General features: G+C 63.5%; 44 protein-coding genes, 1 other RNA gene and 2 pseudogenes. 24 read left to right on the top strand and 23 right to left on the bottom strand.

Annotated elements, in window-relative coordinates; all coding sequences use genetic code 11:
• Positions 1 to 114 precede the first annotated feature (114 nt).
• Positions 115 to 588: a hypothetical protein gene (locus GGR61_RS20240; protein ID WP_184623665.1), complete on the top strand. Its 474-nt coding sequence runs from the start codon at positions 115 to 117 to the stop codon at positions 586 to 588.
• 422 nt (positions 589 to 1,010) lie between these two features.
• On the opposite strand, the gene GGR61_RS20235 is transcribed toward GGR61_RS20240, so the two are convergent.
• The 4 genes from GGR61_RS20235 to GGR61_RS20220 form a co-directional block, all read right to left on the bottom strand.
• Positions 1,011 to 3,017, bottom strand: a complete 2,007-nt coding sequence (locus tag GGR61_RS20235) for a DUF262 domain-containing protein (protein WP_184623663.1) — start codon at positions 3,015 to 3,017, stop codon at positions 1,011 to 1,013.
• 101 nt (positions 3,018 to 3,118) lie between these two features.
• On the bottom strand, positions 3,119 to 4,162 hold the full coding sequence (locus GGR61_RS20230; protein ID WP_184623661.1) for a hypothetical protein: 1,044 nt from the start codon (positions 4,160 to 4,162) through the stop codon (positions 3,119 to 3,121).
• Positions 4,159 to 5,826, bottom strand: coding sequence for a hypothetical protein (locus GGR61_RS20225; protein ID WP_184623659.1), 1,668 nt, complete (start codon positions 5,824 to 5,826; stop codon positions 4,159 to 4,161). Before GGR61_RS20225 ends, GGR61_RS20230 begins: the two co-directional genes overlap by 4 nt.
• A 23-nt stretch (positions 5,827 to 5,849) precedes the next feature.
• Entirely contained in the window at positions 5,850 to 6,359 is a 510-nt protein-coding gene (locus GGR61_RS20220; protein WP_184623657.1) for an SMI1/KNR4 family protein, read from the bottom strand.
• A gap of 1,023 nt (positions 6,360 to 7,382) precedes the next feature.
• On the opposite strand from GGR61_RS20220, the gene GGR61_RS20215 reads away from it, so the two are divergent.
• Positions 7,383 to 8,066, top strand: coding sequence for a hypothetical protein (locus tag GGR61_RS20215; protein WP_184623655.1), 684 nt, complete (start codon positions 7,383 to 7,385; stop codon positions 8,064 to 8,066).
• A gap of 555 nt (positions 8,067 to 8,621) precedes the next feature.
• Positions 8,622 to 10,421, top strand: coding sequence for a chloride channel protein (locus GGR61_RS20210; protein ID WP_184407970.1), 1,800 nt, complete (start codon positions 8,622 to 8,624; stop codon positions 10,419 to 10,421).
• A 98-nt stretch (positions 10,422 to 10,519) separates the two neighbouring features.
• On the opposite strand, the gene GGR61_RS20205 is transcribed toward GGR61_RS20210, so the two are convergent.
• Positions 10,520 to 10,777: a hypothetical protein gene (locus tag GGR61_RS20205; RefSeq protein ID WP_184623667.1), complete on the bottom strand. Its 258-nt coding sequence runs from the start codon at positions 10,775 to 10,777 to the stop codon at positions 10,520 to 10,522.
• Between the two features lie 189 nt (positions 10,778 to 10,966).
• Between GGR61_RS20205 and GGR61_RS20200 the strand changes: the two genes are divergently transcribed.
• The 3 genes and pseudogenes from GGR61_RS20200 (at position 10,967) to GGR61_RS20190 (ending at position 12,003) form a co-directional block, all read left to right on the top strand.
• Positions 10,967 to 11,149 (top strand): hypothetical protein, encoded by a 183-nt coding sequence (locus tag GGR61_RS20200; RefSeq protein WP_184623653.1) that lies wholly within the window; start codon positions 10,967 to 10,969, stop codon positions 11,147 to 11,149.
• A gap of 242 nt (positions 11,150 to 11,391) precedes the next feature.
• Positions 11,392 to 11,622 carry a DUF1653 domain-containing protein gene (locus GGR61_RS20195; RefSeq protein WP_184623651.1) on the top strand — a complete coding sequence of 77 codons (231 nt, stop codon included), beginning with the start codon at positions 11,392 to 11,394 and terminating at the stop codon, positions 11,620 to 11,622.
• A gap of 51 nt (positions 11,623 to 11,673) precedes the next feature.
• A pseudogene (locus GGR61_RS20190) lies at positions 11,674 to 12,003 on the top strand (hypothetical protein).
• Positions 12,004 to 12,103: 100 nt separating this feature from the next.
• On the opposite strand, the gene GGR61_RS20185 reads toward GGR61_RS20190, so the two are convergent.
• Both GGR61_RS20185 and GGR61_RS20180 read right to left on the bottom strand, forming a co-directional pair.
• Positions 12,104 to 12,841 (bottom strand): DNA/RNA non-specific endonuclease, encoded by a 738-nt coding sequence (locus GGR61_RS20185; protein ID WP_184407967.1) that lies wholly within the window; start codon positions 12,839 to 12,841, stop codon positions 12,104 to 12,106.
• Between the two features lie 710 nt (positions 12,842 to 13,551).
• Positions 13,552 to 13,956 carry a Rid family hydrolase gene (locus tag GGR61_RS20180; RefSeq protein WP_184407966.1) on the bottom strand — a complete coding sequence of 135 codons (405 nt, stop codon included), beginning with the start codon at positions 13,954 to 13,956 and terminating at the stop codon, positions 13,552 to 13,554.
• Between the two features lie 125 nt (positions 13,957 to 14,081).
• On the opposite strand from GGR61_RS20180, the gene GGR61_RS20175 reads away from it, so the two are divergent.
• The gene (locus tag GGR61_RS20175; protein ID WP_184407965.1) at positions 14,082 to 15,008 is read left to right on the top strand and encodes a LysR family transcriptional regulator; all 927 of its coding nucleotides are present in this window, start codon (positions 14,082 to 14,084) and stop codon (positions 15,006 to 15,008) included.
• 38 nt (positions 15,009 to 15,046) lie between these two features.
• Here GGR61_RS20175 and GGR61_RS20170 read toward each other — a convergent pair whose 3' ends face one another.
• Positions 15,047 to 16,783, bottom strand: coding sequence for a M14 family metallopeptidase (locus tag GGR61_RS20170; RefSeq protein WP_260289059.1), 1,737 nt, complete (start codon positions 16,781 to 16,783; stop codon positions 15,047 to 15,049).
• Positions 16,784 to 17,464: 681 nt separating this feature from the next.
• Between GGR61_RS20170 and GGR61_RS20165 the strand changes: the two genes are divergently transcribed.
• From GGR61_RS20165 to GGR61_RS20150, 4 genes are all read left to right on the top strand, one after another.
• Complete coding sequence (locus tag GGR61_RS20165) at positions 17,465 to 18,202, top strand: ATP-binding cassette domain-containing protein (protein ID WP_184623647.1); 738 nt, start codon at positions 17,465 to 17,467, stop codon at positions 18,200 to 18,202.
• A 10-nt stretch (positions 18,203 to 18,212) separates the two neighbouring features.
• A complete protein-coding gene (locus tag GGR61_RS20160; RefSeq protein WP_184623645.1) occupies positions 18,213 to 19,649 on the top strand; it encodes a DUF3526 domain-containing protein in 1,437 nt (478 codons plus the stop codon).
• Positions 19,649 to 20,917, top strand: a complete 1,269-nt coding sequence (locus tag GGR61_RS20155) for a DUF3526 domain-containing protein (protein WP_184623643.1) — start codon at positions 19,649 to 19,651, stop codon at positions 20,915 to 20,917. Before GGR61_RS20160 ends, GGR61_RS20155 begins: the two co-directional genes overlap by 1 nt.
• 81 nt (positions 20,918 to 20,998) lie before the next feature.
• Entirely contained in the window at positions 20,999 to 23,146 is a 2,148-nt protein-coding gene (locus GGR61_RS20150; RefSeq protein WP_184407960.1) for a TonB-dependent siderophore receptor, read from the top strand.
• A gap of 26 nt (positions 23,147 to 23,172) precedes the next feature.
• On the opposite strand, the gene GGR61_RS20145 is transcribed toward GGR61_RS20150, so the two are convergent.
• The 4 genes from GGR61_RS20145 to GGR61_RS20130 are packed head-to-tail and all read right to left on the bottom strand — an operon-like array spanning position 23,173 to position 27,914.
• Positions 23,173 to 23,826, bottom strand: coding sequence for a DUF2894 domain-containing protein (locus GGR61_RS20145; protein WP_184623641.1), 654 nt, complete (start codon positions 23,824 to 23,826; stop codon positions 23,173 to 23,175).
• Positions 23,823 to 24,497: an OmpA family protein gene (locus GGR61_RS20140; RefSeq protein WP_184623640.1), complete on the bottom strand. Its 675-nt coding sequence runs from the start codon at positions 24,495 to 24,497 to the stop codon at positions 23,823 to 23,825. The genes GGR61_RS20145 and GGR61_RS20140 overlap by 4 nt, the downstream gene beginning before the upstream one ends.
• Positions 24,494 to 27,166, bottom strand: a complete 2,673-nt coding sequence (locus GGR61_RS20135; protein WP_184623638.1) for a DUF802 domain-containing protein — start codon at positions 27,164 to 27,166, stop codon at positions 24,494 to 24,496. Before GGR61_RS20135 ends, GGR61_RS20140 begins: the two co-directional genes overlap by 4 nt.
• A 10-nt stretch (positions 27,167 to 27,176) precedes the next feature.
• Positions 27,177 to 27,914, bottom strand: a complete 738-nt coding sequence (locus GGR61_RS20130) for a DUF3348 domain-containing protein (RefSeq protein WP_184623635.1) — start codon at positions 27,912 to 27,914, stop codon at positions 27,177 to 27,179.
• A gap of 349 nt (positions 27,915 to 28,263) precedes the next feature.
• On the opposite strand from GGR61_RS20130, the gene GGR61_RS20125 reads away from it, so the two are divergent.
• Entirely contained in the window at positions 28,264 to 28,476 is a 213-nt protein-coding gene (locus tag GGR61_RS20125; RefSeq protein ID WP_184407955.1) for a hypothetical protein, read from the top strand.
• 283 nt (positions 28,477 to 28,759) lie between these two features.
• Here GGR61_RS20125 and GGR61_RS20120 read toward each other — a convergent pair whose 3' ends face one another.
• Together GGR61_RS20120 and GGR61_RS20115 are read right to left on the bottom strand one after the other, a co-directional pair.
• A complete protein-coding gene (locus GGR61_RS20120; protein WP_184407954.1) occupies positions 28,760 to 28,975 on the bottom strand; it encodes a hypothetical protein in 216 nt (71 codons plus the stop codon).
• A gap of 10 nt (positions 28,976 to 28,985) precedes the next feature.
• Positions 28,986 to 29,426 carry a YkgJ family cysteine cluster protein gene (locus tag GGR61_RS20115; RefSeq protein ID WP_184408057.1) on the bottom strand — a complete coding sequence of 147 codons (441 nt, stop codon included), beginning with the start codon at positions 29,424 to 29,426 and terminating at the stop codon, positions 28,986 to 28,988.
• Between the two features lie 381 nt (positions 29,427 to 29,807).
• On the opposite strand from GGR61_RS20115, the gene GGR61_RS20110 reads away from it, so the two are divergent.
• A complete protein-coding gene (locus tag GGR61_RS20110; protein WP_184407953.1) occupies positions 29,808 to 29,975 on the top strand; it encodes a hypothetical protein in 168 nt (55 codons plus the stop codon).
• A gap of 42 nt (positions 29,976 to 30,017) precedes the next feature.
• Here GGR61_RS20110 and GGR61_RS20105 read toward each other — a convergent pair whose 3' ends face one another.
• Positions 30,018 to 31,181, bottom strand: a complete 1,164-nt coding sequence (locus GGR61_RS20105; RefSeq protein ID WP_184407952.1) for a zinc-dependent alcohol dehydrogenase — start codon at positions 31,179 to 31,181, stop codon at positions 30,018 to 30,020.
• 259 nt (positions 31,182 to 31,440) lie between these two features.
• On the opposite strand from GGR61_RS20105, the gene GGR61_RS20100 reads away from it, so the two are divergent.
• Positions 31,441 to 32,085, top strand: coding sequence for a DUF4142 domain-containing protein (locus GGR61_RS20100; protein ID WP_184623633.1), 645 nt, complete (start codon positions 31,441 to 31,443; stop codon positions 32,083 to 32,085).
• Positions 32,086 to 32,542: 457 nt separating this feature from the next.
• Here GGR61_RS20100 and GGR61_RS20095 read toward each other — a convergent pair whose 3' ends face one another.
• Positions 32,543 to 33,409 (bottom strand): glucose 1-dehydrogenase, encoded by an 867-nt coding sequence (locus GGR61_RS20095; protein WP_184623631.1) that lies wholly within the window; start codon positions 33,407 to 33,409, stop codon positions 32,543 to 32,545.
• Positions 33,410 to 34,416: 1,007 nt separating this feature from the next.
• Here GGR61_RS20095 and GGR61_RS20090 point away from each other — a divergent pair.
• The 3 genes from GGR61_RS20090 to GGR61_RS20080 all read left to right on the top strand — a co-directional run bounded on the left by GGR61_RS20090 (position 34,417) and on the right by GGR61_RS20080 (position 36,684).
• Positions 34,417 to 34,602, top strand: coding sequence for a hypothetical protein (locus GGR61_RS20090; protein WP_184623629.1), 186 nt, complete (start codon positions 34,417 to 34,419; stop codon positions 34,600 to 34,602).
• Between the two features lie 553 nt (positions 34,603 to 35,155).
• The gene (locus GGR61_RS20085; RefSeq protein ID WP_184623627.1) at positions 35,156 to 36,439 is read left to right on the top strand and encodes a sigma-54 dependent transcriptional regulator; all 1,284 of its coding nucleotides are present in this window, start codon (positions 35,156 to 35,158) and stop codon (positions 36,437 to 36,439) included.
• A complete protein-coding gene (locus GGR61_RS20080; RefSeq protein ID WP_184623625.1) occupies positions 36,436 to 36,684 on the top strand; it encodes a hypothetical protein in 249 nt (82 codons plus the stop codon). Before GGR61_RS20085 ends, GGR61_RS20080 begins: the two co-directional genes overlap by 4 nt.
• On the opposite strand, the gene GGR61_RS20075 is transcribed toward GGR61_RS20080, so the two are convergent.
• The 3 genes and pseudogenes from GGR61_RS20075 to GGR61_RS20065 form a co-directional block, all read right to left on the bottom strand.
• A complete protein-coding gene (locus tag GGR61_RS20075; RefSeq protein ID WP_184623623.1) occupies positions 36,681 to 37,055 on the bottom strand; it encodes a response regulator in 375 nt (124 codons plus the stop codon). The genes GGR61_RS20080 and GGR61_RS20075 overlap by 4 nt on opposite strands.
• Before the next feature lie 389 nt (positions 37,056 to 37,444).
• A pseudogene (locus GGR61_RS20070) lies at positions 37,445 to 37,834 on the bottom strand (manganese catalase family protein); the annotation flags it as partial.
• Positions 37,835 to 37,993: 159 nt separating this feature from the next.
• Positions 37,994 to 38,500, bottom strand: coding sequence for a ferritin-like domain-containing protein (locus tag GGR61_RS20065; protein WP_184407944.1), 507 nt, complete (start codon positions 38,498 to 38,500; stop codon positions 37,994 to 37,996).
• 499 nt (positions 38,501 to 38,999) lie between these two features.
• Here GGR61_RS20065 and GGR61_RS20060 point away from each other — a divergent pair, with 499 nt between their 5' ends.
• Complete coding sequence (locus GGR61_RS20060; protein WP_184407943.1) at positions 39,000 to 39,194, top strand: hypothetical protein; 195 nt, start codon at positions 39,000 to 39,002, stop codon at positions 39,192 to 39,194.
• Positions 39,195 to 39,218: 24 nt separating this feature from the next.
• On the opposite strand, the gene GGR61_RS20055 is transcribed toward GGR61_RS20060, so the two are convergent.
• The gene (locus tag GGR61_RS20055) at positions 39,219 to 40,433 is read right to left on the bottom strand and encodes an FAD-dependent oxidoreductase (RefSeq protein ID WP_184623621.1); all 1,215 of its coding nucleotides are present in this window, start codon (positions 40,431 to 40,433) and stop codon (positions 39,219 to 39,221) included.
• Between the two features lie 302 nt (positions 40,434 to 40,735).
• Here GGR61_RS20055 and GGR61_RS20050 point away from each other — a divergent pair, with 302 nt between their 5' ends.
• Positions 40,736 to 42,031: a histidine kinase gene (locus GGR61_RS20050; RefSeq protein WP_184407941.1), complete on the top strand. Its 1,296-nt coding sequence runs from the start codon at positions 40,736 to 40,738 to the stop codon at positions 42,029 to 42,031.
• Complete coding sequence (locus GGR61_RS20045; RefSeq protein WP_184623619.1) at positions 42,028 to 42,804, top strand: LytTR family DNA-binding domain-containing protein; 777 nt, start codon at positions 42,028 to 42,030, stop codon at positions 42,802 to 42,804. The genes GGR61_RS20050 and GGR61_RS20045 overlap by 4 nt, the downstream gene beginning before the upstream one ends.
• Positions 42,805 to 42,808: 4 nt before the next feature.
• On the opposite strand, the gene GGR61_RS20040 is transcribed toward GGR61_RS20045, so the two are convergent.
• Positions 42,809 to 42,884: non-coding RNA, sX9 sRNA (locus GGR61_RS20040), on the bottom strand.
• Between the two features lie 99 nt (positions 42,885 to 42,983).
• Between GGR61_RS20040 and GGR61_RS20035 the strand changes: the two genes are divergently transcribed.
• The 3 genes from GGR61_RS20035 (at position 42,984) to GGR61_RS20025 (ending at position 45,747) form a co-directional block, all read left to right on the top strand.
• Entirely contained in the window at positions 42,984 to 43,355 is a 372-nt protein-coding gene (locus tag GGR61_RS20035; protein ID WP_184623617.1) for a hypothetical protein, read from the top strand.
• A 479-nt stretch (positions 43,356 to 43,834) separates the two neighbouring features.
• A complete protein-coding gene (locus GGR61_RS20030) occupies positions 43,835 to 45,430 on the top strand; it encodes an APC family permease (RefSeq protein WP_184407938.1) in 1,596 nt (531 codons plus the stop codon).
• 29 nt (positions 45,431 to 45,459) lie between these two features.
• On the top strand, positions 45,460 to 45,747 hold the full coding sequence (locus GGR61_RS20025) for a hypothetical protein (protein ID WP_184623615.1): 288 nt from the start codon (positions 45,460 to 45,462) through the stop codon (positions 45,745 to 45,747).
• Between the two features lie 197 nt (positions 45,748 to 45,944).
• Here GGR61_RS20025 and GGR61_RS20020 read toward each other — a convergent pair whose 3' ends face one another.
• Positions 45,945 to 46,655 carry a hypothetical protein gene (locus GGR61_RS20020; protein WP_184408056.1) on the bottom strand — a complete coding sequence of 237 codons (711 nt, stop codon included), beginning with the start codon at positions 46,653 to 46,655 and terminating at the stop codon, positions 45,945 to 45,947.
• A gap of 279 nt (positions 46,656 to 46,934) precedes the next feature.
• Here GGR61_RS20020 and GGR61_RS20015 point away from each other — a divergent pair, with 279 nt between their 5' ends.
• Positions 46,935 to 47,888 carry an oxygenase MpaB family protein gene (locus GGR61_RS20015; RefSeq protein WP_184623613.1) on the top strand — a complete coding sequence of 318 codons (954 nt, stop codon included), beginning with the start codon at positions 46,935 to 46,937 and terminating at the stop codon, positions 47,886 to 47,888.
• A gap of 27 nt (positions 47,889 to 47,915) precedes the next feature.
• Here the strand turns inward: GGR61_RS20015 and GGR61_RS21295 are convergent, their stop codons facing one another.
• A complete protein-coding gene (locus tag GGR61_RS21295; protein ID WP_260289056.1) occupies positions 47,916 to 48,056 on the bottom strand; it encodes a hypothetical protein in 141 nt (46 codons plus the stop codon).
• Positions 48,057 to 48,446 lie beyond the last annotated feature (390 nt).

Here is a 48,446-nt window from a genome sequence, read left to right as displayed (position 1 = left end):
AGGCCCTCAGCGTCACCGAACGTCAGTTGCATGGATCACTCCTCAACATGAGGCGGGTAGTGTCGCGTATCTGTGGTGCGTTGTTCAGAGGTTCCTTAGGCCGCAGGAGCAGAGATGGCAGAAAACTTGAATGAATTTTTCAGTGCAAGCCTCGCGGCAGGTGCAATACTGACTGGCTTCTGTGGGACATTTCTATCTTTTCGAATTCAGCGCGAGGCGAGTTACTACAGACAACCTGCTGTTGATTTTCAAACCGGCGAAGGTCGGGATGTATTTATCGGCCTGTCGCATTTCACGAGTTCCTTTCTCCTCTTGGCTGTTGCCACGCTCTTGGCTATCGTTTTCGGATTCGCACTGCCTCTGCTCGCTCTGTATGGCCTAAATGTGTCCCGGCAGGCAGTGGTAATCGGTATTCTCAACTCAATTTTGTTCGTGTGTGCTTACTTCGCGTGCGAAATGGTTCACTATGGCATCCTCAACCGACGACTCCTGTATGATCGTGCGGAGTGGGGTCGAAGCACGGGGCTGGTCGCAGCAACTTGTCTCATCTCCGGGGTGCTCTCGTTCTGTGCTGTCCGGTATCTGTAACCTGCGGCCTAACAACTCACCCAGGCCGAACCCGCTGCGCGGGTCGGTTTAATTCCGGTGGTGCGAACGTCTGCTCTTGGCCGAAAGCGGGCACCCCGTTGTGGCGGAGGTCAAAATTGTTCGTTCGGGCGGGATGGACGGATTCGAGACGGATCAGAATTGCAGAAATTCCTACGCATCACCTGCGGGCTCAACATGAAAGATTAACTCGGATGTGTGCCGGTCCATTGATCGGAACCGGTGAATAACTCGATACACGTTCACGTTTAGAAGGAGCCTGTGCGTAGAAGCGCATGTGGGCAAGTGTGTCTGCCCACATGGCTACAGCGTGATGCAGTTTCCTAAACGTCCGGTATGTTGAGCTGGAATTGTAGAGCGCTTGCGTAGACCCGACGACAGTCGCCGGGGAGATCATAGCGGGATCACTTGTACGTGTTGAAGCGTTCCACAAGAGATCTCAGGTTTCGCCCATCGACGGCCTTTTTGTTTTTCGTGAAATGACCTGAACTCACGCGCTCGGCGAAGGGGCCAAACAGGTAGGGGAGCCAGTCCACTTCCTTGGCATCTGGGGGAAGGAGTTCGAAGCCCCAGCGACGTTGGGCGTTCTGCAGCATGGCGATGCCACGTGCGGCGATTTCCACCACCGTCCAACGCTCACACAGCTCGCTGATCTGGATCTCCGAGTAGCTGCCCGAAGCGTAACGGCTCCGCTTTCCTTGGGTGTCTCCTACCGTCTGGTAAGCATGGTTCGAGTTGACGGAATTCAACGGGCCTGAAAGCAACAGCAGGTTGCCCAATGATCCCGCGATCGCCGCAGCTGATTTGTCACCATTGCGTCCTTTAGTGATGATGGACTGCTCCCAGTATTCATTACTTGTCTGTGGGTAGATGTGCTCAACCGAATCGGTCCAGTGGAATCGCTCCCAGGGCTTTTTGTCCTGCTTGCCGCGATATCCGCGCAGGCGTTCTTCCCACGCCATCACCACCAGCTTGCCGAACGACCAACCGTAGAATCCGGTGCCGCCCTTCTTGGCGAAGCGGTCGTTCACCGACGCAAGTACGCCCTCGGCACTAAAGTAGCCCTGCCAGTCGAATTGTGGGTGGGTGAGGATCTCCTCGCCCTCCTCATCCTCCCCGCGGACATTGCTAATCAACGAATGCAGGTGCTGGGTGGCGATCTCCAAGGCTCCCACCGCGTTAGATGCGGGCACCAGCAAAGCGTTGCGGGTTAGGACGCTCGGATCGTCGTTGGCCATGGCATAGGCCGACCGGTTGAGGTCGCTCTTGCCGGTATGGGCGGGCCTGTCGGCCGCCTGCAGAACCAGCGCGCCGAAGCGTTCTGCCTCGGAGACAAGTGCCGCGAAGGCTGCAGCCCAGCCAGTGTCTTTACCAGGATCCAGCAGGAAGGCCGGGTACTCCCGGGCAATCCGAACCAGGGCCCAAAGCAGCAACGGTGGGGTAGCGCCTTCTGCGGTTTGGTTCAGGCGATGGATGTGGGCTGCGACGGTCGCAGGCAGTCTCTCCGGTGCGTGAAGCAGGTGCCAGCAGGCCGCCGCCTGATCCAGACTTTGGACGTACGCCACGATGCCGGCGCTATCGACAGCTTGGCGGGTGGAGAACTCTTTGTCGAAGAGCTGGACGTTCAGCCAGTCGTAGACTCGCTCCACGCGGAACCAACCGGTGGAGTGGGCGGAAAGGAACGCGTCATCCTGGAGTAGCTGCTTGCCGGCTCCAAGGCTTTGATAAATTCCTTTCCAGCAGCGATGTACTTCGGAAGCGGCCTGCTTCCCACGCGCGACATCTTGGTCCAGCGAAGCCAGGTAGATCAGTCGATTCTTGAGCTTCTCAAGCGTGCTCAGTGGGCGACCCCGGTTATTGATGGTCTCGAAGGCGACATGGACATCGAACTGTGCACTGATTGTCAGGACGAAGATCCTCAGGCGGTTCAGTAGTACGTCAAGATACGGCTGTGCGGCATCAGCCTGGCGGATCCCGGAGGCGCGATCCGCGAAGAAGTTCCAGGCCAACCCGATGTTGCGTGCGTAATAGGACAAATGGTGGGAAACCGTAGCTTCCAGCTGGCGTTGCCCCAAGGCGTGGAAATCGAAACAATCCTGCAGGACGGTGTTGTTCCTGAACTTGATGGGGTAGGCGGCTCCGCCGAGAGCGGAGATCATCAGTGCGATGGTCACCATGCGCTGCTGTCCGTCAATCAGCTCACTGACGCCGTTGGCGTCACTCGTGCCGAGCATGAGGGTACCGGTGTAGTGCTCGGTGGTGCCGCGCGTGACGACGCTTTCGACATCGCCCCATAAGGCCTCCCATTGTTCCTTTTGCCAGGAGTAACCACGTTGGAACTCGGGTATCTCCAGGGTGCAACGGGTGGTGATTTCGCTTATCGAGAGAAGATCTGCGTTGCTGAAGCTCATGGTGTTTTCGTACGCATTGGGCAGGGTGATGGTGTGTCGAGCAGGTCGTCTCGTGGCGCGTAGCCGAAAAGCACCCGCCGATGGGTCGTTCTACAAAGGAATCAAGTCAGCAGTTGCCAAGCCAGCATCATCACAAAGGCTGCAGCAGTGACGCCTTGGAACAGACGCAGCTTGCTGAGTGTCGCTTGGGCGTCTGCCTGCTGCCGCGCCAGCGTTGCTTCCCAGCGGCGGTCAATCTTGGCCATGGCCACCGCCAGCGCATGACCCTGCCGTTCGGACTGTTCGACCAGTGCCTCGGCGTGCTGCTGCGTGAGATGCTGGCGTGCATCGGCCTCTACCGCCAGAGCTGCTGCTAAGGCATGGCCTTGCTGGTGTAGCTGCGCGCTCACGTCGTCCCGCAATGCCGATTGGTCGGCCTGTAGCGGCAGGATCACCGTTTCATGCAGCGTGGCAAGGCTTGCCAGCAGCCCATCATGGGCAAGGGTCAGGCTTTCCTGTAGCGCACTCATCTGTGCGGCCGTGTGGGCAAAGCTGGCGGCCAGGCGTTCCTCCACGTCCATTTCCAGGCGCTGCACCTCCAATTTCAACACCTGCTCGGCCTCGGTGACGCGCTCCACGCAGCCGACCAGTTTCAAGGCTTGTTCTTGAGTGAGACCCTTGGCTTCCAGTATGCCCTCGTTGACGAGGATGATCTGCTCCTGCTGGCGTGTCTGTTCTTCCTGCTGCTGCAGGATCTGCACGTTCTGCTCTCGGATATTGGTGGCCTGGCTTTCCAATTCGATCTGCTGATCGTGCAAGTCTTCCTGTTGAATGTGCAGCACCTTGGAAAGTGCCGTATTTATTACCAGCAGTTCCGAGGTGGAGGCGGTAAGGTTCGCTATGGCCTTGTTGAGATCCATCTGTGCATCGTCCATGGCCTCCTGACGGCCCTTGACCAGATTGCCGATGAAGTTGCCATCGCGCTTGGCCTGACGCGCCAGCTCCAGCGCATCGGCCTTGTAGCGCAGGGCCTTGCCCTCTTCGCCCATGCGCCGCACCAAGGTGCCCAAATGGCCCGTGCTGCCTAATTCGTGGGGCAAATCCAGGCTGGCCACAGCGCGTACGATGATCAGCTCTTGGCTGGCTTGTTGGGTCACGGTGTTCATCCTTGAAGCTGCTCGCGGTTGAGGAAATCTTCCAGCAGGTCGTGTCCTTCCTGCAGGCGTTGCACGCTTAGGTTGCTCTGCACCACATGGTCGCGCGTGCGGGTATTGCCCTGTGTCAGGCTGACCAGGGTGGCGGCACCATCGGCGACGGCGGCGATGTAGTGCTCGCCCACGGCTTGGTACAGTTGCAGCGATTGCAGATTCAATTCGTAGCTGCTCAGGGCCAAGCTGGTCTGGTCGGCGAGCTCTTCGGACAGCTGCTTGCGGTACTTGGCGTCAGCCAGCATCGCCTCGATGCTCAGGCCCTGTGCATCAAGGCGCCGGCGCTCGAATACCGCATCGATCTGGTATGCCATCAGCGCGGAGAGCAGGCCCGTGAGGATGCCGACTAGCACCGGGGCAATCACGTTGGCTACCGGTAGGAGTACCGGGATGCTCAGCAGGAAGTTGGCCACACTTTCGCCGAGCAGAATGCCTATCGTGGTCATCAACACGGTGGAGAGCATCTTCAGGCCTGCCTGAAACGCGGCCTTTTCGCTCAGGTGCTCGGGCGGGAAGGCGATCATGCGGAAGGCATGGAACAGTCCCAGCAGGCCCTCGCGGATAGCGGTGACGTAGCGCTTGGCTGTGGACAACACGTTGTTGAGCAGGAAAGTGAGCAGGTTGCTCGCGAAGCCGCTGATGCCTCCCTCGAACAATGCGCTGAAGGCTTCCGGCACTTTTTTGGCTACGTTGATGGCCACTGTGCTCAGGCGCTGGCGAAGGTCATCCAGCAGCGCCTTGCCCAGTTTGACGCCCTTGCGGATGAGTTCCTTGAATTCGACGAACAGGCTGTTCACCAGTTCGGTCAGCAGCACGCCCATGGCTTGGCGTACACCCATCTGCTTGGCCTGGTCTAGGCTAGTGTTGGCCAGTTCGGCCGCCTGCTTCTTGAGCAGGGCGGTGTCTACCTTGGCGTTGATGGCATCCCGAGCGCGATCGTACGATGACTGCACCGCCTGGGGGTCAAAATCCAGCGATTTACCGGCTTTCTCTGCCTTTGCGAGCTTGTCGTCCACCCACTCGTCCACGCGGTGGCCACCCTTGGAGGCGTTGAGCGATTTGTTGGTGAGCGAGAGGTTAGCCTCATCGTTCACCACGCCGGCCATGGTCGAAGTAACCACCACGTCCTGTCCATTCACTATGGTTACCTTACCTAGCGCCAAGTGGTTTTTGGGGGCCTCGTGGAACTCCTTCAGCGAGATGGCGTGGTCCAGTTCCATCGAGACTGGCGTGCCGTCCTGCGTGGTGCTGCCGTCGGCGGCAGTTTCGAAGGCTTTGCCGGTGTACTCGTCCATGCCGCGATGCAGGTGGGCATCGCGCTTGCTGTTCCAGTCGCTGTCGCCGTGACCGGCGGCGTGGGCCTTGGCCTTGGTGTCGAGCACGTACTGGCTTCGGTCGTACTCATCCTTGGAGTGCTTGTGCATTGCCTTGTCCTCGCGCGTGGCGACGTAGCTGTCGTCGTCACGTTCGAAGTTGTGCAGCGTGGTGACGTTGCCGCCGTTGCGATCCTCGAACATCATCGGGTTCAGGCCGAAGGGCCCGATCAGCTGGGAAACCACTTGCTTGCGGCATTCCTGATAAAGCCGTTCCAGGCGTTGCTGGCGCAGTTCCGTGGCTGTCATCGAAGGTCCTGAAGGCGGAAGGATCATTGGGAGGCCTGCTGCACAGCCGTCTCTAGCCATGCGCCAAGTGAGGGTGAAACCAAGCGGCGGTGAGGATGATCGTGCTGGAAAGCGATGATTTGCCCTGCCTGGCCGCCGCGGGCCGGTGCGGTATCGAGGCACAGGTGGTCGCCCGCGCCATTGGCCGCAAAGGGGATCCAAGCAGGATGCCACCATACCGGTGCAATACCCTTCTCCGTAGTTACGGATAGGTCGTCGAAATCGTCCTCGTTAGCCAGCCGGGTCAGGGCGGTCCAATCGGTGGCGATAGTCAGGCAACTGGAATACGCCATCTCGCCAAACAGGCCCGGGCCCTTACGCGACTGGCCGTCATGACGACGCAAGCTTTCGGCTAGTTCGTCGGGCAGGGCAAGGTTGAGGGTGGCTGCCAAGTCGGCAAGCTGTCCGGCTTGGGCAGGGGCGCGCAGGTCGGCCAAACGCGCCGTGTCATGCACGCGCAGCCACTTCTCGAGACGGTTCCATGTCTTCTGCATCCGTGGGTTCCGTGGTGGTAACACCCTGACATCGGCCAGGGCAAGGTGGCGCCATCATATCCATGCACCGTCGCGATGGAAGAGACGCGAGGTACAAGGTGAGCGACGCTTGCGTGCTGCTTTTGCCACACATTCTATCGGCTACCTGGCGCGCATCTTTAGCCGTACAGGACGTGTCCTGGTTTAGAGTGCTTTAAAGACGCCAATGTAAGGGCAGCAAGATAAAGCCGTGTAATTAGATAGTTCTGTGACCACATCCACGTTGGCCCTAAAGGGTAGCCCTAGAACCACAATTGATCTTGCTTGGCGATCAACCCTGAGGCAGCCTAATGTCTGCCTAGAAGTGGGTCACATCGGACCTGGCTGCATGCGGGAAACTCGGTAGTGGGCAAGTCGGGAGCTGGAGTCGCGCTGGCGAGCCGGACGCGGTGCCGTGGCGTTCGGCTGCACGCGCTGCAGTGCTCGAAGCGCGCTGTTCAGCGGCATTGGAGCCCTGCAACAAGCAGCTAGTCCCCCGGGACCCAGAAGCTGGCCCCCGCGGGACACGGGCTGCGGCGTGGTCTTCGACTGACTGAATAACTTGATTGGGCAACGCGCCGGCTCTTGGCCGAAAGCCGACATTCGTTAGGCTGTTGTCCAGTGTGGGTCTGTTGTCCCGACAGGTCGCCTTGCTGATCAACCCGCCAAGAGCCGGGAGGCTTGGGTTTGGGAAGCGGATATTTTTTCCGTTGAGACTGCAGAGCAAGCAGGAGTGGTGTTGGTGTGTCTGAGACCGTCCAATAGCGTCCGATCAACGTCAACTTAAAAGCGAGTCAAAAAGTGAGTCAGGTTCCTGCACATTTTGATTTTTCCCATTTGTAAACAAGTAGATATGCTGTCTATTTGTGTGCTGGTGGGCACCATCGACAGCGACGCTGGTTGGCGACGGCTTTCTTCGTTATGGTCACAGTGCAAGCTGTGACCACAGGAACCCGATCCGGCTTTCAACTTCAAAGTGACGCTTTCTGGCATTCAAGAAGGCCGTTGGAAACAGGCTCGATCATTGAGCGTCTAGCCAGAACAGAAGATGACGAAAACCTGGTTCAGATGAGCCCTAAGGATGGACAAATGTTCAGGAGGTTCTGTCTAGCCGCGCTTGCCTGTCTCGCTGCAATCGATGTGGTTGCGGCTGCGCCGTCGTCGGATTTTTGTGCAGCCATCAAGGCGCTTCCTCTGCAGGACTATCGCAAGACCGCTGCGCTTCTCCATAACGTCGAGACGGTTCGGACTTCGGAAAAGAGTGCTGGGGACGGTCGGTCGGTCGAAGATATCCAGGCGGCTATCGCCCCTTACGCGCTTTCGCCTGAATTGAAGCAGGTTTTCATCGATCAATCCGACAGTGTCGAAGACGACTATTCTGTTTATAGGAGTATGGGTGATGCGCTGTTTCAGTTTACCGGTGTCCAGGGCTCGATGAAGTGCGCAAACGATGTGTGGGCTGTCAGAAAAGGGACGCGGCTTGAATTGCTGAGCGATGGCCCCGACCTGGGCGAAGGTTGCGATGTCGTCCGCTTATACGGCACCTTCGGTAAGGTGCCTGTGCTGGTTCAATATCTGTATCAATCCGCCGGATCGGATCCTGGTGCCGCACACGTCGAGAAAGTGGAAGAGATTCGGGTTGTCGCGCTTGAGCCAGATCAGTTGCACAACGTCTGTGTCATAAGGTGAGAAGGCCCCTTGCGCAGTTGAGGCCTTCGTGAGCAACCGCGCTGACTTGTTCTGGAAGCCAGGTGCGATAAGCGCAATAATTGAGAAGGGTCTATTGCTGAAATTGAGAAGGGTCTTTTTCTGACGAGGACAGTAAGATTGTTGCCGCTGACCGCATCGGCCTTATCGATCCACGCCTTACAAGATCGGAAAGCCTTTTCGTTGGCGTTGAAATGCTGCGCAGAGATATCAAGAACACTCTGGGACTGACTCTGGCGAATGAAGCGATTTCCAGAGTAGAAGCGATCGTCAACGAACCGCCGCGTGCGGTGAACCGGTCTGCTCCGGAACTATCTTTCCAAAGGCTGCTGCATGAAACCCCAGTTTGATTCAGGTCAGTGCGTCTGGTTTCAACGTCCTTAGGAGACAGGTCATGCCAATCGCCGCCGCAGGCGGCAATCGGCAATGGCACGGCTGCTGTCAGACGGCGCAAGGTCAGCAACGTTCTTGCACACTACATATCGCCGCTGACTCTTCCATTTGCCGATACCCGATCCTGCGGATCATTGGTCTCCCATGCAGCCACGACTTGCCACCACCGCGTGTGCGCCGTCTCCAGCCCTTGCGCAGCTGCGCCGTCCGTTGGACTGGTTGCGCAGACAATTGCGTGCGAACGATCTGTGGTTCATCGCGCTGGCGGCGGTGGTGGGCCTGATTGCCGCAGCACTGATGGTGGTGCAGGCAGGCATTGCCCACGGGTTGCAGGCGTGGCTGTACGGGCTTGCGCCGGAAGCGCGACTCAGCACCTCCGACGCGATCACCGCAACCCAGCTATTGGTCTTGCCCTTGGGTGGGTTGTTGGTAGGTCTGGTGGCGTTGATGGCGCGTCGACGCAAACGGCCGCTGGTGGATGCGGTGGAGGCCAATGCCCTGCATGGCGGGCGCATGTCGATGCGCGACAACCTGATCGTGGCGGTGCAGACGTTGTTGTCCAATGGTGTTGGTGCGTCGGTTGGGCTGGAGGCGACCTACACCCAGATGGGATCGGGCGCCGGCTCGCAGTTTGGTCGCGTGTTGCGGGTGCGCCGGTCTGACATGCGCACACTGGTAGGTGCGGGCGCGGCAGGTGCGATTGCCGCTGCGTTCGGCGCACCGCTTGCCGGTGCCTTCTATGCGTTTGAAATCGTCATCGGTGCGTATACGCCATCGGCACTGGCACCGGTGGCTGCTGCTGCATTGGCCGGTGCGTTCATGGCCAACGCGCTCGGTGCTGCGCCATATTCGCTGCCGGCGGCGGTGGCCTATCAGTTGCAGCCGCGCGACTATGCGATCTATATCGTGCTGGGTCTGATCTGCGCCTTGATCGGCATCGCGGTGATGCGCCTGGTGGCCAGCATCGAGCGTGGCGCGGGGCGCATCAATCTGCCGATCTGGGGTCGTCCGGTGGTGGGTGGGTTGCTGCTGATTCCGCTGGCGCTGTATTCGCCGCAGGTGCTGTCATCCGGGCATGGCGCGTTGCATCTGGATATGACCAGCAGCAGCACGTTGCAGATGTTGGCGACCCTGCTGGTGCTCAAATGCATTGCATCGGGCATTTCGCTTGGTTTCGGTTTTCGCGGCGGTCTGTTCTTCGCCTCGTTATTCATGGGCTCGTTGGTCGGCAGCCTGTTTGCGGTGTTTCTGAACCTGCTGGTGGGTGCGGCAGTCGTGGACACGACAAGCGCCTCGCTGGTGGGCATGGCGGCGCTGGCGGCGGCCATCGTCGGTGCACCGATGACCATGGCGATGCTGATCCTGGAGGGTACGCATGATTTTGTGCTGGCAAGCGCAGTGATGGTGGCGGTGTTGGTGGCCAATACCGTGGTGCGGCAGGTATTCGGGTATTCCTTTTCCACCTGGCGTCTGCATCTGCGTGGCGAAAATATCCGCAGTGCCCGTGATGTGGGTTGGGTCCGTACGTTGTCGGCCGGCAAGATGATGCGCAAGGATGCCAACCACACCGCGCACGACATCAGCGTCAGTGAGTTTCGCCGGCGGTTTCCATTGGGGTCGACGCAGCGTGTCGTGCTTGAAGACGCCGCGGGGCATTACGCGGGCGTGGTGCCGTTGGCGGTACTGTATGCCGACAACGTGCAGTTGGACGCACCAGTGAGCGATTACGCCAAGCACCGTGATGCGGCGCTGCTGGCAGAGACCGATATCGTCTCCATCATGAAAGTGTTCGATACGACACAGGCCGATGAGTTGGCGGTGATCGACACCGAACGCAAGGTGTTGGGTGTGCTGTCCGAAGGATTCGTGCGCAAGCGCTACGCCGAGGAGTTGGAGCGGCGCGAGCGCGAGTTGATGGGCGAGCGCGCTGCGGGCGATGAGTGAGGGGGGTGGTGCGAAGGGGCAATGCCGTGCATGCGCGACGGCCGCTGTCGTGCACCATGACCATGGCGCACAGGTGCATGCGTGGAGAGTGAAGCGGCTTAGAGGGTGGTCTCCACCCGCAGATGCGATGCAGTGACCGCCGGGGCAGTGACCGCCGGGGAGGATGACGGGCCGACGTCGCGTTCGGGCGTGGGTGGAGCTGCGTGCAGCGCACGTCGGTGGAGCAGCGCGGTCAGGCGGCGGTGGCAGTCGCGGAAGGCGAGCGCCGAGGCCGGCATGTCGCAGGCATCGAACGTCTCTGCCTCGGTCTTCCAGGAGGCGAGCAGGTCTTCCAGGTCGCAGATCAGGCTCGGCATGGTGTTTGCTCCTTTGGTGTGTGGATACCTACGCAGGAATGCCGCGCTCGGATGCAGCCAGGTGCGAGCCGATCATGCGGACTCATGCGCAGTATGTTAATCGGTCAGCCTCACGCCTGCAGAACACACGTGTGCATCACATGGCCGGTAGGACGGTGACGATGCGCACTTCTGCCGCTGGAGCGAAGCATGAGCAACAACGAGAATGGCAATCGCGGCATCGACGATCCAACGCCACCGAACGACGTCAAGGCGCCTGGCAAGCACGAGGATCTGCTACAGGATAGGCCTGTGCAGGACACCGAGATCGATGACAACGATGGCATCGAAGACCAGATCGGTGAACAGGACGACGCTCAGGCATGGTCCTGAGCGCCGCCCCGCCCGGGGCATGCCGTGCACGTTGCGGCATTCCGGGACAGGGCTGCCAAGCACTTGAAGCGCGGCGGCAGCGAGCTGACCAGCTGTGGTGGGCAGAGTGGCCAATGCAGCAGCCTTGAAAACCGATCCGCATGGCGCCCGTGGCGGTGATCTGCCGACTGCATCGTCGACGATCGCTCGCTACCCAATCAGCGTCGCTCTAAACTCCAATGCCCTTGAACGTGTCGAGTGCCATGGACTCTCTGCCTCCGCTGCCCGCCATCGCGTTGGGTCACTACCGTCACTTCAAGGGTGGACGTTACGAGGTGCTGGGAGTGGTGCGTTGTAGCGAGACGCTCGCGCCGCTGGTGCTCTATCGGCCGTTGGATAGCGACATCGGCATGTGGGTGCGGCCGTATGCGATGTTCATGGAGCAGGTGGAGGTGGATGGTCGCGTCCGTCCCCGATTCGCGCATGTGGAGTAACGATGTGTCGCCTTGATGCAAGGCCATACGCCGGTATGGTGTGAGGCGGCGGTGACTGCTGCGGCCACTGTCATCACCACGCCGGATGGCCGCTATCTGATCGTGCGCGGCCGGCTGTGGCGGGCCGCCAATCCGCATCTGAGCGAGCGGGCGCGTGCCGCGTTGGTAGGTGATCTGATGGATGCGTGCCGCGAGGTCAAGGCCGCCAGAGGCAACGACGATGCGCAACGGCTGGCCAGCGCACGCCATGCGGTGCAGATGGCCAAGGTTGCATTGGGTGAGCGCGGACCAGTGTGGTGAACCGATGGCAGCCAGGACGTCAACCGGCATCTGGTCAGGAACACGCCGTATGCGGATTGGTTTGCTGCGATCGGCTCCTAGCGCGTGGGAGCCGTCGTGCAACGCTGTCTTGTTGGTTGAAAAATGGCAAAGCCCGCAGCATCCGGGCTTTGCCTGTCGTCTGCACGCTTGGTGCGACCGATCAACTCAGGTCGCAATTGCTCGGCTGCGGCCAGGTGGTGGCGGGCAGCATGGCCTTGACCGCCGCCGGTGCGGTGATGCCGATTTCGCTGGCACCGTAGAGGTCTTCCAGCTCGTCGATGCTGACGATGTAGCTGTCGAGCGAGCCAAGCGTGGCGCTGTTGGGAATCAGCCAGCTGATCGCGCGGGTGCCGCCGCCCGGGTTGGCGGTGATGATCGTCTTCCAGAAGAAGTCCGGGGTGCGGATGCCGTGGCTTGCAAGAAAGTAATCGTTGCTGGTATCGCTGTAGATCACGCCGCCGTAGACCTGCACGCTGGCGATGTCGCGGTAGCACTCGGCGACGTTTTCAGCCTTCACCCAGATGCCTTGATTGAAGCTGGCCACCTGCGGAACGATGTTGGACATCAGATTGGCGCGACGAATGTAGGTGGCGTTGTAGTCCATGTGATTGGAGGTCACCAGATGCCCGCGATCGTAGCCTGAGCGCACGCTGGCATAGGACGCAGTGGACGTCTGGCCGGCGCAGCCACTGGGCAGTTCGGTGTCGAGGTTGAAGCTGGACGGACGCGCGGCCGATCCGGTGTCGGCTTGCAGCACGTATTCGTAACGGAGTGCGGTGTGATTGGTGCAGTCGTAGCGCAGCGTGTAGCCGCCCTTGTTGAGGGTGACGACCTGCGCCTGGGCAGCGGCACTGAACGCGGTGAGAAGCGCAACGGCGAAGAAGATCCTGAAACGCATGACGATGAAGCTCCTTGAGATTTCTCGCACGTACGCCATCGCCGATTGCACATGCAGGGATCGGCGTTGCGGCGAGTACGCGCTGTCGGGGGAATGGCCGGCACGCTCAGTGACCAGCGCGCCAGCTATCGCATGCGAATGTGTCTTCCTCGTGACGTGCCACGCAGAAGTGTGCGGACGCACCGCGATGAGGTGCGAAGCTGTGATGCGGTCTTCAGGTCTGCACGTGAGAAACCGATGCGACGCGAGGTGCGCGTTGTTTGCGCATCGAAGGCACCGTGCGCTATGCGCGCGTCTGAAGTGTGCATGCGTGACAGGTGACAACGCACCTCACGCGTCGCCAGGATGCGTATTCGCGGTGTTGCGCCGTGTACTTTCAGCCCGAGCGCGGCTGCCAGAGAGCCGACGATGCGTAAGCGCAGGTGATGGGCAGCTAGGCCGTAGTGATGGCCCGCATGCCGCCGCGAAGCGATGGAGAAAACACGTGTGACCGCTCCTGCGACGATGCAGCACTGGGTCGATGGGGGTGCAGGATCACCACGATCACGTGGAAAGCTAGACGGCAAACGACGCATCGTGGTGCGCCGCATGAGAGGCGCCGCCTGCCGTCTGCCTGCGAACGAAACACCTCGGACGCATTGGTACCGCATCCACCTCGGCATCAATGCGGCGCATTCGGAAAGGGATGTTGCAAGCCCACCCCCGCGCACTTACGGCCGACTGCGATCGGGCAACTTGACGACCACCTTGATCTCGAACCGAAAGCCGGCCAACCAGGTCGCGCCTACCGCAGTGACGGTAGGAAACGGTGCCGGACCCCAGTAGCTGACCCATTTCTCCCACGCGGCCTCGAATACGTCGTCTGGGTTGACCATGAACAGGGTGACGTCGACGACGTCCTGCGAGGTGCAGCCGGCTGCGGCAAGGATGGCATCGAGATTGTCGAAGGCGCGCGCGATCTCCGCATCCAGCTCCGGCTCGGGCGAGCCGTCTTCGCGGCTGCCGACCTGGCCGGAAACGAACATCAAGCCATCGGCGCGTACCGCGGGCGAGTAACGGTGGCGCTCGTACAGGGCATGGCGTCCCTGCGGAAAAACGACGTCACGTGTTGCCATGACACTCTCCTTTGAATGGGCTCGGAACAGGCAGCCACATTAGATGCCTGTCCGCGCCGGATAAATCGACAACGCCGACCAGCACTATTTGTAGAATCCAAACAATCTTTGGTTCGGGAGCGGCAATGGATCGGTTCGATGCGATGCAGGCATTCGCGCGCGTGGTTGAGGCCGGTAGCTTCACCAAGGCGGCCGAAACCTTGCACATGAGCCGCGCCAGCGTGACCCAGCTGGTGCAGCAACTGGAAGCGCGGTTGCGCGTCACGCTGCTCAACCGCACCACGCGACGGGTGCATGTCACTGCCGATGGCGCGGCCTACTACGAGCGCGTGGTGCGGTTGTTGGCGGACATGGACGACGCCGAGACCAGCCTGTCCGGCGCATCGGCGCTGCCGCGCGGACGTCTGCGTGTGGATGTGCCCAGCCCGTTGGCGCGTTTGATCCTGATGCCGGCGGTGCCGGCATTCCATGCGCGCTATCCGGATATCCAGCTGGACATGGGCGTCAGCGATCGTCGTGTGGACCTGATCGGCGAGAATGTGGATTGCGTGGTGCGCGGTGGCACCATCACCGACCTGTCGCTGATTGCCCGGCATATCGGCGATCTGCAGACGGGTATGTATGCGTCACCTGCGTATCTGCAGCGGTTGGGAACGCCGGTGCATCCGCACGAGTTGGAAAACACCCAGCACCGCTGCGTGGGATTCATGCGCTGGGGCAGCAGCAAGACGTTGCCCTATGTGATGCAGCGTGGCGACGAGGCTGTCAGCGTGCAGGGGCGGCATGTCGTGGCGGTCGATGATGGCAATGCGTATCTGGCCGCAGGATTGGTCGGCATGGGGGTGATTGGCTTGCCGGTGTACATTGCCAATGCGCATGTTGCCAGCGGCGAACTGATACCGATCTTCGACGACTGGCAGACGGCGCCGATCCCGCTGTCGATCGTGTTCCCGCCCAACCGGCATGTCAGCGCCAAGCTGCGTGTCTTCATCGACTGGATGATTGCCTTGATGGCCGAGCATGCGCCGGCTCGGGCGCATGCGTTGGGTTGATGGCGGCGCAGTCCGCGCAGTGGTGCTGGCGATGAAATTTACCGTTCCAACTCACGTCGCACCGGATAGCGCCAGCCATCGATCGCCGCGTAGGGCGAACGCGCGTAGATCCAGTGCAGGCGGGCGTCGCCGTCGGCCCGGAAGGCGGCATCGCTGGCGAGCTTGCGCTCGAACTCGGCGCGCAGGGCGGCGTCGCTGCGCAGCACGCGCTCGGTGAAGTCGACCAGCTCGGGGCCATACAAGCCGCTGTCGGGGCTGCCGGCGTTGCGGAAACGTCCACTGGCCAGCAGCGAGTCGCTGCTTTGCGGTTCGAGCAGCGCGGCGGCCAACATGCGCATCGGTTGGTCGGCGGGCACGCGGATGCTGCCGACGGCGAAGGTTTCATCCACGCCGTCGGAATGCGGTGTCTGGGTGCCGCCCTCTGTCGCGATGCGGATCTGTCGGACCTGCACCTGGCGCGGCTGCTGCAGGCGTTCGTAGCGGATGCCGTGCGCCTTGAGCAGGTCGACCACATCGTCGTTGCCCGGCGGAATCCACCACGCGATCGGATACTGCACTGCTTGCGTCTGCCGGTAGCCGATCACCGGCATCGTCCAGGTTTCGTCGCGACCCTCCCAGCGCAGTTCCTGCCTGCCGGATACCGGCGACAACGCACGGGTGTAGGTGACGCCCTTGAACGGGACATGGGCGATCGGCTGCGGCAGGCGCTCCCAGGCCACCATCAATGCCTGCGGCCGTGCGGCGCGATCTGCGCGCTTGGCAGTATCGATGCGTGCAGCATCGCGGGCGACCACACGCAGGGCGTTTTCCAGCAGCACGTAGTCGCCGAGCACGCGCTGCCGGTACGACTTCAGCCGATGGTTTTCCACCAGCACGGTGGGAATGCCGGCGAAGTCGCCGTAGCCGGTGGAATAACGTGGCCCCTCCGGCCCATACCGCAGGCCCGAGCGCGGCTCGTCTTCGTCGATCAGGCTGGGGTAGATCGCCGGTGTGTGGCCCTGCTTGCGCAGTGCGGCATTCATCGCTGGCGTGAAGCGCTGTTGCAGCCAATCGGCGGTGGCGCGCGAGCGCGCATAGGTGCCCCAGCCGGCGAAGGTAAAGGTGATGTCGTATTGATGATCCAGTCCGCCACTGACATGCAGGTCGATGTACAGCGCCGGATCCAGCGTATGCAGCAATGCGACCACTGCGCGGGTTTCCGGCGCTTCCAGGTTGAGGTAATCGCGGTTGAGGTTGATGCCGCGCGTGGTGGTGTTCCAGCCGGCATTTTGCGGCCCACGCAGCGCGGCGCCGACCAGCGGCCCGCGTTGCTCGTGACCATCGCTGTTGAGGATCGGCACGAACACGAAATCCACCTCGTCGAGCAAACTGTGCTTGCCGCGTTGTGCGATGTCGCGCAGCAGCATCAGGCCGGCGTCCTTGCCGTCGATCTCGCCGGCATGGATGCCGGCCTGCGCCAGCACCACCGGCTTGCCGGGCTTGCCTTTATGCGCGCGCACCAGCAGCAGATCGCGCGCCTCGCTGGTCTTGCCGAACACCTCCAGCGACAACAACGGCGAGGCCGCGACCAGGCGTTCCAACCATGCGCGCGTTTCCTCGTAACTGGGCGTGCTGGCGAAGTCGCTGCGCTCCGCTGGCGTGCTCCACGCATCGCCTGCGTTGGCAATCAATGCCTCGCTTGCGCCATGCCATGCACGTACTGGCGGCAACGGCGCGCTGGTGTCGATGGACTGCGCGTTGAGCTGTGTAGCGGTGAACAATGTCGTTGCAAGCAGGGCCCTGACGGCGTACAGGGTACGGCGCGTTGCAGGCTTGCCGGCGGCGCTGTCAGGGGTGTGCAGACCGAGCGTCTGGGAAAGCGAGCGGCGTGGTGGGAGATGGCGGAGATCGAAAGGCATATGTGACGTCAGGGGTCTCGATTGGAAGAGCGGGGGCGACAACGCGCAATGCGTCTGGATGACAGCGCCGGCAACGGCTGGCGGAGTCCAGCGCAGCGCACCGGCACCGATCGGTTGCAGCCGACCGGCAAAGCCGCCGATGTCGCAATGCAGTGCGGGATAGCGGCGTGCGCGCTGAAGCAGTGTCTAGCAGTGAAGAAGGTGCGTAATTAGAGTAACAGTCGAGCCGTTCGGTGCTGGCGTCGATCACTCAACGGGGCGCGGCGCGCCAGCGCGTCATCGGGCACCGATGCGCTGCGCCGGCTGCCGATGCAGAGCTGTGCCGGATCGCTGCCATCGCGTTGCACCGGTACCCGGCACGTGTCCGCGCAGGTGCGATGCTGCGATAAAAAACGGTGGCAAGAAGCCGCATTTTTCTCGGCTGCGTCCACGCGACATGGGCGTTCGTCGTGGTGGGCACGGCAGGTGACGCCGATCAGCATGCACCGCCAATGCCACGCCAATTCAAGCTGCGCAAGAAATGTGATAACGTATCATTTCGTCAAAATCTCGCCAGTCATGCCGTCCACGCATTCCTCTCCCGCAATCTCGATCAACGACCTGCACGTGGCCTATCGCGGACGCGCCGTGCTGCAAGGGCTGAATCTGCAGGTCGCGCAAGGCACCGTTTACGCCTTGCTGGGTGGCAACGGTGCCGGCAAATCCTCCACGCTCTCCACACTGCTCGGCTTCGTCAAACCCACCTCCGGCAGCCTGCGCGTGGACGGCATCGATCCGGTTGCCGATCCCGGCGCTGCGCGCGCGCGCCTTGCCTACCTGCCGGAAAACGTGGCGCTTTACGAGCATCTGAGCGCACTGGAAAACGCAGATTACCTGCTGGCGCTCGCTGGTCAGCGCCGTGGCCAGGCAGAGATCGGTCAGGCATTGGCCGCTACCGGCCTGCAACGTGAGGCATGGAGCCAGCGGCTGGGCGGATTTTCCAAAGGCATGCGGCAAAAGGTCGCCATTGCCGTGGCCACCTTGCGTCAGGTGCCGGTGCTGCTGCTGGACGAGCCCACCTCCGGCCTGGACCCGCGTGCCATTACCGACTTCAATCGGTTGCTGAGCAGCGTGCGTGCGCGTGGCGGTGCGGTGCTGATGGTCACTCACGATCTGCTTGGCGCGGTGGATGTTGCAGACCGCATCGGCTTTCTGGAAAACGGCCGTATTGCCGATGAAATCGGCGTCGGCGACAGTGGTTTCGACGTCAGCACGCTGCATGCGCGCTTTGCGCGTCCGCACGATCAGGCCGCATGAGCGTTGCCCGATGAGTCCTGTGCTGCTTGTCGCGCGCGAAGAACTGCGGTTCATGGCGCGCAATCGTTCCGCGGCCATCGGTGTGGTGTTGCTGATGCTGCTCACGCTGGTGGCCGCGCTGACCGCTGCGCATCATCAGCGCGAGGTGGCCGAGTTCCGCGCACGTCAGCAGCAGGCTGCGCAGCAGGCGTTCGAGGCCCAGCCGGACCGTCACCCGCACCGGATGGTGCATTACGGACAGTTCATCTATCGTCCGCTGCCGGCGCTGGCCGCATTCGATGCGGGCGTGGACGCGTTCACCGGCAACAGCATGTTCCTGGAAGGTCATCGCCAGAACACCGCCAACTTCGGCGATGTGCGTCAAAGCTCGTTGCTGGTGCGCTTCGGGCAACTGACACCTGCGTTCGTGTTGCAGATCCTGGCCCCGCTGATGCTGGTATTTCTGGGGTATGGCGGGGTGGCGCGCGAGCAGGAGACCGGCACCCTGCGTGCTTTGTTGCTGCAGGGCGCCACGCGTCGGCAATTGTTCGGCGGCAAGTATCTCGCGCTTTCAGTGGTAGCCGGCGCATGCCTGCTGCCGGCACTGGTCGGCCTGGTGCCCGTCGCCTTGCTGCCGGGCCAGGCGCTGCGGGTCGTCTTGCTGGTGCTGGCGTACGCGATCTATCTGCTGGTGTGGTGCGCGCTGGTGCTGGCGGTGTCGATGCAGTGCCGGCGCGGCCGCGATGCGTTGCTGGTGTCGCTGGCGCTGTGGGTGTGGCTGGCGTTGCTGGTGCCGCGCGTGGCGCCGGATGTTGCAAGTGCCGCCTATCGCCTGCCGACGCGGATGGAAACCGATGTGGCGATCCAGCGCGATCTGCGCGTGCTCGGCGACAGCCACAACCCGGACGACCCGCACTTCGCGCAGTTCAAGCGGCAGACCTTGCAGCGCTATGGCGTGCAGCGCGTGGAAGATTTGCCGGTGAACTACAAGGGCCTGCTCGCGCTAGAAGGCGAGCGGCTCACCTCGAGCTTGTTCGAGCGCTACGCCGCGCGCGATTCGGCCATCCAGCAGCAACAGAACCTGCTGGTGCGCACCTTCGCCTTGCTGAGCCCGACAGTGGCGCTGCGTGAGGTGTCGATGACGCTGGCAGAAACCGATCTGCAGGCGCATGACCGCTTTCTCGCCCAGGCCGAGCGCTATCGCTACACGTTGGTGCAGCAACTCAATCGGCTGCAGGCCGAAGCGGTCAGCCTGGCCGACGACAGTGCGCAGGATGCCGGCGCCGATCAGCGCAAGCGCATCTCCTCCGACCATTGGCATCGCATTCCGGTCTTCGCGTTCCAGCCACCGTCCACAACCGACGTGGTGCGTGCCGCAGGCACGGCGCTTGCTTTGGTCGGCGCATGGTTACTGGCTGCGCTGTGCATGCTGATCGCAGCCGGGCGTCGTGTGGGAGTGACGCGCTGATGGTGGTGTGGAAATACGAGTTGCTGTTGCTGCTGCGCGCGCGTGCGGCGGTTGCCGGGTTGGCATTGCTCGCGGTGTTGACCGTGTGCAGCCTGCTCTCCGGCCAGCACGTCATCGACGCACAACGCGGTAACATCGCACGCATCGCAGCGCTGCAGCAGGAAGACATCGCGGCGGTGGAGGACTATGTGGCGCGCTCCAACGATGCCGGCAGCGCGGCCTACTACAGCTTCCACCCGACCTGGGACGCTCCTTCGCCGTTGGCGTTTGCGGCAGTCGGCATGCGCGATGTGTCGCCGTACATCCTGCGTATCCGCGCACTGGGCCTGGAAGCGCAGATCCACGATGGCGACAGCTACAACCCGGAGCTGGCGTTGGCCGGGCGCTTCGACTATGCCTTCGTGCTGGTGTTCCTGCTGCCGTTGTTCGTGATCGCGTTGCTGTTCGATCTACGTTCGGGCGAACGCGAAGCAGGGCGTGCGCGCATGCTCGCTGCGTTGCCGGGCGCGGGCACGGCGTTATTGGTGCGGCGTGTGGTGGTGCGTGCAGCTGCCGTATTGCTGTGTCTGGGCGTGCCGTTTGTGATTGCCGCAACCCTCAATGCGGTGCCGCCGCTGCAACAGCTGGCGGTGTTGGCGTTGACCTGCGCCTATCTGCTGTTCTGGGTGCTGCTGGCGGTGCTGGTCGGGCGCATCCACTGGCGCCCGGCGGCGCATGCCACCGCCTTGGCCACCTGCTGGGTGGTGCTGGCCTTGGTGGCCCCGGCATTGGCGCACGTGGCGATCAATCAGACGGTGCCGGTCAACCAGGGTACCGAAGTCGCGCGGTTGCAGCGCGAGGCGGTCAATCATGCCTGGGACATTCCGCGCCAGGACACCATGCGTGCGTTCTACGCGAACAATCCGCAGTGGGCCGACTCGGCGCCGCTGACCGATGCGTTCCACTACAAGTGGTATTTCGCCTTCCACGAGAACGGCGATCAGCAGGTGGCTCCACAGGTTGCCGCCTATCGCAAAGGACTGGAGCGACGCGAGGCGCTCGCGCAGCGTGTGGCCAGCGTGTTGCCGCCGGTTGCGGTGCAGGCGGCGTTGTCGCGTCTGGCGCATACCGATCTGCGCGCGCAGTTGGCCTACCAGGACCGTATCCGCGCCTACCATCGAGCACTACGGACGTTTTACTACGGCTATCTGTTCCGGGACCGGCCATTTACGCGCGAGGACTTCCAGCGTGCGCCTCGGTTCGATGCAACGGCCGATCCCGCCTCGTAGCGGAAGCCGCGCTCCACCAACCAATCAGATCTTTCATCTGCGACACGGCCACTGCGCCATGCCCTTCAGGAGTCCTGCCCGATGTCCGTGTCCATGCCGCGCCGCCTTCCGGCGCACATGCTGCCCCTCCTCAGTATGCTGACCTGTGCTGCAGGCGTCAGTCCGTTTACCCAGGCCGCCGAGCCGCAGACGCGCGACCTGGATGCGATGCAGGTGCGCAGCCAGTACACGCCGTATCGCGCGTTGAGCGTCACCGGCGCCACCAAGACCGATGCGCCGCTGCGCGACCTGCCGATCAGTGCGCGCGTGCTGGATCAGACCTTGTTGCAAGATGCCGGCGTCACCGATCTGGCCGGTGCGCTTGAACTGGCCAGCGGCATCACCAAGGCCAACAACCTGGGTGGGTTGTGGGATAGCTATTCGATGCGCGGCTTCACCGGCGACCCGAATTTCAGCTCCGATTACATGGTCAACGGCTTCAACGCCAGCCGTGGTTACAACGGCCTGCGCGATGCGGCCAATACGCAGAGCATCGAAGTGATCAAGGGCCCGGCGTCGGCGTTGTACGGGCGCGGCGAGCCGGGCGGTGCGGTCAATATCGTCACCAAAAAACCGTTGTTCCAGCCCCAGCACAGCGTGGACCTGTCGGCAGGCCGGTTCGACAGTTATCGCGCCGCGGTGGATAGCACCGGCCCGCTGGGCGAAAACCTGGCCTATCGCCTGAATGTGATGCACAAGGACCAGCACAGCTTCCGCGACACCGTCGATAGCGACAATACGTTGCTGGCGCCGTCGCTGCTATGGATGCCGACGCCCGATACCACGGTGTCGTATGAGCTGGAATTCGTGCGTATCCATACGCCGTTCGATCGCGGCGTGACCGCCATCAATGGCGATGCCAACCGGCTGCCGGCGTCGCGTTTTCTGGGCGAACCGCGCGATGGCGATATCGATCTGCATTCCACCGGGCATCAGGTATTTGTGGTGCACGGCTTGAATCAGACCTGGTCGTTGCAGGGCGGGGCGACCTATCGCGACAGCGGCATGCGCGGTTTCTCGACCGAGCCGTGGACGCTGCAGGCCGACGACCGCACGCTGCGGCGCGAACGCCGCTACCGCGATTACCAGGGCCGCGATATCGCCGCACGTGCCGAACTGCTCGGCAGCCTGCAGGCGGGCAGCGTCACCCACAATGTGTTGTTCGGCATCGACGGCAATCGCTTCGACGACAGCCGCTTTCAGCAGCGTGCACGCTCGGCTGCCACGCCGTACGGCATCGACGTGCTCGCGCCGCAGTATGGCGTGGCGCAGCCGGGGCGGCTGGCCACGACCACCGATACCGAGGAGCGTCAGCAGGTGTGGGGCGTGTATGCGCAGGATCAGCTCGATCTCGGCGCGCGCTGGAAGGCCTTGCTCGACCTGCGCTACGACCACTACCAGCAAGATCTCGACAACCAGCTGCGCGGCACCACGCAGCGCGCGTCCGATGGCGTGGTCAGCCCGCGGGCCGGGATGATCTTCCATATCGACGATGCGTTGTCGCTGTATGCGAGTGCGGCGGCGGGCTTTCGTCCCAACAGCGGAGTGGGCGCCAGCGGCCAGAGCTTCGCACCCGAGAAAAGCCGTTCGCTGGAGACCGGGCTGAAATACGTGCAACCCGGCGATGGACTGGAAGCGACGCTGGCCGCGTTCCGCATCGACAAGAAGAACGTGCTGAGCCTGGACCCGGCCGACATCAGCTTTTCGCTGCCGGTGGGCCAGATGCGCAGTCAGGGTGTGGAGCTGGATCTGCTCGGTCGTGTGACTCCGCGCCTGGCCGCATCGGTGGGCCTGGCCTATACCGATTCGCAGGTGACGCGCAGCAGCGCCGCCGCCGCCGGCACCGGGTTGGCCGAAGGGCGACAATTTCCGAACGTGCCGCGCTTCGCCGGCAATGCCCTGGTCAACTACGAGCAGCCGTTGACCGGCAAGCGCAGTGCAGCGTTGGGCGTGGGCGTGTTGCATACCGGTGAGCGGCTGGGCTCGGTGGATAGCAATACCGACTTCGTGCTGCCCGCGTACACGGTGTGGCGCCTGGTCGGTCATTACGACCTGAGCGAGCGCCTGCGCCTGTATGCCAAGGTCGAAAACCTCACTGATCGCCGCTACGCTGCGTTCTCCTACAGCGAGCAGTGGGTGTATCCCGGTGCGCCGCGTAGCTGGACGGTGGGCGTGCGTTTGCGGTTCTGAGACACGCCGTGATGCGATTGGTCGCTCTAACTGCGACGCGTGGACGGTCGCTTGCTGCGCTTCCTGCCCGGCGCAACCGGTGCCGGGTCATCGTTGGCCAACGCGCCACCGCTGTGCAGTTGTTCCAGCCACGACAGCGCGTCGACATAGCCGAGGAAGTGCTGCAGGTAGCCGGGCGAGCGCTCGCGCATCAGGCTGATGCAGCGGTGTACCAGCACGCTGGAATTGAGCGGGCCGGCGTCCTTGGGTGCGTCCTGCAGCGATTGGCGCACCTGGCTGGCGGTACGCACCGTGGTCCAGGTGCGGCGGAAATCGTCCAGTGCTGGCAACTCCGGGAACAGGCTTGGGTCGGCTGCGGCGGTCTTTCTGCTGTCCACCTCCATCAACGCCGCATGGCCTGCCATCTGCTCGGTCAATGCGCCCAGCGCGCTGCGTTGCACAGCACCTGGAACAGCATGGCTGGTTGCACGACGGCGCGCTGCTTTCTTTACCGTCGCCGCATAGGCATCGACCAACGCATCCAGCTTCTCTTCCAGCACCGCGCGCACTGCACCGCTCTGCGTCTGCGCACGCGTCGCCAACGTCTGCATCAGATGGAAATGCACCGGGTCCAGCTGGTCGGCACCCTGGCCGCGCCAGCGTTCCAGCCGCGCGTGTACGGATGTCGCTTGCGTGCTCATCGCGCCGCTGCGGCCGGTGCTGGCTGTGCGGAAGAGGGCGCACGCGACGTGGACGGGCGCGCGATCGGTGCGATCTCCACCCGTCGGTTCTTTGCGCGGCGCGCTTCGTCGGCATTGGAATCCACCGGCTGTTGCGAGCCGAACGCCGCAGCGAACACCGACGATGCCGGCACGCCTTCGGCGATCAGCGCACGCGTCACGGTGAGTGCGCGCTGTGCGGACAGTTCCCAGTTGTCGGCGTAGCGACGGTTGCCGCCCAGCACCGGGCGGTCGTCGGTAAAGCCGCTGACCATCAGGATCTCCTCGCGCGAGGCCAGGTATTCGGACAATGGGGCGGCGAGCGTCTTCAGCACTTCGCGGCCCTCCGGCTGCAATTGGTCGGAGTTGAAGGCGAACAACACGTTGCCGCGGATGCCGATGCGCCCATCGACCAGCGTCACGCGGCCGGCGGCCAGCGGCGCGGCCAGCGCCTGTTCCAGCGTCTTGCGGCGCTGCGCTTCGGCCTGGCGTTGCTTGACCTCTTCATCCAAGCGACTGGACAGCTGCAACTGCACACCGATCACGCCGACCAGGATCAGCACGAACGCGCCCAGCAACACCGACATCAGGTCGCCGAAAGCGGCCCAGATCGGTGTGCCCGATTCGCCGTCGATATCGATCTCATCGCTCATGCCGTGGTGGCCTCGCCCGCATCGGCATTGCCGGCATCGTGACGGCCGCGATCGAGCTGACGCAGTTCTTCGATGATCTGCTTTTGCGACAGCATGCTGAGATCGACCACCTCGCGCGCCTGCGCCACGTAATACGCCAGCTGGTCGTCGCTGCGGGCGAGTGAGGCATCCAGTGCGCTGGCGACGTGTTGCAGGCGCGCGTTGAGCTCACTGGTGGAGCCGCTGAACAACTGCACCGCCATGCCGAAGGCTTCGCCGAGGCTGGCCACTTCCACCGCGCTGCCGCTGACATGCGCGGCCACTTCTCCGAGCTTGCCGGTCTCGTTGCCGATCTGTTCGGTGAGCTGCGTGCCCACGCGTTGCAGCAGGTCGGCCGAGGTGGTGACCAGCGCATCCACCGCTGCGCGTTGTTCGGTGGAGGCGTGGTTGACCGCGTTGAGCAAGGTGTCCAGCGTGGCGAGCAGCTTGCTGCGCTCTTCCAGCATGGCGGTGTCGCGCACCATGCTCTCGGACAGGTTCTGGCGCAGCTCGGCCACCACATCGGCGGCGGCCTTGGGCGCTTCGGAGGCGATCTGCATCAGGCGCGCCACTTCGGTGATGGTGGCGCTGGCCTGTGCCTGCGCCTGCGTGGACAACTCGCTGGCGGTGCTGGCCAGGGTCTCGCAGATCGCCTGCTGTTGCTGGGCGACGCGCTCGCCGGTGCGTTCCCACTGCGTAGCCACATCCGCGCTCATCGCGGTGAAGCGCTCGCTCCACAGCGCCAGGCGCTGGCTGTCGCGCGCTTCCAGCGCGGCCTGCAGGTCGGTGTGGGATTGCTGCAGGGTGCCGACCAATGCGGCGGCATGCGCATCGAAGCTGGCGGTTGCTGCAGCGAGTGCGCTCTGGTGCTGGGTGGCCAACGCGGCGCTGGCGTCTTGTTGCTGCGCCAGTGCGTCGTTCCAGGCGTTGGCCGCCGCGCTGCTGGACTGATCCATGCGCTTGGACACCGCATCGACCAAGGCGCTGGAGCGGGCGTCGAAGGTGCTGGCGAACTGCGTCAGCGTGCTCTGCAACTCCTGGGTGAGCGCATGGTTTGCACGTTGCTGCTCGGCCACGGCCGAAGTCCAGCTGGCCGCTGCGGCGGCCGTGCTGGTTTCCAGGCCGCTGCTCAGGCCATCGAGCTGGTGTTGCACGGCCTGCTGCACGCCGTCCTGCAATGCGGTGGTCTGCTGGGCAAGTTGTTCGAGCGTGGCGTGCAATTGCGTGCTCAGCGACGCGGTGGCGCGTTGCTGCTCGGCCAGCACTGCCGCCCAGTTGTCGGCGGTGGCGGCGTTGCTGCGTTCGAACCCATCGGTGAGTGCGGCCAACTGCTGCTGCACTGCGTGAGTCACGCCGTCCTGCATGGCCGTGCTGCGCTGATCGATCTGTTCCAGTGTGGTCTGCAACCGTTCGTTGAGCGCTTGCTGCGCACGTTCCTGCGCGGCCAATGCGGCCTGCCAGTGGTCGGCAGCGGTGCGTGCGCTTTGCTGGAAGCCGTCGTTGAGGCCGTGCAATTGCTGCTGCACGGCGGTGCTCACGCCATCGTGCAGCGCGGTGGTCTGCCGGGCGATCTGCTCCAGCGTGGTATGCAGTTGCGCATCCAGCGCCTGCTGCGCGTGTTCCTGTGCGGTGAGCGCGGTGGTCCACTGCGCGGCGGCAGTGGTGGCGCTGTGTTGAAAGCCGCGGGTGATGCCATCGAGCTGTTGCTGCACCGACTGGGTGAGGTGCTCATGCAGCGTGGCGGTGTCGCGCGCAATGCTGGCCATGGTGGCTTCCATCGCCGGCTGCAATGCCGCGCTCACCGCGCGTGCGCTGTCGGCAACGCCGGCCTGCAGCGATTGCTCCATCGACGTGGCCAGACGCACATACGCCGCCTCGCTCCTGGCGTGGAACTCGGCCTGCTGCGCGGCCAGACGCGCGTCGGCAGCGATGCTCTGCTGTTCGATGGTGCTCATCAGCGCCTGCAGCCGATCGATCAACGCCGGCATCAAGGCGCTTTGTTGCTGTTGCAGCTTGAAGACTTCGCCACGCTGGTGCGCGTCCGAATGCGGATGCAGGTCGGTGGCGATCTTCAGGTCCAGCCGCTGCACGGCCTGCAGCCGCTCGCGCCGGCACAGCGCCGACAACAGTCCCAGCATTGCCGATGTGGCAACACCGGCAATCGAGGTGCCGAACGCAAACGCCAGCCCTTCCACCGGTGCGGCCAGCGAGCCACGAATGGCCTGCAGATCGGTGGCACTTTGCAACGCAAAACCGGTGCCCTTGAGCGTGGCCATCATGCCGAGCAGGGTGCCGAGCATGCCAAGCAATACCAGCAGGCCGACCAGATACGGGGTCAGCACGGGAGCGGACAAGGCCACGCGCTCGCCCTTGATGCGCAGACGCACCGCATTGCGCAGGCTCGGATGCAGCCGCTCCAGCCATTCGCCCAATGCCGATGGCGCGGTGGTCAATGCCGCAACGGCATCGTCCAGCGTTGCGCTGGCCTGGCGGTACCGGTACAGCTCCACGGCGCCGGCCACGTAACAGGCGCCGATCACCGCTGCGATGCAGGCACCCAGCGGGTTGGAGCCCAGATAACCGATACCGACCCAGCAAACCGCCAACAGGCCGACGACAAACACACACACGTGTACGAGAGTTCTGAACATGAGGTCCCAGTTAGCGGGTACGAAGCGCTGCAAGCAGGCCTTCGATCGGGTGAAAACGAACATCCAGTTCGGCGAGCAACACGCTCTGCATGTCTTTGCGAAACACATCCAGCCAGCCATCGGAGACCGCGCGTGGCGCGGCATCGCCATCGGCTGCCGGAGTTGGCGCCTGCGCAGCAGTGCGCAGGCGTTCGAAGTGCGCACCGAGCAGGTTCGGTACGTGCCCCAACAACGTCTGCTCGCGCGGGCTGAGCGTCAGTTCCATCACTGCATCCACTTCGGCCAGCCGCGCCATGTCGCTGGATACCAGCGCCAGCATGTCGCGCAGCCGCCCACGCAGATCGCCGGTGGCGGTGCGCATGGCGCGTTGCATCGCCAGGTAGTGCTGCCGAAACGGGGCGTAGTCGGGCATGGGCGCAGGCACCTCGGCTTGGACGGCTGCGCGGGCCTCGGCACGCACGCGTGCCACCACAGTGTCCAGCTCGGCCACGCTGCTGGTCGTCAGCGCCGCGCGCACGCGCGCGCAGGTTTCCACGTCGAGCGGACGCGTGTCCGGCAACGGCTCGCTTTCGGGCAGCTTGCCATCCAGCGCCTTGGAGACGGCGACTGCGCGCGTCCAATCGATCCACTGGCCGAGCCGGTCGGCCAGCGCATGGTTGGACTGGGCGACATGGGCATCGGTGAGGCGCGCGAGCAGGCGAATAAAGGCCGGGCCTGACAGAGGCGCCCGTTGGAGAACTTTCGCCATGATTTCACGGGCAAAGACCGCACATTTTACACGGGAATGCGCACGCTTCGGTGCCCTGGCGCTGGTCCTGCAAGGGATTGCAGCGGGTAGGGCTGGCGGCATTCAGCCGCGCTGGTGCGGGAGATCCCGGGTTGTTCCATCGTGGTGGCCTGCGGCGCATCGGCCATGTAGAAGGCGACCAGTCTCCGCAGGCCGAGCGGCGGCGAAAGTCGAGCCAGGGCGCAACCAGGTCGTGGCATGGCGCCCGTCTAACCAGTTCAGGTTTGAACGAAAATGTGCCCGGTAAGCGCCGGTTTTGCAACGTGAACAGGTATAAGCTGCGGGCCGGGTTTCCCAGCGAGGTAACACAATGGACCGTTCCGACATGCAAGTGTCCGATCGGCTGCTCCTGGAGCTGCAAGGATTCCACGATGCCTACGGCCGTGGACCGGATTTCTGGGACGCGTATCAACGCATCATGGCCATTGCGGCGCAGGCCGGTGGCGACATGATCGACCTGGCCAACGAAATGGCATCACTGGCGCAAGGCATCGGAGCGATCGATCGCGCGCAGTTGCTGTAGTGCCGGGTGGGCCAGGTGCCGGCGCGAGGCCGGCCTACGCGTCGAGCGCTGCGGGCCATCATGGAGCGTGCGGTGCATGGTGGCTGGGTCAGGCTGCGGTTGCAGGCTGACGGGTGTTCGCGGTGAGCGGCGGCACTGCCGAGGCCCCGGATGTCTGCCTGCGTCCTGGCCTTGCGCCTGGCGCTGCCGGCCCACGCTTGCATGCGGCAGGCTTGGGGCTAGCTGATCTCCATCGGTGCGGCATGGCCGCGACAGCGACACATCGTGCGCTGTCGCAGCGCGTTTATTCGGCTTTGGCGGCCGGTTTGGTTGCGGCAGCGGGTGCGACCTCGGGCTCGCCACGCTTCTTGTCGCGACGCAGCGGCGTGTCGCCCAGGCGCTCGATCGCGCCACCGGATTGCTGGAACGCTTCGAGATCGGCGGCCAGACGCTGCTCGGACAAGCGCGGCTTGCCCGGCTGATTGCTCACGGTCATCGACTGGCGACGGGAGTTGTTCATGGCGAAATCCTCATGCGTTGTAAAGCGTCAAGGGAATGCCCCGCCGGCGTTGGTCGTCGTAGGTGGCACGCACGTCGCGGCAATACGGCCCGGACATGACGAAACGCCGGCAGATCGCCGGGCGCGTTTCATAGATCGAGCAGCACATGCGCGCCGAATCGAGGGCCACGCACCAGCCTTCCTCGTCACGCGCCATCACGTGCCAGCCTTGCGGCGTCACGGTGGTCAGGTGGTTGGGGATGCGGTCGGATGGGTCGACCATGACGGTGAGCCGGCAACAGACGGCGTCGCAACGTTCGCAGAGATTCTTGATGGAGAAGGCCGAAAGAGAATGAAGGCGATACCGGACTCCGGCCCCGCCCCTGCACCATACACCCTGGGCGTGCGGGGGTGTGAACCGGTCCCGCCGTGCACAGCGCAGCGTTTGCCCATCCTGCCGGTGTGCGTGCATGCCCTTCGCGGATGCGCGCTCCATCGTCGCCACGGTGATTGCGTCGGAATGGCGCGCGTAGATCGATGCGTGTGGCGGGTCGCTACTGGCACCTGAGGTGCCAGGTGCGGGAGCCGGGCACCTCAGGTCGATCTGGAAGAGGTCGCCATGCGCTGCAAACGTGGTGACCCGCCCGCGACGCACTGCGCGCTCACACACGCAGGCCAGCTGGGCCTGCGATGGATGAGTCCACTCCTAAAGTGGTGTGCGTCTCATTCCCGGCCGCGCGCTCATCCACAACCGTTCGCCTTTGTCGTGCCCGTGCGAAGACGCATTTCACCGATGCCGCTGGCGCGCCACCGTAACGTTGAGCAGTCCGCATCAACGCGGCAGGAGATTCCCATGACGATTGCACATCAGCGCATTGATGCGCCCGAACAGGCGCCCGACCACGATGCTCAGCGTAGCGAAAAGGAAAAGCAGGATGCGTTGCAGGACGATGCGCTGGAAGAAACCTTTCCTGCCAGCGATCCGGTCTCGCCGTTCGTACCGGCCAAGCCGCTGGATTGAGTACGCCCAATATCGCCGTTTGCGTTGGTGTGTCTGTCGGGGTTACGGCGTCAACACCACTTTGCGGCAATCGTCCTGCTTCTTGTCGAACAATTCGTATCCGCGCACCGCATCGGCCAGTGGCAGGCGATGGGAGATGATCGCGTTCGGCTTGAGCTCGCCATTGCCGATGCATTCCAGCAAATGCGGCATGTGTTTCTGCACATGGGTCTGGCCCATCTTGAAGGTCAGCCCCTTGTCGAAGGCATCGCCGAACATGAAACCGTGGATGAAGCCGGCATACACGCCCGGCACGCTGACCACGCCGCAGCGCCGCGTGGCCGCGATGCATTGACGTATTGCCACGCCGCTGCTGCCTTCCAGTTTCAAGGTGGTCAACGCGGTTTCGAGTGTGCTGCCTTCGGCCTCGAAGCCCACCGCTTCGATGCTGGCATCCACGCCGCGTCCATCGGTTTGCGACACGATCACATCGGCCGGATCGTCGACATCGTCGAAGTTGATCGGGATGATGCCGTAGGCCTTGGAGGCAAAGTCCAGGCGATAGGCATGGCGGTCGACCATGAAGATGCGTTCGGCCCCGAGCATGCGGCAGCATGCCGCCGCCATCAGCCCCACCGGGCCTGCGCCGAAGATCGCCACGGTCGAGCCTTGCTTGACGCCAGCGTCGATGACCGCTTGATAGCCGGTTGGCAGGATGTCGGACAGGAACAAGACCTGCTCGTCGTGCAATGCATCTGGCACGACCAGCGGCCCGACATTGGCCTTGGGCACGCGCACATACTCGGCCTGGCCGCCGGACAAGCCGCCATACAAGTGACTGAAACCGAACAACGCCGCAGGCGGGCGCATGTCCTTGTGATTGAGCGCTGCGCCCTTGCCGGTATTGGTGGTTTCGCAGGCAGAGAACTCCTGCAGCACGCAATGGAAGCAGCGCCCGCAGGCGACCACGAACGGGATCACCACGCGATCGCCGCGTTTGACCGCAGTGACGTCCGGGCCGACGTCTTCGACGATGCCCATGAATTCGTGGCCAAGCACATCGCCATGCCGCAGATCGGGAATCTTGCCGCGATACAGGTGTAGATCCGAGCCGCAGATGGCCGTGGCGGTGACACGCAGGAGCAGATCGTCGCGTTCGACAAGAACCGGATCGGGGACGGTTTCTACCCGCACATCGTGGGAGCCATGGTAGTTGAGGGCAAGCATGTGGATCTCCTGAAGGCCGTCGGTGCGCGGCAATGCGATGCAGTGTTCTCAGCGCGCCGTTAAATCCGTCAGCACGCCGCGTGCGCATGGCGTGGACGCGGCTGGCCGGCGACGCCGCGTTGATGCGTAGGTCACGCCTGGATAACCGACGTCCTCGCACTCTCGAACTCAGCTGTTCGACACCATGCACCTATCGCGTGCATCGACGATGCGAACCCAACCGTCACAATCGCCAGGTGCGATCACTCAGGAGAACGACATGGGAATTTTCAAGATGGTGACCGCAGGCGCCGTGGGTTACGTGGCCTACAAGGCATGGCAGCGTCGTCAGGATCAAGGGGGCGACAAGGCCAGCGATACCGGTCACGACCGCGATATTCAATCGCCTGCGCGGAAGGGACCAGCGACCAATAGCGCCACGCCGCCGCACGGCGATCCGTTACGCAGCGGCGTCACTGTCACCTTAGAGCGCAAGCAGGCACTCGGTGCACTGGTTGTATTCAACGAACAAGAGCGCAGCCTGGCGCAATTGGCGGTCGTCAAGGGTCTAGGCGGCGAATCGTTGCAATTCGCCCGCAAGATGGACGAGGCGCATAGCGCCGCGCTGACCGACCTGAGCCGGTTCGCGCCTGATCGCAATGGCACCCTGGCGCAGGCCGCATCAACGCGTGCACAAGCCACGCGCAAGCGTCTGGAAGGGTTGAACGGCCATGAATTTGAAACCCAGTATCTGCAGGCCAGCGTGACCAGTCACGAGCAGGCATTGACCTTGCTGGATCCGCAGCTGAGCAGTGAACCGGGGTCGAGCGATCTGGGCAAGGAATTGCAGCGCGCACGCGAAACCATCGCGCAACATCTGGAACACGCGAAGGCGCTGCGTGCCAAGTCCGGCCGACTGAACTGATTGGCCGAGGCGGATTGCCGAACACTGCAGGGTGTGTGGTGCGATCCAGGCGAGTGTCGTGGGTCATCCGTCCTTTTCAGAAAAGGCATTCCGCTGCGTCGATGGGTGACGGGCTCATCGCCGATGGATTCGGCCGCGCGCTGCCGCAATCGCGCACGGCGCATGTTCTGATTTTCCCCACCCTGGGCGCCGTATTCACCAACTCACTGCTCACCCAGGCAGTCTGCGCGACACAGCGCCGATGGAACGGCGGGTGGGTGCCACGCGAGCGCGGCGTTGACCGAAACCTCACTGCAGATCGGGATTTTTGCTAGCGGGCGCTTGGCAGCAGGCAACAAAGATTCGCCGAGAGCCGCACTCGCCAAGCAATTGCACGCTGGCGCGAAGAAAAGCCCGCATCGGTGTGGGACCGATGCGGGCTTTACGCGTGCGTGGCGCTCGATAGTCCGTTATGGCGTCACAGCGTGACTGCACCACCGGCAATGGTGAGCAAGGTGCCGGAGGTGTAACTGGCGGTGTCGGCTGCCAGCATCACGTATGCCGATGCCAACTCGACCGGTTGGCCAGGGCGTCCCATCGGCGTCTGGCTGCCGAAGTTCTGCACCGACTCTTCATCCATGCCGGCAGGAATGAATGGTGTCCAGATCGGGCCGGGCAATACCGCGTTGACCCGGATGTGCTTGTCGGCCAGCACGCCGGCGAGGCCGATGGTCAGATTGGCCAATGCGCCCTTCGTCGCGGCGTAGGGCAGGATGTTCGGCGTCGGCTTCTTGGACTGTACCGAGGCAGTATTGATGATGGAGCCACCGTCTCGCATCAGCGGTACCGACAGCTGCACCAGATGGAACACGGCATGCACGTTGGTATCGAAGGTCTTGCGCCATTCGTCCAGTGTGATGTCTTCGAAGCTCTGGAAATATTTCTGGTAGCCGGCGTTGTTGACCAGAATATCCAGGCCACCGAAGGCGCTGTTGACCTTGTCGATGAGCGCGGCCGCCTGGGCGGGGTCGCTGATGTCGCAGCCCACCAGCAATGCCTTGACACCGGCCTTCTCGATCAGCGCGCCGATCCTGGCCGCCTCCTCTTGCTCATCGGGAAGATAGGCGATCGCCACATCGGCGCCTTCGCGCGCATAGGCGATGGCCACAGCCGCGCCGATGCCGCTGTCGCCGCCGGTGATCAATGCACGCTTGCCGGTCAGCTGGCCGTGGCCGACATAGCTGTCTTCACCATGATCCGGGCGAGGGTCCATCTTCTCGGTTCGACCAGGGAAGCTCTGTTGCTGCGGCTTGAACGGCGGGCGTGGATAGTTGGGTACGGGCATGGATGTCTCCTGAGGGATGAAGCACGACGTGAGCTGCAGTGTGTGCACGCGAACGTAAATATCCGGGCTAGGCAATGTAGGCGGCATGTGTGCTGATGCAGCTGTGGTGCGGTGGGGCCGCTGCCAGCACTGCTTCGCTGGCGTCTCATGCCTGCCAAGGAAAGGCGTGACGGCACACTCAACGATGCCTCGCAGCTGGAAACCGACAGCATATGCGAGTGCAACCTTCGCTTTAGAGCAGCTAACAAAACCTAGCGAGCGCCTGTCAGTGAGTGCAGTGGTTTCGTCGACCGTATCTTGGTGGATGCAGTCAGAAGTCCAGATCAAACACTGAGTGGGTCGAATGCGCGGTGCCCTCACCGCTGGCGGGACACGCCGTGAATCCATCCCTGGAGGCTCGGTGGCGGCATCCATGCCGCCACACGGTCCCGCCAGCGGCGAGGACACCGCACCAGAGACTCCGCTGGTTGCTTGGTTTAAACCCATGCATGCCGACCATCTCGACTGGTCCTTGCCCGTCCAGCGTCGTGGGACCTTACGCGGCATGGATGCCGCGTAAGAGCTACAAGGACGTACTTGCAGCGTGTCCCGCGACGCTGGGCGGGCAAGGGCCCTGCAGCCAGGCCGCAGATAGCCGGCCTGCAGTAGGCTGACGCGAAGTGGTTTTGTTAGCCGCTCTTAGGGAAGCTCTGAACAACTCTGTCTCAGGCCTTCGATCGGAGCCTGAGCCAGGCTGCGTCACGCGTAAGCGCTTGATTTTCAGTAAGGGCATTTGTCGGGATCAGGCGAGGCTACAAGCTTCCCCCCGATGGTCGGTGAGTTGTTCAGAGGTTCCTTGGCTGCAGTGCGGCAGCGACCGTGCAACGCATTGGGAAGCCGGCACGTCAGCGTGCGTCGTCGCCCGCGCCATGGGCAGCCACTTCACACCATCGCGTGGCGCCGTTCACTGCGTTGCAATGGATGCCCGCCTAGCGTGGTGCCACGACACCAGATGTAGGAGACCAGCAATGGGTAGCGAGCCGAAGAAGCCGTGGGGTCCGGGAGATGACCAGAAAAAGCCGTTTACGCCGCAGGAACAACGCAATGAGGATGTCGAGCGGAAAGTCCATGACATGCCTGATGAGGGCCGTGATGTGAACAAGGCAGACCCTGAGCGCGACTACGAGCGACCAGATGGTTCCGAGAAGCGTTGAAACCACATGCCGCATGCGTTAGACGCGCAGTACCGATGGTGCCGCACAGGCTAGCGCCAGATCACAATGTTCCATGCGCTTTGCGTACAGTCGCTGTGGAAAGCGGGTACGCTGGTGCTCATGTCGCGAACCTGTCGGATGCAATGCGGGTTTGCTCACGCGCCGCAGCGCGCGTGGTCCACGTCAGCGTCTACTGGCGTGCTGAACCGGAGACAGCGGCGCAAGCGAGCTGATCCCTCAGCGAGGGCATGCCCGCGTTGCGGACTGCGTGCCAACCATCCAGCCTCTTCCAAATCTTGCGCCCGTTGGCGTTTTCGATGGATTCGACGCGGCCATCGGCCTCAACCGTGACGCTTGGCACTAGCAATATCCAGCACCGACGTGCGTACTTCGTGCACACTCAGTGCGGCGAGCTCTGCTTGGGAAAGGGGCCGCTGGACCGACCTGTGGTCGCAGGGGAGGGGTAATCTCGCTGTGGTGAGCTAGCGTGTCTTCGCGATGCCATCACAATTTCCAACTGAACATGTACCAGTCATTGCGGACAAAAGCGCTCATGGACCGACTTTCCTGCGCCATCATCGACGACGACGTGGAGTTTTGCGATCAGGTGGTGGAGTTGGCCACCGATAGTGGCTTCCATGCCAAGGGGATGCACACGCTTGGTGAAGCCAGCCGTTGGTTGGATAGCAACTTCCCCGACCTGTTGGTGGTGGACGTTGGCCTGCCCGACGGCAGCGGTTTCGATCTCATCGAACGGCTCGGCCCGGATCACTCGCCGCAGATCGTCGTGGTGTCGGGGGACTACGCTTATGAAACACAGGGCCGCGCACAGCAGTTCGGCGTCAGCGAATTCCTGACCAAGCCGTTTGCGCCCGAACGCCTGGAACGTGTGCTCGGTGGTTTGCGTGAAGCGCAGCAGGGCAACCTGGGCATCATCGGCAACAGCGACAGCATCGTGCTGTTGCGCAAGGACATCGTGCGCGTGGCGCCGACCGATCTGAATGTGCTGGTGACGGGGGAAACCGGTACCGGCAAGGATCTGGTTGCGCGTGCCATCCATCGCGTGTCCGGACGCCGCGGTCGCTTTGTGCCGGTCAATTGCGGCGCCATCCCGGAAGAGCTGCTGGCCAGTCAGTTGTTCGGCCACGAGCGCGGCAGCTTCACCGGCGCGGAGCGTCGCCATGCCGGATTCCTGGAGCAGGCGGCCGATGGCACGCTGTTTCTGGATGAGATCGGCGAAATGCCGAGCCGCCTGCAGGTCTATCTGCTGCGTGCGATCGAGTCGCGCAGCTTCATGCGCGTAGGTGGAAGCGAGGAAATTGCATTGGATGCGCGCGTGGTGGCGGCAACGCACCAACATGTGCAACGCGAGCACGGCGTGCTGCGCGAGGATCTGTTTTACCGGCTCAACGAATACCCGATCCAGGTCCCGCCGCTGCGCGAGCGTCGCGGTGATGCGCGTCTGCTTGGGCTGCGCGTGATCGACGAGCTCAATGTCCAGTACGGTGCGCGCAAGTTGCCCACCAAGTCGCTGCTGCGCTATCTGGCCTTTCACGCCTGGCCAGGCAACGTACGCGAGCTGCGCTCGTTCATCCGTTATCTGTATCTGCGATCGGACGGCGATTTGTTGAGCGCGCCGGAGGTGGAGCAGACCGTGCCGCAGGCCGATCAAGATGGCTTGTTGATTCCCGCTGGCTGGACCATGCGGCAGGCCGAGGACGCCATGATCGAAGCCGCGCTGGCACGCACACGGTTCAACAAGAAGGCCGCTGCGCGCGAACTGGGCATCAGTGTGCGTACGTTGCACAACCGGCTCGGCGATAAGGGAACAGCGTGACCGACGCCCCCCATGGACGCCGCCGCGAGTTGCTGCATCAGCTGCGCAACCGCCTGAATGTGATGGGGTTTGCGCTGTACGCGCTGCGCGGCGAGGCGTCCAAACCGATGGACACATTGCGCGGCGCGCATCAGTCTGCCGTCGACCTGCTCAATCAGCTGGGCGAGGAAGAAGAACGCGCCCTGCAGCAGGCCGGCGACTCACACGCAGATACAGGCGCAGATACTGCCGACCAGCCACCTTAGGCAGGCTGTGTCTGATTGCTTAGCAAGGCGGTGATGGTGCGCGGGTTAGATGGCTTCATGCAGTAGGACAGATGCGCAAAGCGTGGCGGCAGGGCGCAGCGGTCGTAGCCCGAGCAGAAGGAAAACGGCACGCCGCGCGCTATCAAGGCATCGGCCACCGGAAACACCAGCTGGCCGCGCACGTTGACATCCAGCAATGCACCATCGAGGGCGTACCCCGATGCCACCAGCGAGAGCGCTTCGGGTACGTTGCCGACCGGGCCGATCACCCGGACCCCGGCTTCCGTCAGCAGGTCGCTGAGCGATTCGGCAAGCAGATAGTCATCCTCCACGACAAGAATGCGACGGCCACGGAGCAGAGTGTCGAGCATGGGTAACTCCAGGCCGGTATGCCATCAGACGACGCGCAGGCGCATCGTGCGCGCCGCACCGGTTAATACGGTGCGCAAGCAGGCGCTTCAAGGAGCGATCTGTTCAGCGTGCACAGCGATCCCGTAGACCCGTGAACGGCTCGGCATGGATTGCGACGCAACGACGCGCATCGATGGCATCGCAACCAGTGACGTCGTGCAGAACTGGTGCTGCGCCGCGCTTGGAAAGGTGGATGCGTATCGTGCGTCGCTCGATCTCATCGACATGCAGACGGGCGCAGCCATGAAGATGCGCATGCTTCACTGGTGCGTCTCTCCAGGCACTGTCAACAAAAAGCCCGGGTCGCGCACGAGCCGGGCCAAAAATGGGGTGCATCAGACACCAGGGTTTAACGCTGGATATCGCCAGTCGTGGAGCCTGCATCCGGGCCTGCGCCCAGGTCGGCGCCGCTGACCCGATCCAGCTCCGGGTTGGACAGCAAGCGTAGCGACATCGCGTCCACTGCCTCGGTTTGCGTCGCATCCAGCGCGACCGTGGCCGAACCATCGCCAGCGTCCACTGCGGACTGCAGTTCGCGGTCTGCGACCACGCCCCATTGTTCGCCGGCATTCCATGGGCCGGCCATGTCGCCTTCGCCTTGCGACAGAGTGTAGTAAGTATCGGTAGAGCGCGGGTCGCCCGGCAGCTTGCCCGGCGGGACGTTCGGCTCGATCGCGTACAGCGCTTTCTCGAACGACTTCTGATGCGCCACTTCGCGCGTCATCAAGAAGCGCAGCGCACCAAACGCTTGTTGTACATGAACATGGATCGTATTTCCTGGCTGGCGCCCGGCGAAAACTGCCGCGCAAGCCGCGAGGCAGTAGCCCGAGGCTGGCTATCGAGGGGTGTTCGCAGTGGTGCGGACGCGCGCAGGCGGCGACGCCGTCTGCGCGATGCATCAGGCCGCTTTGCTGGCCTTGGATGCCTTCTGCTTGCCGCCTTGCTCTGCAAGCAAGGTCAACTTTTCATCGGTTGCTTTTTCTTCGTCCAACGTTGCGAGCAACAGCGTGATCGCATCGGCGTAACCCAGTTGCTTGGCGATCGCTGCAATGGTGCCGTACGAGGCGATCTCGTAATGCTCCACCTTTTGTGCGCCACCGATCAGCGCAGCATCGCGCACCGGGCCGGCCTCGATCTCGTCGATCACCTCGCGGCTTTCTTCGACCAGACCTTCCATCGCAGCGCACTTGATGCGCTTGAGTTTGATGCCGAGCAATTCGACGATCTGATCGATACGTTCGATCTGGCCCTGGGTTTCCTCCAGATGCAGCTCGAATGCTTCGACCAGTTTGGGCTCGGTCGCAGCGCGCGCCAGACGCGGCAGCGATTTGGTCAGCTGCTTTTCTGCGCTGTAGATATCGGACAGTTCGTGGACAAAAAGCTCTTCAATCGTGGTGATCGCCATTGGCGGCTCCTATCGGGATAAGGCAATAACGCAGTGCGGCGCACTGCGTGGTCGTCATGCTTCAACTGCTTGCAGGCCTGCATCTTGGTGACGATCGGTCGTGCAGCACCGACGTAATGCAACGTCTGGCATGCAGCGGTGTCGTGATTGCATTCAAGCGGTCTGGCATGACCGCTACGCTAATGGCCGAGGTGTTAGCAGGATTGGTGGATGCAGTGATCCCGATGCGATGACGACCTGTGCCGTGACGCAGGCGACAACGCCACCAAGACCATCTGCATGCGCTGCACATCGCACCCAATCGTACCGAGGTTGCCGAGCACGCAAGCAAGTGCAGGAGGAGCATGTCGGTGGCGGATGCAGGAACCGCTGCGCACGGCGCTACCTGTGCGCAACGATGCGGCCGCCGCATCGGCAGTGCATTGCAGCGAGCTGCTGCCTGCACGCTCTCGCGCCAGATGCGTTACAACGCAGGCTGACCTTCGCACCGGGAGATGCCATGACGCCGTTGGACAGGCCGCTGCGCCGAGAACTGCAGATCGGCGAACAGACCTATACGTTGATCCTCGATCCGCAAGGCTTGAAGCTGGTCGAGAAGGGCAGGCGCAAGGGCGTGGTGCTGCGGTGGGACGAACTGGTCAGCGGCGATGCGGCTCTGGCCCGCGCATTGCAGGCCTCACTCAGCGACGGCTGATGTCGTCAACGCTTGCGAGCCGGGTCAGACCGAAGGAAATAATCGCGCCAACTCACGCACGGCCGCTTCCGAAGCCGCGCGATCGGCGCTGCCATCGGCGTTGTTGAAGTCGTTGGCGCCTTGCGCCTGCACCAGCAGTCCATCACGGCGCGGCACCACGTTGAGATTGTGGCCGCGCCAGATCAGCCCGTAGGTCACTTCCGGTTGCGGGATCAGGCGGGCGGTCTGGCCACGCACGGGGATGACGCTGTCGTCGCCCAGCAAGGCGCGCGCACCATAGCCGGTGGCATTGACCACGATCTTCTCGCGCAAGTCGCCGAACTGGCGCGGGTGCTCGAAACTGCGCGTGTAGAGTTCGCCGCCAGCCTGCAGAAAGTCGTCCATCAACAGCCGCGCATAGGCGCTGATATTGAAGGTCATCTGGCTGTAGCGGCGCACGAACGGCACCGGAAACGGATGGCTGCCCGGCGCGACCGGCTGCGAGTGCGGGCCGAGGTCGGGGATCAGTTCGCGCTCCAGCGACGGATAGTCCGGCTCGTGCGCTTCGGCCGAGGCGATCGGCTGATCGAACGGCACATCCGACAACGCATAGCCGTCGCGCCATTCGATCGGCTCGCCCGGCAAGCCGAGCAAGGTCTGGTAGCGACGAAACGAGATGCGCGCCATCTCTTCCCAGCGGGTCTTGAACTCCGCGGTGGCGTGTTCGCTGGTGCATACGCGCGAGTCCGGCGACCACACCCCGGTGGCATAGAACGAGCGCACGTCCGGCAAGCGCTCGCGTGCATAGATGCGCACGCGCAGGCCGGCGCGTTGCGCCACCAAGGCGGTGGTCAGCCCGATCGCGCCGCAGCCGATCACCGCCAGCTCGCGGGCATCGGCGTCGGCCGCGCGCACCAGTCGCAGCGCATGTTCCGCCGCGCCCCACGACAACGACCAGCCACTGCCGCCATGTCCGTAGTTGTGGACCACCGTCTTGCGGCCGATGCGTTCTGCCTCGATCCGCGGCCCCTGCGCACGGAACGGCCGGGTGCAGCCACTGATGGCGATGATGCGATCGACCGAGGCACGCATCGGCGCCAATGGCAGCGGCGCCGCGAACTGGCCCGGCAGGACATCGCCTGGGGCAATCGGCCCTGGTGTGGACGACACCCCACCGGGGCTGCGCGCTGCGGCCCAACTGCCGGTGGAAGCGGCCGCGAGGGCGAGGCCGGCGCTCTGCAAAAAATGACGACGGTGCATGCGACTCCTGGAGCGTTGGGGTGAGGATGTCAGCGGCGCGCTGCGGCTGGACGTATGTGGCAGCAGCGCAGCGCACGCGGCAGCGAGGGTGTTGCGCGGCGACCGTCATCGACGGCATGCCGGCACGGCCGAGTGCGCCAAGCATACCGTGCGCGCCTGCACCTGCCACCGCTCGGCAGTGGGGGATTCGCTCCGCGATCCAGGCGGTTGAAGGCGCCCCGGCGGCCATTCGTCGCCCGGGGCTTTCGGCCGATCGCTTGCCGGCTATGCTCGGCGCGTCCCATCCACCGAGTTGCCCATCCGTGTCCGCCAGCATCTTCCTGATCGTGCGTATCGTGTTTGCCTGGATCGCGGCGCTGGTCGTGGCCGGGATCATGTGGGCGCAGCTGTTCGGCTCCACCGGCTCGTTCTTCGCGCTGATCTGCATCGTGCTGCTGACGCTGGCCTTGATGAGCGCGGTCACGCATGTGCGGCGGGTCCGTCTGATCGCCGGGCGGCTGGATCACGACACCTTGTCGACCCGTCAGCGCCGGCAGATCGAAGTGCCGCTGGACGTGCAGGCCAGCTTCGCCGTGGTCGAGGACGCCGTGCGCGCCCTGCCGCGCGTGCAGGACATCGAATGCGCGCCAGGCAGTCTGCTGATCCGCGCCAAGGTACGCCGGATCGATCCGTACGAAGGACGCCAGCCCTCGCGCTGGAATCTGTTTGCGCGCTTTGCGATCAAGCGCAACCAGGTGCTGGTGACGATCGCGCCGGGGCAGGGCACCAGCAGCGTCACCGTGCTGTGCGAGCCCGATGCCGGTGCCTGGGTGGACCTGTTCGCGGTGGATGAGGGCAGCAACTACGAAAACGCCGAGGCGATCAATCGCGCCGTGGTGCGCCGGGTCGGCGAGCAGCGTCGCGATGAACAGGCCGCCGCCGAGCAGTCGGTGATGGAAAAGGAGTTGGCGGTTGCGCGACTGAACCTGCTGCACGCCCAGGTCGAGCCGCATTTTCTCTACAACACGCTGGCCAGTGCGCAGGTGCTGGCGCGCACCGACCCGCCGCGCGCGGAGGTGATGATCGGGCACCTGATCCAGTACCTGCGTCGCTCGCTGCCCAGCGCCGACAATGCGATGTCCACGTTGGGCGATGAACTCGAACGCACCCAGGCCTACCTGGAAATTCTGCGCATTCGCATGGGCACGCGCCTGGCCCTGCAGGTGGAAGTGCCTTACGAGCTGCGCGCCCTGCAGCTGCCGTCGATGATGTTGCAGACCTTGGTGGAAAACGCCATCAAGCACGGTCTGGAACCCAAGCCCGGTGGCGGCACCATCTGGATCCTGGCGCGGTGCCTGGACGACCAGGCCACGCTCACCGTGGCCGATGACGGCCAGGGCTTCAACAACTACAGCCAGGGCACCGGCATCGGCCTGAAGAACCTGCGCGAGCGGTTGCAGCTGATCTACGCCGGCAAGGCGAGCTTTGCCATCGTGTCCAATTTCCCCAGCGGTGTGGCCGCCACCCTCAGCTTGCCGTTGCCGGCGCAGTTTGCCGCAGCCAACGCGCCACCACCGTTGACTAACGCGCAGATCCCCGCCGCGCAGGTGCAGGCATGAGCGCGCTGCGTGCGGTGATTGCCGAAGACGAAGCGCTGCTGCGGCAATCGCTGATGACGCTGTTGGCGCAGGTGTGCCCGCAACTGCAGATCGTCGGCGAATGCGAAGACGGCGCCAGCGCGCTGGAAACCATCGCCACCCAGCAACCGGATGTGGTGTTTCTGGATATCCGCATGCCCGGGCTCACCGGCATCGAAGTGGCGCGTGCGCTGCGCGAGGTCAGCCCGCAGACCCAGGTGGTGTTCGTCACTGCGTACGACCAGTACGCCATCGATGCGTTCGAACACGGCGCGGTGGACTATCTGCTCAAACCGATCAGCCGCGAGCGGCTGCAGGCGACCTGGCAGCGCGTGCAGCAGCGCGCCGCCGCCGGCCAGCCGGATGGCAGCCTGCTGGATGCCTTGCTGCAGCGCCTGTCCGCGCGCCCGGCGGCGGCCAGCGCACCACCGCCGCTGGCCTGGATCACCGCCAGCAGCGGCCGCGAAACGCGGCTGATTGCGCTGGAAGACGTGGCCTATTTCCAGGCCGATCAGAAATACACCACGGTGATGACCGCTGCCGGCGAAGCGCTGTTGCGCACGCCGCTGCGCGAGTTGCTCGACGTGCTGGACCCGCAGGTGTTCAAGCAGATCCACCGCTCCACCATCGTCAACATGAAGGCAGTCGCCTCGGTCGTGCGCGAAGACACCGGCAAGGGCCGGCTGGCGCTGCGCGGCCGCAGCGAAACGCTCACCGTCAGCCAGCCCTTCATGGTCTTGTTCCGCGGCATGTAAGAACGGCCGGCACCACGTGGCAAGCGGTCTTCAGGTGGGTATGGACGGCGCGCAGGAACCGGAGTGTCCGAGTGGTACACGCCGATTCCGAGCACCGGCCTCGCCCGCCTGATGGCTGCAGTCGTTGTGTCAGCCGCTCCAATTTCCCCCCAATCGCATCGACTGAAAGGACTGCTGCTATGCGCCTGATCGCCTCCCTGGTGTATTGCCTGCTCGCGTTGGCCGGCTGTCACGACCGCAACGGCACCACCTCGATCACCCGTGCCACTGCCAATGGTGAGGATGTGATCTTCAGCAAGACCCTGGCCACCGCCACCGAAACCAACGTGCATTGCCTGGCCAGCAGCAGCGGCCACTGCCATTACCTGGTGTATGAAGAACACTGCCTCGCACGTATGGCCGGCGACACGGCAGCGCCCCCGGCGTGCGCGCGCAAGACTCTGGACAGCTTTGCGCTTACCCCCGGGCAAGTGCGCGCGTTGCGCGGCATCCCGCGTGAGGCGCGCACCTGTGTGGATATCAGCGCACCCGGCGCCGATTGCCATGGGTAGGCACTGGCCTGGTCGTGATGGCTTGTCGTGCATCGATGACTGCGCCAGCAGGCATCGCGCTGCGATCGATCCCGCCGCCCAGCCGCGCCGCGCCGCCGCAAGCCCTGCCGCGTGGTGGCAACGCGTTCAAACCGGATCGTTGGTTGATGGCAGGGATCAGCGTTGTTCCGCTTCATCGCGCAGCGTGAGCATGCCTTGCTGAAATCCGGCCGCGCGCAGCGCGGACAGGCGCACTGGCATCTAAAAGGCCGCGTCGCGGTGGCACCGAGACCCTGCCCGTGATCTGGCCCAGCCGGCGGGGTCGCTGCCGTTTTTCAGCGCCCAGTCGCGTGAGCGAACCCGACCAGCCCGGCCATCTGTGCACCACAGCACCGATGCGATACGACCTAATACTGAATACGCACTGACGGGCAGCGGCCGCTTCTGCGATCATTACCGGCTTGTTGCCGGTTCACGGCGTCCTCACTGCCAGGCTTCTCATGTCCGAACATTCGCTGCGCCGCGACGTTGGCCCCTTCGCCCTGATGCTCACCGGTCTGGGCTCGATCATTGGTTCCGGCTGGTTATTCGGCGCCTGGCGCGCCGCCGGCCTGGCTGGGCCGGGCGCCATCTGGGCCTGGATCTTGGGTGCGGCGATCATCACCACCATCGCGCTGTCCTACGCCGAGCTGGGCGCTATGTTCCCCGAGTCCGGCGGCATGGTGCGCTACAGCCACTACTCGCACGGCTCGCTGGTGGGCTTCATCGCCGGCTGGGCCAACTGGATCGCGATCGTCTCGGTGATCCCGGTCGAGGCCGAGGCCTCGGTGCAATACATGGCCTCCTGGCCATGGGCCTGGGCGCAGGGGTTGTATGTGCAAGCACCCGGCGGGGCGGGGGAGTTGTCGGTCCCCGGCCTGCTGATCTCGGCGGTGCTGGTGCTGGTGTACTTCTTCCTCAATTTCTGGAGCGTCAAGCTGTTCGCGCGCTCCAACACCTTGATCACCGTGTTCAAGCTGGTGGTGCCGGCGGCGACCGGCGTGGCCTTGATCGCCAGCGGCTTCCACAGCGAGAACTTCAGCGTCGGCATCCACGGCGATGCGCACGTGATCGACCTGGCCGCCGTGCTCACCGCCGTGGCCACCGCCGGCATCGTCTTCAGCTTCAACGGCTTCCAGAGTCCGGTGAACCTGGCCGGCGAGGCACGCAACCCCGGTCGCAGCATTCCGTTCGCGGTGCTGGGGTCGATCGCGCTGGCCACGGTGGTCTACGTGATCCTGCAGGTGGCCTACATCGGCGCGGTGCCGCCGGAGTTGCTGGCCAAGGCCGGCTGGCACGGCATCGATTTCCGTTCGCCGTTCGCCGAGCTGGCCATCATCGTCAACCTGCATTGGCTGGCGATGCTGCTGTACATCGATGCGTTCGTCAGCCCCAGCGGCACCGGCATCACCTACACCGCCACCACTGCACGCATGGTCTACGGCATGGAGAAGAACGGCACCATGCCGGCCGCGTTCGGCAAGTTGCATCCGGTGTGGGGCGTGCCGCGCGTGGCGATGTTCTTCAACCTGGCGGTGTCGTTCGTGTTCCTGTTCTTCTTCCGCGGCTGGGGCACGCTGGCGGCGGTGATCTCGGTGGCGACCATCATTTCCTACCTCACCGGCCCGATCAGTGCGATGGCGCTGCGTCGCCATGCACCGGAACTGCATCGCCCGCTGCGCATCGCGGCGTTGCCGGTGCTGGCCGGCGTGGCGTTCGTCATGGCCACCGAGCTGCTGTACTGGGCACGTTGGCCGCTGACCGGCGAGATCATCCTGCTGATGGTCGTGGCGCTGCCGGTGTACTGCTACTACCAGGCCAAGCAGGGCTGGCCGGACCTGCGCCGCAACCTCAGGGGCGCGGCCTGGATGATCTGCTACCTGCCGGTGATCGCGTTGCTGTCCTGGGCCGGCAGCAGCGATTTCGGCGGCCACGGCTATCTCAGCTACGGCACCGATCTGGCGGTGGTCGCAGCTGTGGGCGTGGTGTTCTACATCTGGGGCGTGCGCAGTGGTTGGCGCACCCCGTCGGTGGAGCAGGCGGTTGCGCGGGCTTGAGTGGGGCTGCGCATCTGCCTTGAAACGCAATGCCGAATCCGCGCAAGATCGTTCTGCATTCACTGCACGGCGAACGGCCAGGGCTGGCAGCTCTGGTCGCCGACTGGATCGCTGAAGGTGTCAACGACGTCGGTGTGGTCGGCGTCGATGCCGACCACACCGAGAACGGGATCGATGACTTGTGCGTGGGAGATGGTTCGGCACCGTCTCATGCTCACGCGGCGCATCGCCCGGACGAGTCGCTGGAGGATGCTGTGTTCTTGGCGGAGCTCCTGTCCGATGAGTTTGCAGGCCCTGTTCGTGTGATTGAGTTCTAGTCGTTCGAATACGCTGGCGCCACCGCGTCGTTCGACGCCTGCTTCAAAGGCTCAGCAAGGCCATGCCACAGCGGCTCGACGCACCCAGCGTGCTTCCAGGGTGAACTGTCGGTGTTGAAATGCAAAACGGCCGATGGAGCTCCATCGGCCGTCTTGCATGCGAGTCGGGTTCTCGCCTGTGATCTGTGCCCAGGGCTTCAGGCGTTGGCCACCAGCCGTGGCGCGCCATCGAAACGATCCAGATCGCGCAGCAATTCGGTGTAGCGGCGCAGGCGGCCCATCTCGCGCATGTTGACGATGTCCTCGTGGCGCAGCTCGCGCTTGGAGGTCACTTCCTGCTTGTAGCGCAGCACTTCCGGGTAGCGGCGCGTCATGTCCAATGCATCGGCAACGCACTCGACCGAGTCGGCATCCGGCGTCACCCGCGCGCGGCTGTTGAAGGCACGCAGCCAGCGCTCGAAACCGGCGCTGTGGTCGAACAGGTCGGCGATGTACCACATGACGAACAGGATCGATGCCCACGAGGTGAAGATGATCACCACGCGGCTGAAAGTGAGGTGGTAGTCGTTCTGCCAGAGCTGGTGCGTAATCACGCCCAGCAGCACCAGCGAGATCGCCTGCCAGCCGATGATGGAGGCGATCACCCACTGTTTCTTCGCCACCTTGAGCAGGTTGAGCTCTTCGTCGAGCTGCTCGTCGGTCGTCTCGCGCCAGTGGGCGACCTGCTCGTCGAAAGAGCGCCGATGGAGTGCGTTGTCCTGCAATAGCAGGCCTAAACCTTGGAACAAAGCGATCATGACAAGCTCCCGACGGTTGGCTGGTACGAACGACTTGCTGCACTGGCGGCTGCCGGTGCCCCTGGAGCGACCGCTGCCACGGCACGCTGTGCAGGTGTGGCGATCGGACAGCCCTAGTTCTAGCACTTTCGCTGCGCTTGGCAATGCCCATGGCAAGCCGATGGCGGCGAATCCTGCGCACCCGCGCACAAAACGCTGAATTCAGGTGCTTTGCCGCTGCGGACGCCGAACTGCGTGCGCGCCACCGCAGCGTTCTTGCTGCACTGCACACCCGGCACTGCGTCGACAGGGGGCGTGACCGATATGCGGAGCATGATGCGATCGGCGTGAGCCGCCAGGAGGCCACCGCCAGCACACGACGTTTGCGCGTGGCTGGATATCATTGCGCCCATGTCTACCGTCATGCGTGCCCTCGCTGCCCCCGCCGCCGAACAGATCCGCCGCTGGGTGCTGGGCGCATTCCCGCGTGGCCAGAGCACCATCGAATACGACCAGCCACTGGGCGACCCCGGCATCTTCGGCCCCGACAGTGTCACCTGGCGCATGCATTCGGAATTCCCCGGCATGCTGTCCGGCGGGTTGTGCGCGCTGATGCTGCAGTTGTTGCACCCGCGCGCGCTGGCCGGCGTTTACGACCATTCCAACTTTCGCGCCGACCTGGTGGGGCGCCTGCGGCGCACGACCAACTTCGTTGCCGGCACCACGTACGCCCCACGCGGCGAAGCCGAGCAGTTGATCGCCCGGGTGCGCAGCATCCATGCGCATATTCGCGGCCACACCGCCGACGGCGTGCCGTACGACGCCAACGATCCGTCGTTGCTGACCTGGGTGCACGTCACCGAGGCCTATGGTTTTTTGCAGGGCTGCCGACGTTACTGCCGGCAGGTGCCGACTGCCATCGCCGACCGCTATTACGACGAAGCGAGACGCGTGGCCGAAGCACTGGGCGCCGCCGATGTGCCCGCCAGCGAAGCCCAGGTGGACGCCTATTTCGCCAAGTTGCGCGGGCAACTGCGCATGGACGCACGCTCGCGCGAAGTGCTCGGCATCCTCACCAGCATCCAGTTGCCGGTGCCGGCAGCGGGGTTGTCGCGTGGGGTCTTCCTCGGCGCCGGCACGGCCTTGTTGCCGGGCTGGGCCAGCGACATGCTCGGTCGCACCGCGACGCATCGCGCGCAGGCGCGTGCATCGGCACGCCTGATGCGCAGCCTGTCGCCACTCTTTCGCACTGCACTACGCGATGGCCTCTCGGCGCGCGCATGCCGCCGCATGCAATTGCCGCCCGCGATGCTGCTGGAGTGGCCCGCCGGCGTTGATTCCATGCAGGACACGCTAGAGGATTAGGCGGCGCTCACAAGCAGCAGCCAGCGACTACCGGCTGGACACCGACGGTGCATGGAACTCATCGCCTTCGAGCACTGCAAGCCCGAATCCGCTGCGGCCGTAATCGTTACCGTTATAAAGCATATAGCGTTGGCCAGCGTGGTCGAAAACGAATGGATACTCGATCATGTCTGAGTCCCAGCCGCTCTCCGAGGGCGAAATTCCGGCGTGTTCGTCAAGCCGTTGCCAGCGCACTCCGTCTAGCCCTATTCCAAAGGACGCAGTTGAGAAGCTCCACGCCATTCTATGGCAGAGCATCAGTACGAGTGGGCGACGTCAGGCAATACGCGAAGCCTGCCAGGCAAGTGGCGAAATATGTCTGCCTCAGACCTGCTCAGACCATCGTGCACCGGAAAATCGTCTAGGCAAGTGGAGTTAGGCGGCTTAAAACCATATCGGAATGAATAGCTCCGCCCGTTTTAATTAGGTGTTTGATCCCAGGTTTTGATGGTGCATTATTTTCCCTCAAATGGAAGGAAGCACTATGGGCCAGGTTCTGCACGGGAGCGCCACCACGAC

Source organism: Xanthomonas sp. 3058, from assembly GCF_014199765.1.
Lineage (GTDB): Bacteria > Pseudomonadota > Gammaproteobacteria > Xanthomonadales > Xanthomonadaceae > Xanthomonas > Xanthomonas campestris_B.
The sequence above is the reverse complement of the archived record's forward strand: the minus strand, read 5'-3'. Positions and strand labels throughout refer to the sequence as shown.

Coding starts and splice junctions, on each gene's coding strand:
- GGR61_RS20115 (WP_184408057.1), bottom strand. CDS start 29,426: ATGCACGCACACCGGCAGGATGGGCAAACGCTGCGCTGTGCACGGCGG.
- GGR61_RS20090 (WP_184623629.1), top strand. CDS start 34,417: ATGGGTAGCGAGCCGAAGAAGCCGTGGGGTCCGGGAGATGACCAGAAA.
- GGR61_RS20125 (WP_184407955.1), top strand. CDS start 28,264: ATGGACCGTTCCGACATGCAAGTGTCCGATCGGCTGCTCCTGGAGCTG.
- GGR61_RS20105 (WP_184407952.1), bottom strand. CDS start 31,181: ATGCTTGCCCTCAACTACCATGGCTCCCACGATGTGCGGGTAGAAACC.
- GGR61_RS20175 (WP_184407965.1), top strand. CDS start 14,082: ATGGATCGGTTCGATGCGATGCAGGCATTCGCGCGCGTGGTTGAGGCC.
- GGR61_RS20155 (WP_184623643.1), top strand. CDS start 19,649: ATGGTGGTGTGGAAATACGAGTTGCTGTTGCTGCTGCGCGCGCGTGCG.
- GGR61_RS20185 (WP_184407967.1), bottom strand. CDS start 12,841: ATGCGTTTCAGGATCTTCTTCGCCGTTGCGCTTCTCACCGCGTTCAGT.
- GGR61_RS20210 (WP_184407970.1), top strand. CDS start 8,622: ATGCAGCCACGACTTGCCACCACCGCGTGTGCGCCGTCTCCAGCCCTT.
- GGR61_RS20095 (WP_184623631.1), bottom strand. CDS start 33,409: ATGCCCGTACCCAACTATCCACGCCCGCCGTTCAAGCCGCAGCAACAG.
- GGR61_RS20160 (WP_184623645.1), top strand. CDS start 18,213: ATGAGTCCTGTGCTGCTTGTCGCGCGCGAAGAACTGCGGTTCATGGCG.
- GGR61_RS20145 (WP_184623641.1), bottom strand. CDS start 23,826: ATGAGCACGCAAGCGACATCCGTACACGCGCGGCTGGAACGCTGGCGC.
- GGR61_RS20235 (WP_184623663.1), bottom strand. CDS start 3,017: ATGAGCTTCAGCAACGCAGATCTTCTCTCGATAAGCGAAATCACCACC.
- GGR61_RS20045 (WP_184623619.1), top strand. CDS start 42,028: ATGAGCGCGCTGCGTGCGGTGATTGCCGAAGACGAAGCGCTGCTGCGG.
- GGR61_RS20015 (WP_184623613.1), top strand. CDS start 46,935: ATGTCTACCGTCATGCGTGCCCTCGCTGCCCCCGCCGCCGAACAGATC.
- GGR61_RS20100 (WP_184623633.1), top strand. CDS start 31,441: ATGGGAATTTTCAAGATGGTGACCGCAGGCGCCGTGGGTTACGTGGCC.
- GGR61_RS20065 (WP_184407944.1), bottom strand. CDS start 38,500: ATGGCGATCACCACGATTGAAGAGCTTTTTGTCCACGAACTGTCCGAT.
- GGR61_RS20230 (WP_184623661.1), bottom strand. CDS start 4,162: ATGAACACCGTGACCCAACAAGCCAGCCAAGAGCTGATCATCGTACGC.
- GGR61_RS20075 (WP_184623623.1), bottom strand. CDS start 37,055: ATGCTCGACACTCTGCTCCGTGGCCGTCGCATTCTTGTCGTGGAGGAT.
- GGR61_RS20200 (WP_184623653.1), top strand. CDS start 10,967: ATGAGCAACAACGAGAATGGCAATCGCGGCATCGACGATCCAACGCCA.
- GGR61_RS20180 (WP_184407966.1), bottom strand. CDS start 13,956: ATGGCAACACGTGACGTCGTTTTTCCGCAGGGACGCCATGCCCTGTAC.
- GGR61_RS20130 (WP_184623635.1), bottom strand. CDS start 27,914: ATGGCGAAAGTTCTCCAACGGGCGCCTCTGTCAGGCCCGGCCTTTATT.
- GGR61_RS21295 (WP_260289056.1), bottom strand. CDS start 48,056: ATGATCGAGTATCCATTCGTTTTCGACCACGCTGGCCAACGCTATATG.
- GGR61_RS20055 (WP_184623621.1), bottom strand. CDS start 40,433: ATGCACCGTCGTCATTTTTTGCAGAGCGCCGGCCTCGCCCTCGCGGCC.
- GGR61_RS20150 (WP_184407960.1), top strand. CDS start 20,999: ATGTCCGTGTCCATGCCGCGCCGCCTTCCGGCGCACATGCTGCCCCTC.
- GGR61_RS20110 (WP_184407953.1), top strand. CDS start 29,808: ATGACGATTGCACATCAGCGCATTGATGCGCCCGAACAGGCGCCCGAC.
- GGR61_RS20195 (WP_184623651.1), top strand. CDS start 11,392: ATGGACTCTCTGCCTCCGCTGCCCGCCATCGCGTTGGGTCACTACCGT.
- GGR61_RS20240 (WP_184623665.1), top strand. CDS start 115: ATGGCAGAAAACTTGAATGAATTTTTCAGTGCAAGCCTCGCGGCAGGT.
- GGR61_RS20135 (WP_184623638.1), bottom strand. CDS start 27,166: ATGTTCAGAACTCTCGTACACGTGTGTGTGTTTGTCGTCGGCCTGTTG.
- GGR61_RS20165 (WP_184623647.1), top strand. CDS start 17,465: ATGCCGTCCACGCATTCCTCTCCCGCAATCTCGATCAACGACCTGCAC.
- GGR61_RS20205 (WP_184623667.1), bottom strand. CDS start 10,777: ATGCCGAGCCTGATCTGCGACCTGGAAGACCTGCTCGCCTCCTGGAAG.
- GGR61_RS20085 (WP_184623627.1), top strand. CDS start 35,156: ATGGACCGACTTTCCTGCGCCATCATCGACGACGACGTGGAGTTTTGC.
- GGR61_RS20220 (WP_184623657.1), bottom strand. CDS start 6,359: ATGCAGAAGACATGGAACCGTCTCGAGAAGTGGCTGCGCGTGCATGAC.
- GGR61_RS20025 (WP_184623615.1), top strand. CDS start 45,460: ATGCCGAATCCGCGCAAGATCGTTCTGCATTCACTGCACGGCGAACGG.
- GGR61_RS20035 (WP_184623617.1), top strand. CDS start 42,984: ATGCGCCTGATCGCCTCCCTGGTGTATTGCCTGCTCGCGTTGGCCGGC.
- GGR61_RS20140 (WP_184623640.1), bottom strand. CDS start 24,497: ATGAGCGATGAGATCGATATCGACGGCGAATCGGGCACACCGATCTGG.
- GGR61_RS20060 (WP_184407943.1), top strand. CDS start 39,000: ATGACGCCGTTGGACAGGCCGCTGCGCCGAGAACTGCAGATCGGCGAA.
- GGR61_RS20120 (WP_184407954.1), bottom strand. CDS start 28,975: ATGAACAACTCCCGTCGCCAGTCGATGACCGTGAGCAATCAGCCGGGC.
- GGR61_RS20225 (WP_184623659.1), bottom strand. CDS start 5,826: ATGACAGCCACGGAACTGCGCCAGCAACGCCTGGAACGGCTTTATCAG.
- GGR61_RS20030 (WP_184407938.1), top strand. CDS start 43,835: ATGTCCGAACATTCGCTGCGCCGCGACGTTGGCCCCTTCGCCCTGATG.